At 70.7% G+C, this 57,671-nt stretch carries 47 protein-coding genes (1 of these 47 running past the window's edge); 21 read left to right on the forward strand and 26 right to left on the reverse strand.

The features are described 5' to 3' along the window. The first annotated feature begins 36 nt into the window (after positions 1 to 36). The gene (locus ACFWXC_RS16260) at positions 37 to 1,761 is read left to right on the forward strand and encodes a chitinase (protein WP_384479106.1); all 1,725 of its coding nucleotides are present in this window, start codon (positions 37 to 39) and stop codon (positions 1,759 to 1,761) included. A 93-nt stretch (positions 1,762 to 1,854) separates the two neighbouring features. Here ACFWXC_RS16260 and ACFWXC_RS16265 read toward each other — a convergent pair whose 3' ends face one another. Beyond that, a complete protein-coding gene (locus ACFWXC_RS16265) occupies positions 1,855 to 2,778 on the reverse strand; it encodes an MEDS domain-containing protein (protein WP_384479108.1) in 924 nt (307 codons plus the stop codon). Positions 2,779 to 3,061: 283 nt separating this feature from the next. Here ACFWXC_RS16265 and ACFWXC_RS16270 point away from each other — a divergent pair, with 283 nt between their 5' ends. After that, positions 3,062 to 4,417: a M14 family metallopeptidase gene (locus ACFWXC_RS16270; RefSeq protein ID WP_384479110.1), complete on the forward strand. Its 1,356-nt coding sequence runs from the start codon at positions 3,062 to 3,064 to the stop codon at positions 4,415 to 4,417. 36 nt (positions 4,418 to 4,453) lie between these two features. Here the strand turns inward: ACFWXC_RS16270 and ACFWXC_RS16275 are convergent, their stop codons facing one another. The 5 genes from ACFWXC_RS16275 to ACFWXC_RS16295 all read right to left on the reverse strand — a co-directional run bounded on the left by ACFWXC_RS16275 (position 4,454) and on the right by ACFWXC_RS16295 (position 9,116). Beyond that, the gene (locus tag ACFWXC_RS16275; protein WP_384479112.1) at positions 4,454 to 5,107 is read right to left on the reverse strand and encodes a hypothetical protein; all 654 of its coding nucleotides are present in this window, start codon (positions 5,105 to 5,107) and stop codon (positions 4,454 to 4,456) included. A 64-nt stretch (positions 5,108 to 5,171) separates the two neighbouring features. Further along, complete coding sequence (locus ACFWXC_RS16280) at positions 5,172 to 6,653, reverse strand: GntP family permease (protein ID WP_384479114.1); 1,482 nt, start codon at positions 6,651 to 6,653, stop codon at positions 5,172 to 5,174. Between the two features lie 107 nt (positions 6,654 to 6,760). Next, positions 6,761 to 7,171 carry a RidA family protein gene (locus ACFWXC_RS16285; RefSeq protein WP_351708518.1) on the reverse strand — a complete coding sequence of 137 codons (411 nt, stop codon included), beginning with the start codon at positions 7,169 to 7,171 and terminating at the stop codon, positions 6,761 to 6,763. Next, positions 7,168 to 7,935, reverse strand: a complete 768-nt coding sequence (locus ACFWXC_RS16290; RefSeq protein ID WP_384479116.1) for an IclR family transcriptional regulator — start codon at positions 7,933 to 7,935, stop codon at positions 7,168 to 7,170. Before ACFWXC_RS16290 ends, ACFWXC_RS16285 begins: the two co-directional genes overlap by 4 nt. Then, positions 7,932 to 9,116, reverse strand: coding sequence for a sugar kinase (locus ACFWXC_RS16295; protein WP_384479322.1), 1,185 nt, complete (start codon positions 9,114 to 9,116; stop codon positions 7,932 to 7,934). Before ACFWXC_RS16295 ends, ACFWXC_RS16290 begins: the two co-directional genes overlap by 4 nt. A gap of 185 nt (positions 9,117 to 9,301) precedes the next feature. Between ACFWXC_RS16295 and ACFWXC_RS16300 the strand changes: the two genes are divergently transcribed. Together ACFWXC_RS16300 and ACFWXC_RS16305 are read left to right on the forward strand one after the other, a co-directional pair. After that, positions 9,302 to 10,582 carry an amino acid deaminase gene (locus ACFWXC_RS16300; RefSeq protein ID WP_384479118.1) on the forward strand — a complete coding sequence of 427 codons (1,281 nt, stop codon included), beginning with the start codon at positions 9,302 to 9,304 and terminating at the stop codon, positions 10,580 to 10,582. An 8-nt stretch (positions 10,583 to 10,590) separates the two neighbouring features. Beyond that, positions 10,591 to 12,198, forward strand: coding sequence for an amidohydrolase family protein (locus ACFWXC_RS16305; protein WP_384479120.1), 1,608 nt, complete (start codon positions 10,591 to 10,593; stop codon positions 12,196 to 12,198). A gap of 83 nt (positions 12,199 to 12,281) precedes the next feature. Here the strand turns inward: ACFWXC_RS16305 and ACFWXC_RS16310 are convergent, their stop codons facing one another. Then, complete coding sequence (locus tag ACFWXC_RS16310) at positions 12,282 to 13,133, reverse strand: trypsin-like serine peptidase (RefSeq protein WP_384479122.1); 852 nt, start codon at positions 13,131 to 13,133, stop codon at positions 12,282 to 12,284. A 729-nt stretch (positions 13,134 to 13,862) separates the two neighbouring features. Next, entirely contained in the window at positions 13,863 to 14,477 is a 615-nt protein-coding gene (locus ACFWXC_RS16315; protein ID WP_384479123.1) for a hypothetical protein, read from the reverse strand. A 135-nt stretch (positions 14,478 to 14,612) separates the two neighbouring features. On the opposite strand from ACFWXC_RS16315, the gene ACFWXC_RS16320 reads away from it, so the two are divergent. The 6 genes from ACFWXC_RS16320 (at position 14,613) to ACFWXC_RS16345 (ending at position 21,166) form a co-directional block, all read left to right on the forward strand. Further along, positions 14,613 to 15,824, forward strand: coding sequence for a pyridoxal phosphate-dependent aminotransferase (locus ACFWXC_RS16320; protein ID WP_384479125.1), 1,212 nt, complete (start codon positions 14,613 to 14,615; stop codon positions 15,822 to 15,824). A gap of 91 nt (positions 15,825 to 15,915) precedes the next feature. Then, positions 15,916 to 16,338, forward strand: a complete 423-nt coding sequence (locus ACFWXC_RS16325; RefSeq protein ID WP_384479127.1) for a hypothetical protein — start codon at positions 15,916 to 15,918, stop codon at positions 16,336 to 16,338. A gap of 397 nt (positions 16,339 to 16,735) precedes the next feature. Beyond that, positions 16,736 to 17,812: a hypothetical protein gene (locus ACFWXC_RS16330; protein WP_384479129.1), complete on the forward strand. Its 1,077-nt coding sequence runs from the start codon at positions 16,736 to 16,738 to the stop codon at positions 17,810 to 17,812. Between the two features lie 30 nt (positions 17,813 to 17,842). Next, complete coding sequence (locus ACFWXC_RS16335) at positions 17,843 to 19,042, forward strand: toxic anion resistance protein (protein WP_384479324.1); 1,200 nt, start codon at positions 17,843 to 17,845, stop codon at positions 19,040 to 19,042. Then, a complete protein-coding gene (locus tag ACFWXC_RS16340) occupies positions 19,039 to 20,577 on the forward strand; it encodes a substrate-binding domain-containing protein (RefSeq protein ID WP_384479131.1) in 1,539 nt (512 codons plus the stop codon). The genes ACFWXC_RS16335 and ACFWXC_RS16340 overlap by 4 nt, the downstream gene beginning before the upstream one ends. After that, entirely contained in the window at positions 20,564 to 21,166 is a 603-nt protein-coding gene (locus ACFWXC_RS16345; RefSeq protein WP_384479132.1) for a hypothetical protein, read from the forward strand. The genes ACFWXC_RS16340 and ACFWXC_RS16345 overlap by 14 nt, the downstream gene beginning before the upstream one ends. Before the next feature lie 73 nt (positions 21,167 to 21,239). On the opposite strand, the gene ACFWXC_RS16350 is transcribed toward ACFWXC_RS16345, so the two are convergent. After that, the gene (locus tag ACFWXC_RS16350; protein WP_384479134.1) at positions 21,240 to 23,207 is read right to left on the reverse strand and encodes a calcium-binding protein; all 1,968 of its coding nucleotides are present in this window, start codon (positions 23,205 to 23,207) and stop codon (positions 21,240 to 21,242) included. A gap of 357 nt (positions 23,208 to 23,564) precedes the next feature. After that, a complete protein-coding gene (locus tag ACFWXC_RS16355; RefSeq protein WP_384479136.1) occupies positions 23,565 to 25,388 on the reverse strand; it encodes a phosphoenolpyruvate carboxykinase (GTP) in 1,824 nt (607 codons plus the stop codon). 369 nt (positions 25,389 to 25,757) lie between these two features. Here ACFWXC_RS16355 and ACFWXC_RS16360 point away from each other — a divergent pair, with 369 nt between their 5' ends. The 4 genes from ACFWXC_RS16360 (at position 25,758) to ACFWXC_RS16375 (ending at position 29,556) form a co-directional block, all read left to right on the forward strand. Continuing rightward, positions 25,758 to 26,474, forward strand: coding sequence for a hemolysin III family protein (locus ACFWXC_RS16360; RefSeq protein WP_384479138.1), 717 nt, complete (start codon positions 25,758 to 25,760; stop codon positions 26,472 to 26,474). A gap of 113 nt (positions 26,475 to 26,587) precedes the next feature. Continuing rightward, positions 26,588 to 28,162 (forward strand): DHA2 family efflux MFS transporter permease subunit, encoded by a 1,575-nt coding sequence (locus tag ACFWXC_RS16365; protein ID WP_384479140.1) that lies wholly within the window; start codon positions 26,588 to 26,590, stop codon positions 28,160 to 28,162. Further along, positions 28,159 to 28,800, forward strand: a complete 642-nt coding sequence (locus ACFWXC_RS16370; RefSeq protein ID WP_384479142.1) for a TetR/AcrR family transcriptional regulator — start codon at positions 28,159 to 28,161, stop codon at positions 28,798 to 28,800. Before ACFWXC_RS16365 ends, ACFWXC_RS16370 begins: the two co-directional genes overlap by 4 nt. Before the next feature lie 33 nt (positions 28,801 to 28,833). Continuing rightward, on the forward strand, positions 28,834 to 29,556 hold the full coding sequence (locus ACFWXC_RS16375) for a Mut7-C RNAse domain-containing protein (RefSeq protein ID WP_384479144.1): 723 nt from the start codon (positions 28,834 to 28,836) through the stop codon (positions 29,554 to 29,556). An 18-nt stretch (positions 29,557 to 29,574) separates the two neighbouring features. On the opposite strand, the gene ACFWXC_RS16380 is transcribed toward ACFWXC_RS16375, so the two are convergent. The 10 genes from ACFWXC_RS16380 to ACFWXC_RS16425 all read right to left on the reverse strand — a co-directional run bounded on the left by ACFWXC_RS16380 (position 29,575) and on the right by ACFWXC_RS16425 (position 45,331). Then, positions 29,575 to 30,918 (reverse strand): UDP-glucose dehydrogenase family protein, encoded by a 1,344-nt coding sequence (locus tag ACFWXC_RS16380; protein ID WP_384479146.1) that lies wholly within the window; start codon positions 30,916 to 30,918, stop codon positions 29,575 to 29,577. Positions 30,919 to 31,033: 115 nt separating this feature from the next. Continuing rightward, positions 31,034 to 32,317 (reverse strand): nitrous oxide reductase family maturation protein NosD, encoded by a 1,284-nt coding sequence (locus ACFWXC_RS16385; protein ID WP_384479148.1) that lies wholly within the window; start codon positions 32,315 to 32,317, stop codon positions 31,034 to 31,036. Further along, entirely contained in the window at positions 32,314 to 34,251 is a 1,938-nt protein-coding gene (locus ACFWXC_RS16390; RefSeq protein WP_384479150.1) for a right-handed parallel beta-helix repeat-containing protein, read from the reverse strand. Before ACFWXC_RS16390 ends, ACFWXC_RS16385 begins: the two co-directional genes overlap by 4 nt. A 4-nt stretch (positions 34,252 to 34,255) precedes the next feature. Beyond that, positions 34,256 to 35,542, reverse strand: a complete 1,287-nt coding sequence (locus ACFWXC_RS16395; RefSeq protein ID WP_384479152.1) for a glycosyltransferase family 2 protein — start codon at positions 35,540 to 35,542, stop codon at positions 34,256 to 34,258. A 468-nt stretch (positions 35,543 to 36,010) separates the two neighbouring features. Continuing rightward, positions 36,011 to 38,398: a galactose oxidase-like domain-containing protein gene (locus tag ACFWXC_RS16400; protein ID WP_384479326.1), complete on the reverse strand. Its 2,388-nt coding sequence runs from the start codon at positions 38,396 to 38,398 to the stop codon at positions 36,011 to 36,013. A gap of 2 nt (positions 38,399 to 38,400) precedes the next feature. After that, on the reverse strand, positions 38,401 to 39,573 hold the full coding sequence (locus ACFWXC_RS16405) for a glycosyltransferase (protein WP_384479154.1): 1,173 nt from the start codon (positions 39,571 to 39,573) through the stop codon (positions 38,401 to 38,403). Then, positions 39,570 to 41,210 (reverse strand): ArnT family glycosyltransferase, encoded by a 1,641-nt coding sequence (locus ACFWXC_RS16410; RefSeq protein WP_384479156.1) that lies wholly within the window; start codon positions 41,208 to 41,210, stop codon positions 39,570 to 39,572. The genes ACFWXC_RS16405 and ACFWXC_RS16410 overlap by 4 nt, the downstream gene beginning before the upstream one ends. Next, positions 41,207 to 42,475 carry a glycosyltransferase gene (locus ACFWXC_RS16415; RefSeq protein WP_384479158.1) on the reverse strand — a complete coding sequence of 423 codons (1,269 nt, stop codon included), beginning with the start codon at positions 42,473 to 42,475 and terminating at the stop codon, positions 41,207 to 41,209. The genes ACFWXC_RS16410 and ACFWXC_RS16415 overlap by 4 nt, the downstream gene beginning before the upstream one ends. Positions 42,476 to 42,690: 215 nt before the next feature. Further along, positions 42,691 to 44,724, reverse strand: coding sequence for a thioredoxin domain-containing protein (locus ACFWXC_RS16420; RefSeq protein ID WP_384479160.1), 2,034 nt, complete (start codon positions 44,722 to 44,724; stop codon positions 42,691 to 42,693). Continuing rightward, positions 44,705 to 45,331, reverse strand: coding sequence for an ArsR/SmtB family transcription factor (locus ACFWXC_RS16425; protein ID WP_384479162.1), 627 nt, complete (start codon positions 45,329 to 45,331; stop codon positions 44,705 to 44,707). The genes ACFWXC_RS16420 and ACFWXC_RS16425 overlap by 20 nt, the downstream gene beginning before the upstream one ends. A 187-nt stretch (positions 45,332 to 45,518) precedes the next feature. Here ACFWXC_RS16425 and ACFWXC_RS16430 point away from each other — a divergent pair, with 187 nt between their 5' ends. Together ACFWXC_RS16430 and ACFWXC_RS16435 are read left to right on the forward strand one after the other, a co-directional pair. After that, positions 45,519 to 45,917, forward strand: a complete 399-nt coding sequence (locus ACFWXC_RS16430; RefSeq protein WP_384479164.1) for a hypothetical protein — start codon at positions 45,519 to 45,521, stop codon at positions 45,915 to 45,917. Between the two features lie 93 nt (positions 45,918 to 46,010). Continuing rightward, positions 46,011 to 49,214 carry a tetratricopeptide repeat protein gene (locus ACFWXC_RS16435; protein WP_384479166.1) on the forward strand — a complete coding sequence of 1,068 codons (3,204 nt, stop codon included), beginning with the start codon at positions 46,011 to 46,013 and terminating at the stop codon, positions 49,212 to 49,214. 6 nt (positions 49,215 to 49,220) lie between these two features. Here the strand turns inward: ACFWXC_RS16435 and ACFWXC_RS16440 are convergent, their stop codons facing one another. Both ACFWXC_RS16440 and mca read right to left on the reverse strand, forming a co-directional pair. Continuing rightward, on the reverse strand, positions 49,221 to 49,460 hold the full coding sequence (locus tag ACFWXC_RS16440) for a hypothetical protein (protein WP_384479168.1): 240 nt from the start codon (positions 49,458 to 49,460) through the stop codon (positions 49,221 to 49,223). Further along, positions 49,453 to 50,334 (reverse strand): mycothiol conjugate amidase Mca, encoded by an 882-nt coding sequence (mca, locus tag ACFWXC_RS16445; protein ID WP_384479170.1) that lies wholly within the window; start codon positions 50,332 to 50,334, stop codon positions 49,453 to 49,455. The genes ACFWXC_RS16440 and mca overlap by 8 nt, the downstream gene beginning before the upstream one ends. A 138-nt stretch (positions 50,335 to 50,472) precedes the next feature. Between mca and ACFWXC_RS16450 the strand changes: the two genes are divergently transcribed. Further along, positions 50,473 to 50,871, forward strand: a complete 399-nt coding sequence (locus tag ACFWXC_RS16450) for a DUF4307 domain-containing protein (protein ID WP_384479172.1) — start codon at positions 50,473 to 50,475, stop codon at positions 50,869 to 50,871. A 169-nt stretch (positions 50,872 to 51,040) separates the two neighbouring features. Then, a complete protein-coding gene (gene greA, locus ACFWXC_RS16455) occupies positions 51,041 to 51,541 on the forward strand; it encodes a transcription elongation factor GreA (RefSeq protein ID WP_351708421.1) in 501 nt (166 codons plus the stop codon). A 101-nt stretch (positions 51,542 to 51,642) separates the two neighbouring features. On the opposite strand, the gene ACFWXC_RS16460 is transcribed toward greA, so the two are convergent. From ACFWXC_RS16460 to ilvA, 3 genes are all read right to left on the reverse strand, one after another. Then, complete coding sequence (locus ACFWXC_RS16460) at positions 51,643 to 52,494, reverse strand: ABC transporter permease (RefSeq protein WP_384479174.1); 852 nt, start codon at positions 52,492 to 52,494, stop codon at positions 51,643 to 51,645. Beyond that, the gene (locus ACFWXC_RS16465; RefSeq protein WP_384479176.1) at positions 52,491 to 53,504 is read right to left on the reverse strand and encodes an ATP-binding cassette domain-containing protein; all 1,014 of its coding nucleotides are present in this window, start codon (positions 53,502 to 53,504) and stop codon (positions 52,491 to 52,493) included. The genes ACFWXC_RS16460 and ACFWXC_RS16465 overlap by 4 nt, the downstream gene beginning before the upstream one ends. Positions 53,505 to 53,718: 214 nt before the next feature. Beyond that, positions 53,719 to 54,948 carry a threonine ammonia-lyase gene (ilvA, locus tag ACFWXC_RS16470; RefSeq protein ID WP_384479177.1) on the reverse strand — a complete coding sequence of 410 codons (1,230 nt, stop codon included), beginning with the start codon at positions 54,946 to 54,948 and terminating at the stop codon, positions 53,719 to 53,721. Between the two features lie 167 nt (positions 54,949 to 55,115). Here ilvA and ACFWXC_RS16475 point away from each other — a divergent pair, with 167 nt between their 5' ends. The 3 genes from ACFWXC_RS16475 (at position 55,116) to ACFWXC_RS16485 (ending at position 56,699) form a co-directional block, all read left to right on the forward strand. Beyond that, positions 55,116 to 55,610, forward strand: coding sequence for a MarR family winged helix-turn-helix transcriptional regulator (locus tag ACFWXC_RS16475; RefSeq protein WP_384479327.1), 495 nt, complete (start codon positions 55,116 to 55,118; stop codon positions 55,608 to 55,610). A gap of 337 nt (positions 55,611 to 55,947) precedes the next feature. Next, positions 55,948 to 56,454 (forward strand): sigma factor-like helix-turn-helix DNA-binding protein, encoded by a 507-nt coding sequence (locus tag ACFWXC_RS16480; protein WP_384479179.1) that lies wholly within the window; start codon positions 55,948 to 55,950, stop codon positions 56,452 to 56,454. Next, complete coding sequence (locus tag ACFWXC_RS16485) at positions 56,451 to 56,699, forward strand: hypothetical protein (protein ID WP_384479181.1); 249 nt, start codon at positions 56,451 to 56,453, stop codon at positions 56,697 to 56,699. The genes ACFWXC_RS16480 and ACFWXC_RS16485 overlap by 4 nt, the downstream gene beginning before the upstream one ends. Positions 56,700 to 56,706: 7 nt before the next feature. Here the strand turns inward: ACFWXC_RS16485 and ACFWXC_RS16490 are convergent, their stop codons facing one another. Next, positions 56,707 to 57,671: the 3' portion of a cystathionine gamma-synthase gene (locus ACFWXC_RS16490; RefSeq protein WP_384479183.1), read on the reverse strand. It continues 190 nt past the right edge of the window; the window shows 965 of its 1,155 coding nt (coding positions 191-1,155); the start codon falls outside the window, past its right edge; its stop codon occupies positions 56,707 to 56,709.

The following is a 57,671-nucleotide window of genomic DNA, read 5'->3' on the forward strand; positions in this document are numbered from 1 at the left end:
TTGACACCTGAATTGGTCTGGACCACCTTGATTGTCATGCCCAGACTCATCCCCCGACTCGTGTCCCGGCATGCCGGACAGCGAGGTATCCGAACCTGGTCTGCCGTGGCCGCGCTCGCCACGGCACTCGCGATGGCGGGCCTGGCCTCCTCGCCGGCCTCCGCCGCCGACGTCAACAACGTGAAGAACGCCGGCTTCGAGTCGGCCCTCACCAACTGGACCTGCTCCGCGAGCAGCGGTACGACCGTCTCCTCCCCCGTCCACTCCGGCGCCGCCGCCCTCAAGGCGACCCCGGCCGGGCAGGACTACGCCCAGTGCAGCCAGACGGTGGCGGTGAAGGCCAACTCCACCTACACGCTGAGCGCGTGGGTGCAGGGCTCCTACACCTACCTCGGTGTGACCGGCACCGGCACCACGGACGTGTCGACCTGGACCCCGAACACGTCCTGGACGCAGCTGTCGACGACCTTCACCACCGGCTCCTCGACCACCTCGGTCACGGTCTGGACCCACGGCTGGTACGGCCAGCCCGCCTACTACGCCGACGACGTCTCGGTCTTCGGCCCCGACGGCGGAGGCGGCTCCGACCCGGCGCCGACCGTCCCCGCGACCCCCTCCGGTCTCGCGGTCTCCGGTACGACCTCGTCCTCCGCGTCCCTGTCCTGGAGCGCGGTGTCGGGTGCGACCGGCTACAACGTCTACCAGAACGGCACCAAGGTCACGGCGGTCTCCGGTGCCTCGGCCACCGTCACCGGCCTCGCCGCCTCGACGTCGTACTCCTTCCAGGTCACCGCGACCAACTCGGCGGGTGAGTCCGCGAAGTCGACGGCGGTGACGGCGACGACGACCGCGTCCGGCGGCAACGGCGGCGGCTCGCTGCCCAAGCACGCGGTGACGGGCTACTGGCAGAACTTCAACAACGGCGCGACCGTCCAGAAGATCTCGGGCGTGCCGTCCTCGTACGACATCATCGCCGTCGCCTTCGCGGACGCGACCAGCACACCGGGCGCGGTGAGCTTCACCCTCGACTCCGCCGGGCTCGGCGGGTACACGGTCGACCAGTTCAAGGCCGACATCCAGGCCAAGAAGGCGGCCGGCAAGAAGGTCATCATCTCGATCGGCGGCCAGAACGGCACGATCTCGGTGAGCGACTCGGCGTCCGCGACGAACTTCGCCAACTCCGTCTATTCACTGATGCAGACGTACGGCTTCGACGGCGTCGACATCGACCTGGAGAACGGCATCAACGCCACCTACATGAGCCAGGCGCTGCGCTCGCTGTCGTCGAAGGCGGGCTCCTCGCTCATCATCACCATGGCCCCGCAGACGATCGACATGCAGTCGACGTCCAACGGGTACTTCCAGACGGCCCTGAACGTCAAGGACATCCTCACGGTCGTCAACATGCAGTACTACAACAGCGGTTCCATGCTGGGCTGCGACGGCAAGGTGTACAGCCAGGGCTCGGTGGACTTCCTCACCGCGCTGGCCTGCATCCAGCTCCAGGGCGGCCTCAGCCCCTCCCAGGTGGGCCTCGGCCTGCCGGCGTCGACCAGCGCGGCGGGCAGCGGCTACGTCTCCCCGACGGTGGTCAACAACGCCCTGGACTGCCTGACCAAGCTCACCAACTGCGGCTCCTTCAAGCCGTCGACGGCCTACCCCGACCTGCGCGGCGCGATGACCTGGTCGACCAACTGGGACGCGTCGTCGGGCAACGCGTGGTCCAACTCGGTGGGAGCCAAGGTCCACGGCCTGCCGTAGCGATCACCCGTGAGCGGGCCGCGACGCCCCCACCGTCGCGGCCCGCCCTGCGGAGCCACGCGCACCCGCACGTACCGAGCCCGAACCACACCCTCACGCATACTGGACGCGGATCCTCGCCCGGTCCCCCGGCGCCCCGTCCCGCACATCGACGTACGCGCACACCTGGCGGGTGAACCACAGCCCCTGCCCGGGTTCCGGCTCCCCGTCCCGCGGCGGCACGAATCCGGCCAGCGGATCCCCCACGGCCCGGCACAGCCACAGCTCGCAGACGCAGGCCGGAGCCTCGCCCCAGGCGAGGAACTCGACGACCGGACCGTGGGCGCCGGCCGCGGCCACCACCGCCCGCGCGAACAGCTCCGCGTCCGCGGCCGCCAGCCCCTGCCCGGCCGCCCAGGCGCGTACCGACTCCGCGGCCGGCAGCCGGGTGACCGTCCGCGGGGGCGGCGGCAGCGGTACGGCGTCCAGTTCGCGGACCAGCACCGGCGGTTGCTCGTACACCCCGGTACCCGGGTGGGCGCGGCGGGCCGCGTCGACGACGGCCGGGCCCGCCGTCCGGGTGTCGTACGCGCACAGGGCCGTGGTGGCGAACGGGGCGAAGAGGAGGTTGGCGAGGGACTCGTAGCGGATCCACTCGGTGCTCTCCCGCACCGAACGCCCGGCCCGGCCCGCCCAGTCGGGCTCCATGAGGAGATGAACACGACCGCCGGGTCCGGCGTTCGCGGCGAGGTAGCCGGCGCCCTGGGCCACGGCGTTGGCGGCCGTGCCCGTGTACCAGTCGGTGTGGTCGACGAAGCCGATGTCCCGGGCGTCGGTGCCGAGCGCGTCGCGCAGGACCGCCAGCAGGCCGGGGGCGGCGATGGCGACGGGCGGCGGCTCGTCGGGGGCGGCGAGCCCCTCGGCGAGGAAGGGCAGGGCGGCGGCGACGAACGCTTCGTCCGAGCCGAACACGGCCATCCGGTGGTCGAAGTGGCCCCCGGCCGCGGCGGGGCGCGCGCTCGTCCTGGTGCTCATCATCACCCAGCCCTCCTCCTGGCCCTCCGTCCACGGTCTCCCGGCGGACCGGGGAGACGCACACGGACGTCACGCGGGCGGGTGTATTTCGGTGGGGGCCGCCTGCGGTTGCGGGTAAAGGCGTAATCTGCGCGGCCTTTTCGCGCGGCCGGTTCCCGCGGCCGATTTTACTGTCTTGACCTGTCCATGCCATTCCTTGGACGATGAGCGCCACCCGCACAGCCTCAGCACAACAACTGCACAGGTTTGTCGCACTGAACCACCCCCACCTCCCCCAGGAGATTTCATGCGACTTCGCATTCGCGGCTCCGGCGCCCTCCGCCGCGGCCGGACCGCCGCGCTGGGCACCCTGCTGGCCCTCGCCCTCGCGGCCCCCGTGTCGGCGACGGCCACCCACGCGAGCGCCGACAGCGCGCGTCCGGCGTCACCCTCGGCCGACGACGTCCGGCAGTACGAGATCCACCAGAGCACCACCCCCGTGACCCGCGCGGCCATCCAGCAGACCGGCGTCACCGTGGACGAGGTCGACGAGGAGACGGTGGTCGTCTCCGGACGGGCCTCGCAGATCGCCGCGCTGAAACGCCTCGGCTACGAGGTCACGCTCCTCGGCGCGGCCCCCGACCGGTCCACCGCCGCCGACGAGCTGCGCCTGTTCGACTTCCCGACGGCCGACTCGAAGTACCACAACTACGCCGAGGCGAACACCGAGATCGGGCAGCGGCTCGCCGCCTACCCCGCCATCATGAGCAAGCAGGTGATCGGCAAGTCGTACCAGGGCCGGGACATCGTCGCCATCAAGGTCAGCGACAACGTCGCGACGGACGAGAACGAACCCGAGGTCCTCCTCACCTTCCACCAGCACGCGCGCGAGCACCTCACCGTGGAGATGGCGCTGTATCTGCTGCGGGAGCTGGGCGCGGGATACGGCTCCGACTCCCGGGTCACGAACATCATCAACAGCCGGGAGATCTGGATCGTGCCGGACCTCAATCCGGACGGCGGCGAGTACGACATCGCCACCGGCTCGTACCGGTCGTGGCGCAAGAACCGGCAGCCCAACTCCGGCTCCTCGTACGTCGGTACGGACCTGAACCGGAACTGGAACTACAGGTGGGGCTGCTGCGGCGGGTCCTCGGGCAGCACGTCCTCGGAGACCTACCGGGGTGCGTCCGCCGAGTCGGCGCCCGAGGTGAAGGTCGTCGCCGACTTCGTGCGCAGCCGGGTCGTCGGCGGGAAGCAGCAGATCAAGGCCGGGATCGACTTCCACACGTACAGCGAGCTGGTGCTCTGGCCGTTCGGGTACACGACGGCCGACACGGCCACCGGGATGACCGCGGACGACGCGGCCGCGTTCAAGGCCGTGGGGCAGAAGATGGCGGCCAGCAACGGCTATACGCCGGAGCAGTCGAGTGATCTGTACATCACGGACGGGTCGATCGACGACTACCTGTGGGGTACGCAGAAGATCTTCGACTACACGTTCGAGATGTATCCGACGTCCAGTTCCGGGGGTGGGTTCTACCCGCCCGACGAGGTGATCGAGCGGGAGACCTCCCGGAACCGGGACGCGGTGTTCCAGCTGCTGGAGAACGCGGACTGCATGTACCGATCGATCGGGAAGGAAGCACAGTACTGCGGCTAGGCGGCCACGGGACCGGGGCCGCCCGCCTGCGCCGGGCTACTTCTCGTCGCGGACCTTGTCCTCGGCGTCGGCGTCGGCGTCGGCCTCGGTCCCGGTCTCAGCCTCGGCCTCGGTCTCAGCCTCGGTCTTGTCGTCCGTCTCCAGGGCGTCTTCCTCTTCCTCGCCGTCCTCGAAGTACGCGTCCAGGACCGCGTCCAGGTCGTCCTCCCACTCCTTGAAGCGGGAGCGGGACGTCGCCTCGATCTCGATGGGGTACCAGCGGCGGTCCGGGGTGTGGACGGTGATCGTGAAGCGCTTCCCGAAGCGCGGTGCCTCGGTCTCGATCGCGCCGATCTCGTCCCAGCGGAACTCGCACTTCTCCTCGTCGAGACTGAGGCGCACGCCCTGGTGGTCGGCCGCTATCCGGGCGCGCCGGTCGGAGGCCTCGAAGACGGGCCCCTCCGGGGCGGCCTCGGTCTCCTCGGTGTCTTCGGCGTCCTCGTCCACCGCGGTGTCGGCGGCGGCCGCGTCCTTGGTCAGGGCCACCGGTTCCACCGTCGCCTCGGCACCCTCGGCCTCCTCGGGCCGGGTGTCCTCCGGCCCCGCGTCCTCCGGCTCGGCGGACGCGGGTGAGGTGAGCCCGGGGATGAAGGCCGGGTCGAATCCGGCGCCTTCCAGGGGCTGGCTGTTGGCTCCTATGCGCTGCTCCACAGCGGGCAGTATGGTCCAAGAACCTGTGCCGGAGACAGCCAGTCCCGACTTCGTTATCAGACGCCTACACGAAGACACTCAGCACGGCCGCCACCGCGAACCCGGCCACCGACAACACCGTCTCCAGCACGGTCCACGTCTTCAGGGTGTCGCGTTCGCTGATGCCGAAGTACTTGGCGACCATCCAGAAGCCGCCGTCGTTGACGTGCGAGGCGAAGATGGAGCCCGCCGAGATGGCCATGATGACGAGGGCCACGAAGGCCTGGGAGTGGTGGCCCTCGCTGAGCAGGGGGGCGACGATGCCGGCCGTCGTCACGATCGCCACCGTCGCCGAGCCCTGCGCGACCCGCAGGACGACGGAGATCAGGTAGGAGAGGACGATCACCGGGAGGCCCACGCCGTTGAAGGTGTCGGACAGGGCCTGGGCGACCCCGCTGGCCTTCAGCACGGCACCGAAGATCCCGCCCGCGCCGACCACCAGCAGGATGTTGCCGACCGGCTTGAGGGACGCGGTCGACACCGTCTCCAGGGACTTGCGGGACCAGCCGCGCCGGATGCCCAGCAGGTAGTAGGCGAGCACCAGGGCGAGGGTGAGGGCGACCATCGGCGTGCCGAAGAACTCGATCACCGAGCGGCCGGTGGAGGGGTCCAGGGCGATGGACGAGAAGGTCGCGGCGAGGATCAGGACCAGCGGCGTACCGATGATGGCGAGGACCGTGCCGAGCGCGACGGGCTTCTCCTGCGGCTCGACGCCGGCCGCCCGCTGCTCGGCCAGCACGGCCTGCTTGGCCTCGTCGGCCGCCTCGACCATGTCCTGCGGTACGCCGACGAAGATCCGCTTGCCGATCCACGCCGAGTACACCCATGCGGCCAGCACCGCCGGGATGCCGCAGACGACGCCCATGAGGATGACCCAGCCGAGGTCGACGTGGAGCAGGGCGGCGGCGGCCACCGGGCCGGGGTGCGGCGGCAGGAAGGCGTGGGTCATGGAGAGGCCGGCGAGGAGGGGAAGGCAGTAGAGGAGGATCGACTTGCCGCCGCGTTTGGCCGCCGCGTAGACGAGCGGGGCCAGCACGAAGATGCCGACGTCGAAGAAGACCGGGATGCCGAAGATGAGTCCGGTGAGGCCCATGGCGAGCGGGGCCCGCTTCTCCCCGAAGAGGTTGAGCAGCCGGGAGGCCAATACCTCCGCCCCGCCGCTGACTTCGAGGATCGCGCCGAGCATGGTGCCGAGGCCGATGATGATCGCGACATGGCCGAGGATGCCGCCCATGCCGGACTCGACGGTGGAGACGGCGTCCGAACGCTGGACGGTGCCGAAGAGCTCGGTGACGGAGAGACCGGCCAGCAGGCCGACGGTTATGGAGACGGCGAGCAGGGCGACGAAGGGCTGGAGCCGCGCCTTGATGATGAGGAAGAGCAGCAGGGCGATGCCGATGGCGGCGACGGTGAGGAGTCCGGCGGTGCCGTCGAGGAGGAGGAGCAGTCCTCCGGTGTGGGGTGGGGCGGCCGGGGTGGTGGAGGCGGCGAGCGGTAGGGACGACATGTGGGGGTCCTCTTCGTAAGTACACGGTGCTTTCGGGCAGGGGGGATCGCGGCACGGCACCCGGTGGGGTGCCGTGCCGTGCAGGACGTGCGGGAGCTGGCGGGCCGTCAGCCGAGGACGGCGAGGGCGTCGATCTCGATGAGGAGGCCGGCGGGCAGACCGACGTAGACGGTCGTGCGGGCGGCGGGCGGGGCGGTGAGGCCCTGCTCCTCGAAGTAGGTGTTGTAGATGCCGTTCATCTCGGCGAAGTGGTCCACGTCCGTCAGATAGACGCGGATCATCATCACGTCGTCCCAGGAGGCGCCGCCCTCCTCCAGGATCGCCTTGACGTTGGCGAGGGTCTGGAGGGTCTGCTCGCGCAGCGTGGGGCCGGCCGGCGTCGGGGGCTTGCCCTCCTCGGCGGGCAGGAAGCCGACCTGGCCGGCGACCTGGAGGATGTTGCCCTTGCGCACACCGTGGGAGAACTTGGCGGGCGGGGTGGTGTGGGTCGTGGGGGTGAGGGCGGTCTTCTCGGTCATCGGTTGCCGGCTTCCTTGATCGGGGTTCTGCCTGAGTACTCGCCGCTGATCGCGTCCGCCGTACGGCGCACCTGCGGGAGCAGGGTGAGGAGTTCGTCGGCGGTGACGACGACGTTGGGCGCGGAGACCGACATCGCGGCGACGACCCGGCCGTCGGCGCCGCGGATGGGGGCCGCGACGCAGTTGATGGACTCCTCGTGGCCGCCGAGGTCGGTGGCCCAGCCCTGTTCGCGCACCTTGGCCAGTTCCTTGCGGAAGGCCTCCGCGTTCGGTGTCGAACGGGCCGTGTACATGGGGTAGTCGAGCTTGTCGGCGAGGGCGCGCCGCTCGGGCTCGGGCAGATCGGCGAGGAGCAGCTTGGCTACGGCGGCGACGGTGATGGCCACCGGCTTGCCGATCCGCGAGTACATGCGCACCGGGTAGCGGCTCTCGACCTTGTCGATGTAGAGGACCTCGCCCTCCTCGAACACGGCGAGGTGCACGGTGTGCCCGCAGGCCTCGTTGAGCCGGGCCAGGTGGGGGTGGGCGATCTCGCGGATGTCGAGGTTCTCCATCGCCTCCTGGGCGAGCGCGAAGAGCCGGGCGCCGAGGCGGTAGCGCTGGTCGGACTGGCGGTAGACGAGCCCGTGTTCGTGGAGGGTGCGCAGCAGCCGCAGCGCGGTCGACTTGTGCACGCCGAGGCGCTCGGCGACCTGGCCGAGGTCGGCGGGGCCCTCGGCGAGCAGCGGCAGGATGCTGAGCGCTCGGTCGACGGTCTGGCTCATGGGGTGCGTACCTCCTCTTCGGCCGGGTCGGCTCGGGTCCAGCCGGGGCCGAGTCGAAGTCTCTCCCACGCGGCTGCGTCGAGGGCGGTCAGCCGGTCGGCGGTGTCGCGGGCGGGGGGTGCGGCGAGGTCGGCGGGGGTGGTGAGAGCGGCGGCGGCGTAGAGGTGGCCGAGCCGCAGCGTTCGAGGCAGCGGCAGTCCCCGCAGGGCCCCGGAGAGAAACCCGGCGGCGAAGGCGTCACCGGCACCGACGGGGGCGACGACGTCGACGGCGGGGGCGGGTTCGAAGACGGAGGTGAGGGCGGGGGCGGGGTCGCTTACCGGCGTTGGCAGGGTGCCGCCCGCGGCTGAAGAGAAACGGCCGCCGAAGCGCCCCGTCAGGGGCGCGGGGAACTGCGCGACCAGCCCCCACGCACCCGCAGCCACACCCACACCCAGACCCGCACCCGCACCCGCACCCGCACCCGCACCCGCACCCGACACAAACGCCGCGGCCCCCGCTCCCCCCTGCTTCACCACCAACACACCCGGCTCCGGCAGCAGCTCACGAACCGCCTCCGGTCCGCCCGTCACCCCCCACGCCTCCTGCGCCTCGTCCTCCCCCACAAACACGATGTCGGCCCGGCGCGCCAGCTCCAGCAGGACATCAGGGCCGTCGCCCGAACCCCACAACCCGCGCCGGTGGTTGACGTCGAAGGACACCACCGGCCGCCCCTCGGCGGGAGCCGTCAGCTCCCGCAGCAGGTCCAGGCACCCGGACGACAGCGCGGCCGTGATGCCCGACAGGTGCAGGATCCGGGCCGCGCGCACCGCGGCCAGGTCCACCGTCTCCACCGACATGGCGGAAGCCGCCGACCCCGCCCGGTAGTACGCGACCTCATGCGCGTCCGTCGCCCGGTCCCCCGCCGTACGGAAGTACACCCCGGTCGGCCGCACGGGGTCACGGTCCACGCGTCCCACGTCGACGCCGTAGGAAGCCACCGTCTCCACCAGATGGTCGCCGAACCCGTCGGCGCCGACCCGGCTGACCCACCGCACCGAATGTCCCGCCGCCGCCAGTGCACACGCCAGGTTGGACTCCGCGCCGCCGATCGCACGGTCGAAGGACGGCACGTCCGCGAGGCGCCCCGGCCGCGTGGGCAGGAACGTCACCATGGACTCGCCGAGCGCGACGACGTCCACGACATCCACACCGTCAACGGCGTCAACGGCGTCCGTGGCCTTCACGATGGTCGTGGCTCCTCGTCGTTGGGGAAGGGTCGCTGGGGGCTCCATTGACCCGGCGTTGGCGTGGATGTTAGACAGCGGTAAGCGATATACGCAATGGACGTTGCACAGAATGCAACCCACCAGATCAGGGAGGCTCCGTGTCCTTCGACACCGGCACCGACGCGCTCGTCCGACTCACGGAGGAACGCGTCGACCACCGTTTCAAGGGCCTCCCGCCCGACGCCGAAGGCCTCACCGTCGGCGAGCTGACCGCCCAGCGCCGCAACCTGTTCTCCGACGGCTTCGCCACGCCCGTGCTGGCCCTCTCCGCCGAGCGCCTGGAGCACAACCTCGCGCTCATGGAGACGTACGCCGAACGGCACGGCCTCGCCTTCGCCCCGCACGGCAAGACCTCCATGGCCCCGCAGCTCTTCCGGCGCCAGGTCGAGCACGGCGCGTGGGGCATCACCCTCGCCGTCCCGCACCAGGTGCGGGTGGCCCGCGCCTTCGGCACCCGGCGGATCTTCCTGGCCAACGAGCTCGTGGACGCCCCGGCGCTGCGCTGGATCGCCGCCGAGCTGGAGCGGGACGCGGAGTTCCGCTTCGTCTGTTACGTCGACTCCGTGCGCGGGGTGGAGCTGATGGACGCGGCGCTGAAGGGGAGCTCCCGTCCGGTCGACGTCGTCGTGGAGCTGGCCGCCGGGGAGGGTGCCCGTACCGGCGTCCGTACCGAGGCGGAGTGCTCGGCGGTCGCGGACGCGGTGGCCGGGGCGGCGGGAACCCTGCGGCTGGTCGGGGTCGCCGGGTACGAGGGCGAGGTCCCGCGGGCGGACCCCGACCGGGTGCACGCCTATCTGCGCCGGCTCGTCGCGCTCGCCGTCGGCTTCGACAAGGCGGGACGGTTCGCCGGCACCGACGAGATTTTCGTCAGCGCGGGCGGCAGCGCCTGGTTCGACGCGGTCGCCGACGTCTTCGCCGGGATCCCCGAACTCTCCCTTCCCGTACTGAAGTTGCTGCGGTCCGGCGCCTATGTCTCGCACGACGACGGCCACTACCGGGAGATCACCCCCTTCAACCGCGTCCCCGAGGAGGGCGCCCTGGAGCCGGCCTTCCGGCTCTGGGCGCAGATCGTCTCCCGCCCCTCCGCCGAGCAGGCCTTCGCCAACGCGGGCAAGCGGGACGCGGCCTACGACCTGGACCTCCCGTTCGCCCAGGTGATCCGCCGGGACGGCACCGAGCGCCCGGCGACCGGGGTGTCGGTCACCGGCCTGTCCGACCAGCACGCCTGGCTCGCCACCTCCCCGGAGGCGGATGTCCAGGTCGGGGACTGGGTGGGCCTCGGCCTCTCGCACCCGTGCACGTCCTTCGACAAGTGGCAGCTGATCCCGGTCGCCGAGGCGGACGGCACGGTCGTCGACTACGTCCGCACGTTCTTCTAGGAGGGGCCGTGGATCAGCTCGTCATCCGGGACGCGGACGTCGTCGACGGCAGCGGGGCGCCCGCCTACCGCGCGGACGTGGTCATCGACGAGGGCCGGATCGTCACCATCGTCAAGGAGGCCGCGGCGGCTGGCTGCCAGCGCCCGCGCGCGACGCGCGAGCTGGACGCCGAGGGTCTGGTCCTCGCCCCCGGGTTCATCGACATGCACGCCCACAGCGACCTGGCCCTGCTCCGCGACCCGGACCACAGCGCCAAGGCCGCGCAGGGGGTCACCCTCGAAGTCCTGGGCCAGGACGGGCTGTCGTACGCCCCCGTCGACGACCGCACCCTCGCCGAGGTCCGCCGGGCCATCGCCGGCTGGAACGGCCACGGCGACGACATCGACTTCGACTGGCGCTCGGTGGGCGAGTACCTGGACCGCCTGGACCGGGGCATCGCCGTCAACGCGGCCTACCTGATCCCGCAGGGCACGGTCCGCGCGCTGGCCGTCGGCTGGGAGGACCGCGAGGCGACCCCGGCCGAGCTGGACCGGATGCGCCGGCTGGTGGCGGAGGGCATGGAACAGGGCGCGGTCGGCATGTCCTCCGGCCTCACCTACACCCCCGGTATGTACGCCGCGGACGCCGAACTGACCGAGCTGTGCCGGGTGGTGGCGTCGTACGGCGGCTACTACTGCCCGCACCACCGCTCGTACGGGGCGGGCGCGCTGGAGGCGTACGAGGAGATGGTGGCCCTGTCCAGGGAGGCGGACTGCGCCCTCCACCTGGCCCACGCCACCATGAACTTCGGCGTGAACAAGGGCCGGGCGCCCGAGCTGCTGTCCTTGCTGGACGGGGCCCTCGCGGCCGGCGCCGACATCACGCTCGACACCTACCCGTACACCCCCGGCAGCACGACCCTCGCGGCGATGCTGCCGAGCTGGGCGAACGAGGGCGGCCCGGACGCGGTCCTGGCCCGGCTGGCGGACGACGAGACGTCCGAACGCATCCGCCACCACCTGGAGTCCCTCGGCTCCGACGGCTGCCACGGCGTCCCCATCGAGTGGGACACGATCGAGATCTCCGGCGTGGCCGACCCGGCGCTGGCGGACTTCGTCGGCCGTACGGTCGAGGAGTCGGCGCGGCTGCGCGGCGAGCCCCCGTGGACGACGGCCCGCCGCCTGCTGCTGGCGGACCGGTTGGCCCCTTCCATCCTTCAGCACGTCGGCCACGAGGAAAACGTCCGCACGATCATGCGCCACCGCGTCCACACCGGCGGCTCGGACGGCATCCTCCAGGGCGCGAAGCCGCACCCCCGGGCGTACGGCACGTTCCCGCACTACCTCGGCCACTACGTACGGGAGTTGGGAGTCCTCTCCCTGGAGGAGTGCGTCGCCCACCTCACCGCCCGCCCCGCGGCCCGGCTGCGCCTGCCGGACCGCGGACTCGTCCGCGAGGGGTACCGGGCCGATGTCGTCCTCTTCGACCCGGAAACGGTGGCGGCGGGTTCAACGTTCGAGCAGCCACGCAGACTCCCGACGGGCATCCCCCACGTCCTGATCAACGGCCGCTTCGTGATCGAGGAGGGCCGAAGGACGGATGTGATGGCCGGGCGCGCCATCCGCCGCACGCTTTGAACACCCCGCACGAAAGCGCCCCGTCAGGGGCGCGGGGAACTGCGCGACCAGCCCCCACGCACCCGCACCCTGACAACAACCCACTACGGCTTAGGCAGGGTGCAACCACTCGCACTCAGGTTCAGCACATTCCCCGTCGTGAAGCACGCCGGAATGATGTACGTCTCCTCCGCGTAGTTGATCCCCTGCCGCACCGTGACGTTCCCGCTCGCGTCCACCTCGCACGGGTTGTTGACGGTGCACCGCTCCCCGTCCTCGTTGCCGGTGTTGTTGACGGCGACGACCTGCCCCGTGGTGGTGTCGATCACCGGCGAACCCGAAGTCCCGCCGATCGTGTTGCACGCGGAGGTGTAACGGACCGAGTCCTTCCAGGTCCAGTCGCCCTCCTCCAGCCGGTACACGAACCCGTCGATGTTGCAGCTGTAGATCGTCTTCCAGTAGCCGGAGACGACCTTGATGGCGGTGCCGGCGACGGGGTGCGTGCTGCTGACGGTGAGCGGGCTGATGCCGTAGGAGCTCTTGATCGCCGCGTACGTCGTGGTGGTGCGGTAGATCGTGACGTCCGTGTCGGTCATCGTCGAGTAGACGACCTGGTTGGCGCGGAGCGTGGCGACCCTGGTGCCGGTGGAGTTCAGCAGGCCGAAGGTACGGCTGGAGGACTGTCCGGTGATGACCTCGCCGGGCTCCGGGAAGCCGGTCTCCAGGCAGTGGCCGTTGGTGAGGACCAGCGCCGGGTCGGTGTCCGCGGAGTTCGGGAAGCGGATGACCGAGCCGGAGCAGTTGCTGAGCGAGACGGTGCCGGCGAAGTTGACGGTCACCGCGGCGGCCGCCTTCGGCTGCACGTCGGCCTTGGCCGCGGGCGCGGCGACCGCCGGTACCACGCCCATCCCGGTGATGGCCAGGGAGGCGAGCGCGGCGACGAGAGGCTTGTTCATGTGGGGGGTCCCCTCTGTACGACGAGGTGACCGGAGATCTTCCGGCCACCCGCTTTTTGTCATGCACATTTTCAGCACAACCGGGGGTGAGGGCAAGACGCAGTTTCCGGTCGGCCCCACCGGCGCAATCCGGCGCCGGTGGAGTGTGCCGCGCACGAAGGGGGTTCACGGGGGCGACGAGCAGGACCGTACGACTGGAGCAGTTGGGACTTCCCTACACGGATGACGACGAACTGCTGCGGCTGGTTGGCCGGTTGCGCCGATCGCTCGCCGACCTGGACATGGCCGGAACAGGGTCGGCCCACTCCTCCGAGAACCCGCCCACGGGTTCCAAGGGCGGGGAACCGGTGGCCACCGGGACGCTCGTCGTCACGGCCGCCTCCTTCGCCCTGCGCCAGGCCCTGCTGCTCGCGGACACGGCTCAGGAACCGGCCCCTGCGCGGCATCCGTGTCGAACTCGACGGCCTCAGCATCGAGTTGGGTCACGCCTCGGCCACCGAACGCGAACGCCTCATCGACGCGTTCCTCGCGAGTGCCGGACAGCCGGACGGGGAGCCGGGCCGACCCGCGCCCGAGCCGCCGCCGCAGGACTCGAACTCCGCGTGACCGCACCGGCGTTCGCCGAGGGCGTGTTGTACATGACCGACTCGCACGGCGGCCCGCACGCCCTGCCGAGACGCTGAGGCGTGCCACCGCGTCCAACCGGTACACGCCGCGTCACACCGCTTCTCAGTGGGACCGGCCGCCGCCTCTGCCATGTCCTCGCCCCGGCCGCCAGGACGAGGTGCTCTCGGCCGGCGAAGTGGGGGTGGGCGTCGCCGAGGGCGTCACGTCGGCCCTGCGGGAGGCGGCAGGGCCGGTCGAGGCGCTCGTGGGTGTGGGCGCACCTACGGACGGCGAGGCGGCGAGGGTGGACGACGCGGCCTCGACCGGCGCGGCCGAGGCACTGCTCGGGCTCACCTCGTCCGGTTCCCCGGCCGGTGACTCGCCGGCCGTGCGCTGCGTACCGCTCCGGCCGTCCTGCGTGCCGTCCGACGGGGAGAGGGCGAAGCCGGCGATCAGCGCGGCCACGGACGCGGCGCCCAGCGCGCCCACGGCGACGGCCACGGGCTTCGCACGCCGGCCGGTCGTATCGCGGGCGGCCCGCCGCCGGTCCGCCCGGCCCAGCCCCGGTGGTACGGGGGCGACGGGGGCGATCCGGGGCAGCTCGCGCGTCTCGTCGTAGGCGTTGAGCCAGCCGTGCGCGGACGCCGGATCCCTGAACTCCTCGTACGCGGGGGCCGGTGCGCCCTGCGGGCGGTGGACGCGGGAGGGTCCGTCTTCTTCCTCGGCAGGTCTCGGCATGGACGCGGATTCTAGGAGGGAAGGGGTCGATGAGACAGTTACCGTCGATAACAGGCCAAACCGCCGGGACCTTCCGTGTCTCACGTGGTGGGAAACACGACGCGACGAGCGTTACCGCGCCGTAAGCTCACCGGCATGCAGGTGATCCAGTCGACCAAGCTCGCCAACGTCTGTTACGAGATCCGGGGCCCGGTTCTCGAGGAGGCGATGCGGCTAGAGGCGGCGGGACACCGCATCCTCAAGCTCAACACCGGGAACCCGGCCGCCTTCGGCTTCGACTGCCCGCCGGAGATCCTGGAGGACATCCTCCGCAACGTCTCCTCGGCGCACGGCTACGGCGATGCGAAGGGTCTGCTGGCCGCCCGGCGCGCGGTCGTCATGCACAACCAGACCATCGGCATCGAGACCGACGTCGAGCACGTCTTCATCGGCAACGGCGTCTCCGAGCTGATCGTGATGGCGATGCAGGGCCTGCTGGACGACGGCGACGAGGTCCTCGTGCCGGCGCCGGACTACCCGCTGTGGACCGCGGCGGTCTCGCTCTCCGGCGGTACGGCGGTGCACTACCGCTGCGACGAGCAGTCGGACTGGATGCCCGACCTCGCCGACGTCGAGCGCAAGGTCACCGACCGCACCAAGGCGATCGTCATCATCAACCCGAACAACCCGACGGGCGCGGTCTACGACGAGGCGATGCTGCGCGGGCTGACCGACATCGCCCGCCGCCACAACCTCCTGGTCTGCTCGGACGAGATCTACGACAAGATCCTCTACGACGGCGCCACGCACACCCCGACCGCGGCGATCGCCCCGGACCTGCTCACGCTCACCTTCAACGGCATGTCCAAGGCCTACCGGGTGGCCGGTTACCGGGTCGGCTGGATGGCCATCTCCGGCCCCCGCGCGCACGCCGACTCCTACATCGAGGGGCTGACGATCCTCGCGAACATGCGGCTGTGCGCGAACATGCCCGGTCAGCACGGGGTCGTGGCCGCGCTCAGCGGCCGCCAGTCGATCAACGAGCTGGTACTGCCGGGCGGGCGCCTGAAGGAGCAGGTGGACACGGCGTACGAGCTGCTCACCCAGATCCCGGGCGTGACCTGCGTCCGGCCCAAGGGCGCCCTCTATCTCTTCCCGCGCCTCGACCCCCAGGTCTTCAAGGTCAAGGACGACCGGCAGATGGTCCTGGACCTGCTGCGGCAGGAGAAGATCATGGTCGTCCAGGGCACCGGCTTCAACTGGCCGGAGCCGGATCACTTCCGGGTGGTGACCCTGCCGTCGGTGGGTGACCTGCGGGACGCGATCACGCGGATCGGCCGGTTCCTGGACGGCTACGGACAGCCGTAGGTAGCGGCCGGGCCACCGTCCGTGAGCCGGGTCAACTTTAGACGAGATCTAAGGTAGGATGGCTTCCTGACAGCACAGGAGGCCATCTCCCATGTACGAACCGATCCGCACCCCTTCCTCCCACAAGGGGTCCGTCCACAGCACGATGGCCGGCGCGACGTCCGACTTCCCCCACCACACGCGTGAGGAGGAGCTGGACATCCAGCTCGCGGGACATCTCGCGGCGCTGCTCGCCGTCACCGACGAGCTGCGCGGCCTCACGCCGTCCACCGACCTCGACGCCGCCGCGACCCGGCTGGCCGAGCAGGTGACCCGGCTGCGGGGCGGACGTACGCCGGTCCGCACGTCGCTGACGGCGGTACGGCAGCCGGCGACCCTGCACGAGCGCGCCCACGCGCTGGCCGGCCGCGCGCTGGTCGTCGCGGCGTCCCGGGCGGACACCGCGTCGGCGATCCTCGCGGCGGAACGCATGGACGCCCACGCGGCGGCAACGGAACTCACCGCAACGGCCTGACCCCGCCGCTCCCCCGAACGGCCCCGGTCCGCGCGCCCCCGAACCCCGCGCGGACCGGGTTGCCACAACCTCCACCCGCACAAGGCTCCCGCCACTCAGCAGCCCCCTCTTCCCACCGCAACGGCGCGACCCGGCGGCGCCCCTCCAGCGGCCGCTCGGCACCGCCGAATCCCGCCGCACGGACAGAGCGCCGTCGCAGCGGATTCCCCTGTCGACGCCGGCCTCCCTCCTCTCCGCCGCAACGGCGATCAGCCTCCACGGCGCAGCCCGGCGGTGCCCGGCTTCGCCGTACCTGTGATCGGCTGTCGTCCCCCCGTTGTAATCCGGGACGTCCACTTCACGCCCCGTTCACCCTGAGCGCCCTGGAATGTGGGGTTCCGAGAGCACGCTCCCCGGCGTGAGACGTATCGCGGGAATCATCCTGGCGGTGCTGCTGATCGGTGGCGTGGTGGCTGCCGTCGTCGCAGGCCGACACGGGGATGACAAGGGCACGGCAACGAAGACCGTGCGTGGTGTGATCGGTTCGGAGAAGTCGGACTTCTTCGCCGATCCCGATGTGGTGAAGGCCCTCGCCGCCAAGGGCTACACCGTGAAGACGGAGGCGTCGGGGTCCTGGGCCATGGACGGCCTGGACCTGAAGGGCTATGACTTCGCGTTCCCGTCCAGCTCGGCACCCGCCGACCAGCTGGCCGCGAAGTACCACGCCCGCCAGCCCCTCCCGAGGCCCTTCTACTCGCCCCTCGTGGTGGTGGCCCACCGCAGCGCCGCCGAGGTGCTGGCGGCGAACGGCCTCGCCGTGCTCGACGGCAAGGGCAAGGGCACCCTGAAGATGGCCGCCTACCTGGACGCCGCCCGGCACGACCGGACCTGGCAGCAGCTCAAGGGGGCCAAGGCGCACGGCGAGTTGACCGGGACGCTGTACATCACCAGCACCGACCCGGAGACCTCCAACTCCGGCGCCCTCTACCTCGCCGCCGCCTCCTACGTCGCCAACGGCGGCCAGGTCGTGGCGAGCGACGCCGCCGTCGCGAAGACCGCACCCCTGCTGCGCAAGCTGGTCAGCGTCCAGGGCGCCCAGCAGCCCAGCAGCGACTCGGTCTTCCGGGACTTCATCAGCGGTGCCGGCAACCCGCTGGTGTGCCTCTACGAATCGCAGGTCGTCTCGCTGCTCGCCGAACAGCACGGCGCCGACGACCTGGTGGTCCTCTACCCGGACACCACGGTCAACAGCGACCACACGATCGTGCCGATGGACGACGCCGGCCGGGAGCTCGGCGATCTCCTCAGCACCGATCCGACCCTGCGCAAGCTCGCCGTGAAGCACGGCTTCCGGCCCCAGGGCGACTCCGCCGAGTTCGTCACGGCCACCGCCGACCGGGCCGCGTACCTCAACCAGACACTGACCGGCGTCCGGCAGGCGCCCGTGCCCACCTCCGCGGTGCTGCACGAGATGGCCCGCCGGGCGCGCGGCTGACGGGGGGATCCTGTGAGCAACTTCGACAAGATGAGGCCGAGCGGCGGCGAGCACCCGCCCACGCTCAACGGTGAGGACGTCTTCACGCTGACCCCGCCCGAGGCGGTCGCGCCGGTGCCGCGGGAGAAGGCCGGCGGCCTCGTGCCCGTCGACGACAGTGTCCGCACCGACATGGCGCACAAGGCCGCCGTGTACGTCCGGGACCTCGCCGCCCTGGACGCGCGGTCACCGGAGTTCGCGGGCAAGGTCGGCGAGATCACCGGGCTCGGCGCCGGCGAGATGCGCAGCGCCGCCTCGCAGTCCAACCGCATGCTGGAGCGTGCCGTGCGCAGCCTGCCCGACAAGGGCGGCGACGCCCAGGGCAAGGTCGCCGGCTCGCTCGTCGAACTGCGCCGGGTCGTCGAGGACCTGGACCCGCGTGACCTGCCCACGGGCAAGGGCCGCAAGTTCCTCTCCCGGCTGCCCGGCGGCAACAGGCTCCGCGACCATGTCGCCAAGTACGCCTCGGCGCAGGGGACTCTGAACAAGATCGTGGGGTCGCTGCGCGGCGGCCAGGACGAACTCCGCCGGGACAACGCCGCATTGCAGACCGAGCGGGTCCGGCTCTGGGAGACGATGGGCAAGCTCCAGGAGTACGTCGTCCTCACCCAGGCCCTGGACACCGCCGTCGAACAGCACATCGGCCGGTACCCGGACCCCCAGGAGGCCGACGCGCTCCGCGCCGACGTGCTCTTCCCGGTCCGGCAGAAGCACCAGGACCTGCTCACCCAGCTCGCGGTGTCCGCGCAGGGCTACCTGGCGATGGACGTCGTACGACGCAACAACGACGAGCTGATCAAAGGCGTCGAACGCGCCGCCACCACCACCGTCTCGGCGCTGCGCATCTCGGTGATGCTGGCCTCCGCACTGGACAACCAGAAGAAGGTCATCGAGCAGGTCAACGCGTTGCGCGGGACGACCGAGGACCTCATCCGGGGCAATGCCGAGATGCTGGCGACCCAGAGCGGGGAGATCCAGCGGATCGCCGCCGACCCGGCCGTCGGCGCCGAGACGCTGCGCGCCGCCTTCCAGCAGATCTACCGCACCCTCGACGCCATCGACACCTACAAGGTGCAGGCGACCGAGGTGATGGCGAACACCGTGCAGTCCCTCACGGACGAACTCCAGTCGGCCGGCGCCTACCTGGAGCGCAGCCGCTCGAAGGGCGCGCTGGAGGGCGGCCCGGCATGAACAGACGCCCGCTGCTGACCCTGCTCGCCACCGCCGCCCTGCTGACCGGGTGCACCTCCGAGAGCCACCAGGACGACGACGCCACGGCCCCGAAGCCCGGCACCCTGCGGGTCCTCGCCTCCTCCGAACTCAGCGACATGACGGCCGTCTTCGACCGCGTCCGCAAGGACACCGGCGTGACGATCCGCCCCACCTACATGGGCACCCTGGACGCCGTCGACCTGGTCGCCCAGGGCAAGGCGGACGGGAGGTACGACGCCCTGTGGCTGTCCTCCGACGACTATCTGCGGCTGCGCCCGGAGGCGGCGAAGAAGGTGGTGTCGGAGACCTCGATCATGTCCAGCCCGGTCGCGATCGGCGTCCGGACGGCCACCGTCAAGTCCCTCGGCTGGAAGCCGGCCGACGTCACCTGGTCCCAGGTCGAGCAGGCCGTGGAGGCCGGCCGGCTGAGCTACGGCATGACCGACCCGGCCCGCTCCAACTCCGGTTTCTCCACGCTGGTCTCGGTGGCCTCCGCGCTCTCCGGCGCCCAGTCGGCGCTCACGGACGCCGACGTGACCAAGGCGACCCCGCGGCTGAAGAAGTTCTTCAAGGGCCAGACCCTGACCTCGGGCTCCTCCGGCTGGCTGGCCTCCGCCTACCGGCGGCGCGGCGACGTCGACGCCCTGCTCAACTACGAGTCGGTCCTCAAGGGCATCCAGGGCCTCACCGTGATCCGCCCCAGCGACGGCGTGGTCACCGCGGACTACCCGCTCTCCTCGCTCTCCGCCTCCTCCGCCGACACCCGCGAGGACGTCCGCAGGGTGGCCGAGGACCTGCGGACGACGGCCGTACAGAAGCTCATCACGGACACCACCCACCGCCGCCCGGTGGTCGCCTCGGTGCCGCCGGCCGCCGGTCTGGACACCTCCCGCCGCCGCGAACTCCCCTTCCCGGGCAGCAAGTCGGTGGCCGACGGGCTGATCTCCGCGTACGAGAACGAACTGCGCCGGCCGTCCCGCACGGTCTACGTCCTGGACACCTCGGGCTCGATGGAGGGCGACCGTCTCGCCCGCCTGAAGAAGGCCCTCACCGACCTCACGGGCGACTTCCGCGACCGCGAGGAGGTCACCCTGATGCCGTTCGGCTCGGACGTGAAGGACGTCAGCACGCACGTCGTCGACCCGGCCGACCCGGACACCGGCCTGAACGCGATCCGCGAGGACACCGACGCCCTCCGGGCCGACGGCAACACCGCCATCTACACCTCGCTGGAGAAGGCGTACGACCAGCTGCGCACCGACCGGGACACCTTCACCTCGATCGTGCTGATGACGGATGGCGAGAACACCACCGGCGCCAAGGCCGGCGAGTTCGACGACTTCTACCGGGGTCTGTCCACCACCCAGCGGAACATCCCCGTCTTCCCGATCCTGTTCGGGGACTCCTCCCGCACCGAACTGCAGCACATCGCCGACCTGACCGGCGGCCGTCTCTTCGACGCCCAGCAGGGCTCCCTGGACGGCGCCTTCGAGGAGATCCGTGGCTACCAATAGGCTGCTCGGCTACCTGGAGTCCCGCAAGAACCTCACGGGCTCGGCGGGCGGCCTGCTCGGCCTGGTCCTCACCTTCACCGGGGTGGCGGGCCCGTACTGGCCGGTGGTGGTGGCGGGCCTGTACGGCGCGGGCGCGCTGATCGCACCGCCGGAGCGGCCGCCGCTGCCGGACTTCCCGACGCCGTCGGCCCAGCTGGAGGGGGTGCGGGCCGACTTCGGGAAACTGGAGACCTATCTGGCGGAGGTCGGCCTGCCCGCTTCGGCCGAGGCGCGGCTCGGCGAACTGACCGGCCTGCTGACGGCGTTGCTGGACCCGGGCTGGGCGGCCGAGCTGCTGGCCCAGGACCCGGAGGGCGTCCATGTGCTGTCGCGGACGGTACGGCAGGACATCCCGGAGGCGGTCGACAGCTTCGTCCGCACCCGGTGGTGGACGCGTCTGACGCCCGGGCAGGAGCCGCCGGAACAGCACCTGGAGCGCCAGCTGGTCCTCCTCAAGGAGGAGGCCGAGCAGCTGGCGGCCGGCCTCCGGGACGCGGAGGCCAGGCGCCAGGAGACCCACACCCGGTACCTGGAGGACCGGAACAACTAGGCCACGGGAAGGGCCGGCCTCCCCGGTGCGGAAGGCCGGCCCGGTCCGGTGGAGCGGACGCTCTCCCGGAGACTCAGGGGCAGCTGATGCGCCGGTCCCCCGGGTCGGTGGTGCAGGTGTCGAAGCCGAGGCCGCCGTTGGCCGTGTCGTTGCCCGAGACGCCGTCGGTGGTGACCACCCGGTCGTTGCCGGAGGCCCCGTTCACCGTGTCGTTGCCCGGCCCGCCGTACAGGGTGTCGTTGCCGTCCCCGCCGTCGGTGTTGTCGTCGCCGTAGTCGCCGTAGACGGTGTCGGCGCCGCCGTTGCCGCGGAGGGTGTCGTTGCCGCCCAGGCCGCAGATCACGTTGTTGCCGGACGTGCCGTTGAGGGTGTCGGCCCCGCTGGTGCCGATGATCGTGCAGCCCCGGGAGTTGTTGACGGCACCGGTCGCCGTGGCGGTGTTGTTGCCCGTCGCCGGGTCGGACTGGTTGGCCGTGACGGCGGCCGAGTTCCGGAGCGTGCCGGTGGTGCGGGGTTCGGCGACGACGGTGACGGTGGCGCTCGCGCCCGGGGCCAGCGTGTTCAGGGAACAGGTGGCGCCGGTGGCGGAGGCGGTGCAGCTGCCCTGGGTGGACGTGGCCGAGACCAGGGTCGCGCCGGCGCCGGAGAGCGTGTCGCTCAGTGTGACGCCGGTGGCGGAGGCCGTCGAGGCGGCCGCGTTGGTCACGCGGACGGTGTACGTGGCGCGGTCGCCGAGGGTGACGGAGGAGGGGCCGGTCTTGGTGACCGAGAGATCGGCGCTGGGCGGCGGGGGTGTGCTGCCGCCTCCGCCCAGGTAGCGGGCGAGCGCGAAGTCCCGGTCGGGGCCGCCCAGGCCGGCGGCGACGATCCTGCCGTCGGACTGGACGGCCACCGCGCGGGCCGCGTCGCTGCCGCCGAAGTCCGTGCTCACCGCGCCGCCGGTGCCGAAGCCGCTGTCCAGGCCGCCGTCGGTGTTGTAGCGCCGGATCTCGAAGGCACCGCTGGGCCCGCCGCCGGCGGCGACGATCCGCCCGTCGCTCTGCAGCTTCATGTCCTGGGCGCCCCCGCCGGGGGTGACGACCAGCCCGTTGCCGTCGAATCCCGTGTCCAGGGTGCCGTTGGTGTTGTAGCGGGCAAGCGCGAACCGGCCGCCGCTGCTGCCGGCCGCGACGATCCTGCCGTCGGACTGGACCGCGAGCGCCTCCGCGATGTCGTAGTCACCGAAGTCGGTGCGCTGGACGCCGCCGCTGCCGAACCCGGAGTCGAGGCTGCCGTCGGCGTTGAAGCGGATGAGCGAGAAGTCGAAGCGGGTCGTGCCGACCTCGCCCGCGACCACGATCTTGCCGTCGGGCTGCAGGGCCAGGGCGCGCGCGTCGCCGCCCTGTTCGGGGGACGGTTCGGGATCGGCGCTCACCATGCCGTCGTCGCTGAAGCTCGTGTCCGGGCTGCCGTCGGGGTTGTAGCGGGCCACCGCGGCGCGGCCGCCCACATAGCCCGCGGCGACGATCTTGCCGTCGGGCTGCACGGCCACGTCCTGGGCCTCTTCGGGGCTGCCGAAGTCGGTGAACACCCGGCCGTCACCGCCGCCGAAGCCCGTGTCCAGCGTGCCGTCCGGGTTGTAGCGGGCCACCGTGAACCAGCAGCAGTTCTCGTACCCCCGCCAGCTGCCGCCCGCCACGACGATCTTGCCGTCGGGCTGGAGCGCCACGGCGTGGGCCTCGCTCCACTGGAAGCCGTCGTTCGAAGGGAGGTTGTTGATGGGGGTCGTGACCCGGCCGTCGCCGCCGAAGCCGGTGTCCGGGGTGCCGTCGGGGTTCTGCCGGGTCAGCGCGAAGTCGCTCTCCAGCGCCGATTCGTCGACGAAGGCACCGACGGAGACGATCTTGCCGTCCGGCTGCACGGCCACGTCGTTGGCGTGGTCTTCCCCGCCGAAGTCGGTGAGGACCGCGCCGGTGCCGCCCAGGGAGGTGTCCAGGTCGCCGGGGGCGGCGAACGCGGTGCCGGGCAGGGCCAGTACCAGCGCCAGGAGGGTGGCTGTCACGGTGGCGGCCCGGACGGTGAGCGATCGAACACGGGGTGTGAACGACCGAACATGAGGTGTGAACATGGGCGACAGCGTCCCGGCACCGGTCTCCCGGTCCGCTCGCCACGAGCCGCCTTGCCCTCACCGGCCGCAGGAAATCACCCCGTCGGGTGAGCAGCCACCACCGGGGCCCCGGCCCGTCGACGGGCGAAGGCCTGCCGTCACCCGTTCCGTCGGGGCGGACGGGTCGGTGACGACAGGCCCAGGGGCCGCACACGCCGTTGTGCGCGGCCTCGCCGGTTCGATCCGCGGCCGGTCGTGACGATCGCTGGTCAGGGCACACCCCGTACCGGCCGCGGAGTCTTCGCTCGGGGCTCAGCCCAGTCGCTGCACCAGCGCCCGGTACTCGTCCCACAGCTCCTTCGGCGTGTGGTCGCCGAAGGTGTTGAGGTGGTCGGGGACCAGCGCGGCCTCCTCGCGCCAGATCTCCTTGTCCACGGTGAGCAGGAAGTCGAGGTCGCCGTCGGCCAGGTCGAGTCCCTTGGTGTCGAGGGCCTCGCGCGTCGGCAGCACACCGATCGGCGTCTCCACGCCCGCCGCCTTGCCGTCCAGCCGCTCCACGATCCACTTCAGGACCCGGGAGTTCTCGCCGAAGCCGGGCCACACGAACTTGCCCGCGTCGTTCTTGCGGAACCAGTTGACGTAGTAGATCTTCGGCAGCTTGGCCTGGTCCTTGTCCTTGGCCACGTCGATCCAGTGCGCCATGTAGTCGCCCATGTTGTAGCCGCAGAACGGCAGCATCGCGAACGGGTCGCGGCGCAGCTCGCCGACCCTGCCCTCGGCCGCGGCGGTCTTCTCGGAGGCCACGTTGGCGCCCAGGAACACGCCGTGGTTCCAGTCGAAGGACTCGGTCACCAGCGGGACCGCGGTGGCGCGGCGCCCGCCGAAGAGGATCGCCGAGATCGGCACGCCCCGCGGGTCCTCCCACTCCGGCGCGATGATCGGGCACTGCGCGGCGGGGACGGTGAAGCGGGCGTTGGGGTGCGCGGCGGGCGTCTCGGACTCCGGGGTCCAGGAGTTGCCCTTCCAGTCCGTCAGGTGGGCCGGAGTCTCCTCCGTCATGCCCTCCCACCAGATGTCGTTGTCGTCGGTGAGCGCGACGTTCGTGAAGACCGAGTTGCCCCAGAGGGTCTTCATCGCGTTCGCGTTGGTGTGCTCACCGGTGCCGGGCGCGACGCCGAAGAAGCCGGCCTCGGGGTTGATCGCGTACAGGCGGCCGTCCTCGCCGAACCGCATCCACGCGATGTCGTCACCGATGGTCTCGACGGTCCAGCCGGAGACGGTGGGCTCCAGCATGGCGAGGTTGGTCTTGCCGCAGGCGCTCGGGAAGGCGGCGGCGACGTACTTGGACTCGCCCTGCGGCGGGGTCAGCTTGAGGATCAGCATGTGCTCGGCGAGCCAGCCTTCGTCCCGCGCCATCACGGAGGCTATGCGCAGGGCGTAGCACTTCTTGCCGAGCAGGGCGTTGCCGCCGTAGCCGGAGCCGTAGGACCAGATCTCGCGGGACTCGGGGAAGTGCGAGATGTACTTGGTCCGGTTGCAGGGCCAGGGGACGTCCGCCTGGCCGGGCTCCAGCGGGGCGCCGAGGGTGTGCACGGCCTTCACGAAGAAGCCCTCGTCACCGAGTTCGTCGAGGACGGCCTGACCCATGCGCGTCATCGTGCGCATGGAGGCGGCGACGTACGCGGAGTCCGTGATCTCGACGCCGAGCGCGGAGAGCGGGGAGCCGAGGGGGCCCATGCAGAAGGGGACGACGTACATCGTCCGGCCCTTCATCGCGCCGCGGAACAGCCCCTGGTCGCCCGCGAAAATAGCCCGCATCTCGGCGGGGTCCTTCCAGTGGTTGGTGGGGCCCGCGTCCTTCTCCTGCTCGGAGCAGATGAAGGTGCGGTCCTCGACCCGGGCGACATCGGTCGGGTCGGAGGCCGCGTAGTAGGAGTGGGGGCGCTTGATCGGGTCGAGCTTCTTGAAGGTGCCCTTCGCCACGAGCTCTTCGCACAGTCGCTCGTACTCGGCCTCGGATCCGTCACACCAGACCACACTGTCCGGCTGCGTCAGTTCGGCGATCTCGTTGACCCACGAGATCAGTTCCTGATGTTTGGTGGGAATGACGGTGGGAGCCGCGATGTCGCGCGCCACGATTGCTCCTAAATGAGGGATTTTTTTGATCTTTTTGGTCCGCTGAGGACCTTGTCGCCCCGTGGGGGCTGCGACCCGGATGCTGCACAGTGCACGACTGTCTGGCGCTCATCCGGTGCCGACCGCACTCATTTGATCCTCCGACTCGATCAACCATCTGTCCAGAGGGAGTCACAGATGAGCGACGTGAGGAAGGCCACGGTTGCCAGGCTCACCTGCGTTTCTTTGCGTCCACATTGAGTTCGCCTCAAGGTCTTTTTGCCCGGCGATGTGAGCCCGACGGGTGGCCCGTGAGACGATGGCCACTCCTCGACGGTCATCGGGCGAGACTGATCCGTAACTTACGGTTCCGTAGGTACGATGCGGTGCATGACTGCGCCCGTCCCCGACGCGCCCTCGGATTCACCGGCCGCCGGCCGCGGCTCCAGCGCGCTCTCCTCCCTGTCGCACCAGGTCAAGCCCAAGTTGCGTGGCTGGCTGCATCTGGGCATGTTTCCGGCCGTACTCATCTCGGGGCTCGTCCTCACCGCCCTCGCCGACTCACCGCGCGGACGCGTCGCCTGCGGGATCTACGTCCTGACGGCGTGTCTGCTGTTCGGCGTGAGCGCGCTGTACCACCGGGGCAACTGGAGCCCGCGCATGGACGGCATCCTGCGCAGACTCGATCACGCCAACATCTTCCTGATCATCGCGGGCACCTACACCCCGCTGACCCTGCTGCTCCTGCCCGCCGCGAAGGGGCAGTGGCTGCTGTGGGGCGTCTGGGCCGCGGCGGCCGCCGGCATCACCTTCCGGGTCTTCTGGGTCGGCGCCCCTCGCTGGCTGTACACGCCCTGCTACATAGCGATGGGCTGGGCGGCGGTCTTCTACCTGCCCGACTTCATGCGTACCGGCGGTATCGCCGTGCTGGTCCTGGTGATCGTCGGCGGCCTCCTCTACAGCGCGGGCGGTGTGATCTACGGCATCAAGCGCCCGAACCCGTCACCGCGCTACTTCGGTTTCCACGAGGTCTTCCACTCCCTCACGCTGGCCGCGTTCGTCGTCCACTACGTGGGGATCTCCCTGGTGGCCTACCAGCACGCGTAGTCCCACCGCCCCTCTTTGAGTGGCCACGGCTCCCGAGCCGTGGCCACTTTTTTCATGCCCTGACATCAGCTCCCCATTGACAGGCACTAGATTTTGAGAGCTACTCTCATTTCATGGCTACTGTCACTCAGCTTGAAGAGACTCATCAGAACCCCCGCCGCTGGTGGGCCCTGGGCGCCCTGGTCGCGAGCATGCTGGTGCTCGGCTTCGACACGACGATCCTCAACGTGGCGCTCCCGACCATGGCCGGGGAGCTCGGCGCCACCACCAGCCAGCAGCAGTGGATGGCGGACGCGTACGTCGTCGTCTTCGCCTCGCTGATGCTCCCCGCCGGACTCCTCGGCGACCGCTTCGGCCGCCGCCGGATGCTCGTCACCGGCCTGGTGATCTTCCTGGCCGGGTCCCTGGTCGGCTCCCTCGCCGACGACGTGAACTGGGTGATCGCCGCCCGCACGGTGATGGGCGTCGGCGCGGCCCTGGTGATGCCGCTCGCCATGTCCGTGCTGCCCTCGCTGTTCGGGCCGAAGGAGCGCACCCGGGCCGTCGGCATCGTCTCGGCCGCCTCGGCGCTCGGCCTGCCGCTCGGCCCGATCATCGGCGGCTTCCTGCTCAACCACTTCTGGTGGGGCTCGGTCTTCCTGATCAACGTCCCGATGGCCGCCATCGGGATCGCCGCCTGCGTCTTCCTGCTCCCCGAGACCAGCGACCCCGCCTCCCCCAGGGTCGACGTCCTGTCCACCACGCTCACCGTGACCGGCCTCGGCGCCCTGATCTACGCGATCATCGAAGCCCCCGACCGCGGCTGGGGCGACCCGCTGGTCCTGGCCCTGCTGGCGGGCTCCGTCGTCCTCATCACGGGCCTGGTGCTGCGCGAACGCCGGGTCGAGCGCCCCATGCTCGACATGACCCTCCTCACCCACCGCGGCTTCCTGCTCAACACCCTCGCCGCGACGCTCGTGATGTTCGTGCTGTCCGGCCTGCTGTTCGTGCTGCCGCCCTACCTCCAGGCGGTCCTCGGCAACGACGCCTTCGGCACCGGGCTGAGGCTGCTGCCCATGATGGGCGGCCTGCTGGTGGCCGCGCGGGGCGCCGAGGCGATGGTCGCCCGCTTCGGATCACGCGCCGTGATCGCCACCGGCCTGGTCGTCCTCGCCTTCGCCGCGATCCTCGGCAGCCGTACGACCGTGGACTCCGGCTACGGCTACACCGCGCTGTGGCTGTCCATCGCGGGCCTCGGCTTCGGCTTCTCGGTGGTCCCCGCCATGGACGGCGCCCTCGCCGCCCTGCCGACCGACCGGGCCGGCAGCGGCTCCGGGCTGCTGATGACCACCCGCCAGGTCGGCGGTGCGATCGGTATCGCCCTGCTCGGCAGCCTGCTCGCGAGCACCTTCCGTGACCGCCTGGACGTGACCGGCCTGCCCGCCCCGCTCGGCCACACCGCCGGCGAGTCGGTGGTCGCCGCCCACCTGGTCGCCCAGAAGGCGGGCTCGGCCCCGCTGGCCGCCTCCGCGAACGCCGCGTACGTGCACGGCATGGGCCTGGTCCTGCTGGTGTGCGGCATCGCCGCGCTGGCCACCGCGCTGCTGGCCGCCGCGTTCCTGCCCAACACACCGACCGCCCACCCCGCCGAAGAGGAAGAGAACGAGGCATCGGCCGTGGCCCCCGCCACCGCCGATGCCGGACAATGACCAGCATGACGGCACCGCACACCTCCTTCTCCCCGGCCGACAACCCCCGGCTCGGCCTGCGTGAACGGAAGAAGATCAAGACCCGCGAGGCGATCCGCGAGGCGATGTACGCGCTGGTCGAGGAGCAGGGGTACGAGGCCACGACGATCGAGCAGATCGCCGAGCGGGCCGAGGTGTCGCCGTCCACCGTCTTCCGGTACTTCCCGACCAAGGAGGACATCGTCCTCACGGACGAGTACGACCCGCTGATCCTGGAGGAGCTCCGCGCCCGGCCCGCCGGCGAGCCGTGGCCGGAGTCCCTCCGCTACGTGATGCACCGGGCGGTCGCCCTGGGCATGAAGGACGCCCGCTCGGTCTCCCGGCTGCGCACCCGGCTGATGGTCGAGGTGCCGGCGGTGCGCTCCCGGATGATGGAGAGCATGTCGGAGACCGGCCGGCTGCTGTGCCAGGCCATCGGCGAGCGCACCGGGCGCGACCCGCACAGCCTGGAGGTGCGGGTCTACGCGATGTCCATCGTCGGCGGGCTGATGGAGACCTCGATGTACTGGGCGGAGCAGGACCACGAGCCCGAGTTCACGGACCTCGTCGACCGCGCCCTGAATGTCATCGAACACGGTCTGCCGCCGGAAAAACCCTGAGGTCCCGGCCGCCTCCCGTGCCATCCTGACCAGGTGAACACTGCCGAGATCCGTGTCGAAGTCGCCGCCGAGCTGGCCCTGTTCGTCCCGCACGCCCGCCGCACCGGAACGCACCCGCTGGCCGTCGACGCGGTCTCGACGCTCGGCCATGTGATCGAGTCCCTGGGCGTCCCGCTCACCGAGGTCGGCGCACTGGTCGTGGACGGCCGTGAGGTGCCGGCCGCCCACATCCCGGCCGACGGCGAGTCGGTGGCGGTGCGCGCGGTCCGGCGCCCGCAGGAGGTGCCCGGCGCCCCGCTCCGCTTCCTCCTCGACGTCCACCTCGGCACCCTCGCGCGCCGGCTGCGCCTGCTCGGCGTGGACACCGCGTACGAGTCGACGGACATCGGCGACCCGGCCCTCTCCGCCCGCTCGGCGGCCGAGAAGCGCGTGCTCCTCAGCCGCGACCGGGGCCTGCTGCGCCGCCGCGAACTGTGGGCCGGCGCCTACGTCTACAGCACCAGCCCCGACGAGCAGCTCCACGACATCCTCGACCGCTTCGCCCCCGAGCTGCGCCCCTGGTCCCGCTGCACGGCCTGCAACGGCCTGCTGAAGAAGGCGACCAAGGAGGAGGTGGCGGACCAGCTCAAGGGCGGGACGCAGAAGTCGTACGACGTCTTCGCCCAGTGCACGGAGTGCGGTCGCGCCTACTGGAAGGGCGCGCACCACCAGCAGCTGGAGGCCATCGTGGAGCGCGCCCTCGCCGAGTTCGCCTGAGGCGGACCCGGCCCGGGGTCAGCTGCGGCCCAGCGCCCGGTACTCCCAGCCGGCCGCCCGCCACTGCGCGGGGTCCAGGGCGTGCCGGCCGTCCACGACCCGGCGCCGGTTCACCACGGAACCCATGACCTCCGGGTCGATCTCCCGGAACTGCGCCCACTCGGTCAGCAGCACCACCACGTCGGCGTCCGCGGCGGCCTGCAGCACGTCGGTGCCGTACTCCAACTCCGGGTGGACGCGACGGGCGTTGTCCATCGCCACCGGGTCGTAGACGGTCACCCGGGCGCCGGCCCGGTGCAGCGAGGCGGCGACGTCCAGCGCCGGGGCGTCCCGGATGTCGTCGGAGTTCGGCTTGAAGGCCGCCCCCAGCGCGACCACCTTCGTCCCGGCGAGTTCCCCGCCGACCAGCTCACGGACCAGGTCCACGGTGCGGGCCCGGCGGCGCTGGTTGATCCCGTCCACCTCGCGCAGGAACGCCACCGCCTGGGCGACGTCCAGCTCCTCGGCGCGGTGGATGAACGCCCTGATGTCCTTGGGCAGGCAGCCACCGCCGAAGCCCAGCCCCGGCTTGAGGAACCGGCCGCCGATCCGGTCGTCGTAGGCCAGCGCCTCGGCCAGCCGGTGCACATCGGCGCCGGTGGCCTCGCAGACCTCCGCCATGGCGTTGATGTACGAGATCTTCGTGGCCAGGAAGGAGTTGGCGGCGACCTTGACCAGTTCGGCGGTCGGCAGGTCGGCGACCACCACCGGGGTGCCCTGGGCGATGACCGGGGCGAACGCGGCGCGCAGCTGCTCCTCCGCCCACGCGGACTCGGTGCCGAACACCAGCCGGTCGGGGTGCAGGGTGTCCTCCACGGCGAAGCCCTCCCGCAGGAACTCCGGGTTCCAGGCGAGTTCGACCTCGTCCCCGGCCGGCGCGGTCTCGCGGACCAGTTCCGCCAGCCGGGCCGCGGTGCCCACCGGCACCGTGGACTTGCCGACCACCAGGGCCCGCCGGTTCAGATGCCGGGCCAGCTCGGTGACCGCGCCCTCCACGTAGCGCAGGTCCGCCGCGTAGGAGCCGGGCTGCTGCGGGGTGCCCACGCAGACGAAGTGGATGTCGCCGAACTCCGCGGCCTCCGCGAGGCTGGTGGTGAAGTGCAGCCGGCCGGATTCCTGGGCCTTGACCAGGAGTTCGGGCAGCCCTGGCTCGAAGAACGGCACCTCCCCGGCTCTCAGCAGCTCGATCTTGGCGGGGTCCACGTCGACGCCGAGCACTTCGTAGCCGAGTGCCGCCATGCACACGGCGTGCGTGGCGCCCAGGTAGCCGGTGCCGATGACCGTGAGACGGGGAGCGTCGGTGCCGTCGAGAAGAGTGTCCATGATGCCTCCGAGGGGATTCCCGAGCAGAAAGAGCGCATGCCGAAGATGCGCGTGGGTGAAGGTGAGGGAACTGGGGCTGCGCGCGGGGCCCGGGTGCGAACCGGGCCCCTCGCCGTCAGGAGGAGCAGGCGGTGTTGGCGAGGCCCTTCGCCGCGTCGCTGACCTTGTTGTCGCAGGCGACCTTGTTGTTCTCGACCGGCGCGAGATGGAAGCCGTAGCCGGGACCGTCCACCTGCGCGGTGTTGCCCTGGAACACGTTTCCGGTGCCCCAGCCGTCGAGGATCTGATGGGTCTGGAAGCCGTCCTCACGGGAGTGACGGCCGACGTTGCCCCTGATCAGCCAGTTGTTTCCCTTGACGTCGACCCAGGAGTCGTTGTGTCCCCCGCTGAGCCCCGCGCCGTCGAAGGTGTTGTCGATGAGGGAGCCGCCGGTGGTGCCCTCCTTGATGTCGACGGACTCGGCGGTGGTGGCGCTGACGTGGTTGCCGCGGATGACGTTGTCGTCGCTCTTGTCGGGCTTGCAGTCGGTGACCGTGCACCAGTTGGACTCGGCCGAGCCGACGTAGATGCCCTCGCCGAACTGCTCCTTGCGCTTGCCGGTGTCGCGGACGGTGTTGTTCGCGACCACGTTGCCGGAGCTGAAGTCGCGCAGGTGGATGCCCTCGTCGCCGATGTTCTCGACGGTCAGGCCCTGGATGATGGTGCTCCGGACATGATCGGCCATGACCCCTTTCTGGCCGTTGCGGACCGTGAAGCCGATCAGCCGCCAGTGGCTGGCGCCGTCCAGGTGGAAGGCGTAACCGCCGTCGACGTCACCGGCGTCGATCACCGCACCGGGGCCGCCGCACAGGAAGATCGGCCGGCTCCCGGTGCCGGGGGTGGCGGCGGTGAACTTGTCGTCGTACACCCCGTCCCGCATCTTGATGACATCGCCGGGCTGTGCCTGGTCCAGGGCGTCGTCGAGGGACTTGGCGTCTCCGACGGTGACCGTGGCGGCCGGGCACTTCGTCCCGCCGGACGCGGCGGCCGCGGCGGAGCCGGACGGGGTGGGCGCGGCCGTCCCCTCGTCGGAGGCCGTACCGCTCGGTTCCGGATCGGCGGACGTGGCACCGGAGCCGTCGGTCGCGTCGGTGTCGTCCGTGGGGGTGGCCACCGCAATGGTGGGACCCGCGTCGGGGCCCGCCCCGTACACCACGGGCGGGCCGTCTCCGGTGGAGGCCGCCACGATCAGCGCCACCACCGAGATCAGCAGGGCGGCCGAGGCCACCCACAGCGGCAGGCCGCCGGAGAGCCAGATCCGGCGCAGCCGCTCCGCCGGTGTGGGCCCCGTTCCCGGGGTGCCGGCCGCTGAGCCGGCACCTGTCCCGTCCGGTGTTCCGTCCGGTGTGTCGTCGCTCATTCGCTCATCACCGGCGTCCTGCGGGGGCCTGCCATCTCGATCTCGTCCGGGGGCGGGGCAGGCAGCGGAGCCTTGTCGGAGTAGGGATGGATGATCCGGGCGATCCGCCCGTGAACGCGCCGCCTGCGCCGGCCCATGAGGGCCGAGAACAGGATCAGCAGCAGGATGCCGGTCCACAGCAGGGTCATCGGGCTCGCGTAATGCTTGACCTTGACCCAGAAGGAACTGGTGTCGTACCAGGCGAAGGTCTGGTTCTCCTTGATGGAGGCTCCGCCGTGCGAGCGGCTGGAGTCCAGCGCGCTGGGGCCGACCCCGCCGATCACGTTGAAGGAGACCGTCGTGCCGTCCACGCCACCGACCAGGCTGACACCGTGGTTGGTCGCGTCCTGGACGGTGTTGCCGCGTATCTCGGCGGCCGAGTCGCGGACGTACACGCCGGTCTCCGGGCCGTCGATGATGTTGCCGGTGACCGTGGCGTCGGTGACGCCGTCCCGTACCGAGATGCCCTGCCGGTTCTGGCCGGTCAGGCGGTTGCCGGTGATGGACACCTTGTCCGCCTCCAGGCGGGCCACGATCCCCATGTCACCGCCCTCGATGCGGTTGTTCTGCACCCCGACGTCGAACCCGCCGAGCACCTCGACGCCGTAGCGGCCGTTGTCCTTGGCCACGCTGTTGGCGACCGAGTTGGAGCCGTAGCTGTCGACGGCCTGGCCGGAGGCGGAGGCGCCCTCGGCGAGCGGCCTGCCGCTGAGCGTGAAGCCGTTGCCGCCGTTGCCCTCGGCCGTGGAGCCGCTGACCCGCACCTGCTGGGTGGCCCGGGAGAGGATGAAGCCGTCGCCGCCGTTGTCCTTCGCGACCGTGCGCTGCACGAGCGAGCTGGAGACGAAGCGGTGCATCACCACCCCGTCCTCCAGGCTGTTCTCCACGGTCGTGTCGCTGATCTCGATCCCGGTCGCGCTGGAGATGAAGATCCCGAAGGCGTTGCCGGTGATGGTCGAGTGGGTGATCGACCCGGAGACGTAGGAGAGGCCGCCGGTGGAGAAGCGGGCGTCGGGAGTGGTCAGTTCGCCGGAGGGCATGGCGGTGACATCGCCGCTGCTGGAGCCGTCGTCGTCCTGCGCGTCCCCCTGCTCGTCGGCCCGCTCGCGCGCGGTCTTGCCGTGGACCTGGCCGGTGTCCTCCAGCGATCCGGTGTTCGGCCGGTCGGTTCCGGTCAGGCTGAGCCCGCCGGTACGGCCGCTCCAGAACCCCAGGTTCGAGAGTTTGGTATGCGTCATCTCGAACTGGCCGCCGATGGTGCGGATGTAGGCGCGGCCGTCCCGGACGTCGGTGTCGGACTTGTTGGCCTGCGGGTCCCAGCTGGTGACCGTCAGCGGCGCCTGGGCGGTGCCCTGGAGCGCCAGTTCGCCGCCGAAGGAGACGATGGAGACGAAACCGGTGCGGTTGCTGGCCATCCGCAGGGTGAGGCCGCCCGGGTTGGACAGCTTCAGCTTGGCGCCGACGTTGAGGTAGATGTTCTCGGTCAGCAGGTAGGATCCGTCCTTGCGCCGCAGAAAGGTCTGCGGGGCGAGTTTCAGCAGGTCGGCGATGGTGTAGGCGTTGCTGCGCGGGGTGAGTACCAGGGTGTATCCGTTGTCGGTGTCCAGCCGGTACGGCACGGTCCACTTGGTGCTCTGCAGGGGCGCCACCGAGGTGAAGGCCCGTACCTGGTTGAGCCGGTGGTCCTCGTCGGCGACCAGCGCGGCCTGGGTCTCCGCGTCCTCGGCGGCGAGTTTCTTCTTGTCGCCGTCCCCGTCGGCGTGCGCCGCGGTGGACGTGCCCAGCAGCAGCGTCGCCGCCACCGCGAAGGCGCCCAGCAGCGCCGCCGTTCTGGCACCGGCCCGGCGCAGCCCGGTGCCGGGGCCCGGTCTGACAGTGATGAGTTGTGCTGACATGACGTCAGATCACCTCCGGCTGGAGAGCGGAGTGGTTCTGACCGCCGCCGGAGAGGGTGGATGCGCTCTGCCCCTCGCCTCCGATGCTGGTGGAGTTGCGGGTGAGCCAGCCCTGCTTGTTCATGGTGACGAAGGCGTACAGCTTGATCGGCAGCGAGATCATGATGACCACGAGAGCCGTCAGCGGCAGCAGCAGGATCTCCTGCGGATGCCTGCGCAGATGCGAGTAGCCGCGGACCGCACGGCCCAGCATCAGCCAGATCAGGGTGAGGACGATGCCGCGCCCGCTGAAGTCGAGCCGGCTCAGCAGCAGGTAGCCGAGGGCCATGCCCATGGTCACCGGGGTGAGCAGGATCTGCAGCACGGTGATCTTGGTGACCAGCGGGGCCCGCCACAGCCAGCCCTTGTACAGCGCGGTCAGGTAGCACCGGTAGGAGTTGCGGCTCCACCGGACGCGCTGCTTGACGAAGGCCCGGAAGGAGGACGGGAACATGGAGATGGCCCGTGCGGAGGACTGGTGCACCGTCTTGTAGCCGGAGGCGAGCACCAGCCAGGTCAGCCTGCCGTCGTCACCGGCCACGCAGCGGCGGCCGAGGAAGAACTCGTTCTCCAGGTTCTCCAGGACCGGCAGCACCGCCGCCCGCCGGTAGGCGGCCGTACGGCCCGACAGGCAGGCCACGGCACCGGCCCGGCCCATGGCCGGGACGTAGTCGTAGTAACGGAGGTTGACCAGCCAGTCGGCTATTCGGCGCCAGACACTGGTGGTGCGCTGGTAGACGTTCTGCTGGGTGCCCACCCCGCCGACCGTGGGGTCCACGAAGGGCATCTGTACGGCGTCCAGCAGCCCCGGTTCCCAGCGGGTGTCGGAGTCCACCAGGACGAGGAGCTCCCCGGTGGCCGCGCGGATGCCGACGCCCAAGGCGGAACGTTTCCCCCTGTGCTCGAACGCGAGCACCCGGACCCGGGGGTCCTCCACCAGCGACAACCGGTGCAGTACCTCGTGGTCCTCCACGTCGGGGACGATGATGATCTCAGCCGGATCCTGGGCGAGCCAGGTCTCCAGGCATTCCAGCAGGATGTCGGGGTCCTCCCGGTACGCCGGGACCACCACGGAGACACTGGTGCGGAAGTTGTTGACGACTGGCCTGGCGAACCGGGAGAGCACCGCTCGGTACAGCCAGAGCGCCCAGACGAAGAGTCCGGCAAGCCCCAGCGGCATCAGCTCTCGCCACGAAGTTTCCCCCACAGCCTCGACGATCCACGACCAGACCTGGTCGAAGAACTCGGACAATGTTGCGTTCTCCCCCCACATAACACGGCTGCCGCAGTCCGAAAGGTGACAGAACCGGGCACTTGCTCAGGCGATGCTAGGAGTTCGTGGGTGAACAGGGGTCACACGCAACGCAAATTTCACTTACAAAATCTTCACACACCACTCGCCACAGACGCGACGAACCGCCGGACGGCCGGTGCGCGAAACCCCCAGTTCCCCATTCCCTCCCCGGCCGTGATGGTGGGTCACACGCGTCACGGCACGATCGGGATTGTATGGGGGTGATGTGAAGAGCATGAACTCATCCGATAAATGACATGTTTCGACGCAACGAGCAGAAAGCGCGATCCGTTCGAACGCACGCACGAGAAGGGGCGCGCCCCACGACCTCCGTGGAACGCGCCCCGCCTCTTCAACACCGCCCGCTGGAGCGCCCCGTCAGGGGCGCGGGGAACTGCGCGACCAGCCCCACACACCCGCGGACGACTACCGGCCTGCATCCCCCCGCCCACAGGCAACCCCGTCCCGATCCCGATCAAGCCCCAGCGGATCGTCCTTGCCGTTCACCTTCAACCGACCGTACTGATTGCGCTCAAGCCAAGCGCAGCGAGCCGCCGCAGTCTTCTTGACCTCCCGCGGGAAGGCGGTCGGCACACACACGTTGACCGACCCATAGTGCCGGTCGCACCCGGAGACCGTCGTACTGACCGGCTGCGAGGCCCGCTTCTTCCCCGGCCCCGAGGTCTTCCCCGAGAGGGAGTCGGCGAAGGCGTGGACATGCGGCGAGGCGTCCGCCAGCGCGGCCGGCCCCTGCAGATGCACCCACTTGGCCACCGAGGGCACCCCGTTCGCGTCGACCGCGAACAGCATGTACCAGCCGGGCGGAGCCAGATTGGGATTGCTGGTGACGTTGAGGTCGACGTTGTTGCCGTCGACGGACAGCGGCAGATCCACGAACCGCTGGTTCGGGTCGGAGGAGTGCGTGACCGCGGCCGGCCGGATCAGCTCCGCCTTGGCGATGGGCCGGTCGACGGTGATCCGCTGGGTGTCGCCGTACTTCCACTCCTGGTTGATCACCGAGGTGATGGCCGGCCGGGTGCCCTTGTACAGGTAGGGCGGGGTGTAGATCGACACGTTGTGGTTCCAGGTGCCGTTGCCCGGGTTGTCACCGGTGGCCATGACCCGCCCGTCGGGCAGCAGGAACGCCGACGAATGGTAGCCACGGGCCTCGGGATCCGCGGCCACGGAGTCGAACGCGTTGGTGTCCGGGTCGTAGATCGACGACTCGTACACCGGGTTGGCACGGTTGTGCAGCGCGCCGCCCGTCTCGAGGACCTTGCCGTCGGGGAGCAGCACCGCGGAGACGTACATCTTGCCCTGGTTGCCGGTCTCGGCCACCGGCCCGTTGCCGAGATCGACCGTGCCCTGCGGCAGGGGCGGCCCGGCGACGTACGACGGGTTCGGGTCCTTCAGGTCGATCAGGTCCGTCAGCCGGTTCGCGTCCGGGTTGGACTCGATGTTGCCGCCGCCCAGCGTGAGGACCTTCTGGTCCTGCGCCGGAGGCAGCAGCACGCTCGCCGACTGGTCCCGCTCGTCCTTGTTCTGGAGCCCCGGGATCTGGGTGACGGTGTTGGCGCCGTAGTCGTAGACCGCGGAGCCGGTGCCCGGGATGTTGTTGCCGAAGACATGGCTGCCGGAGTAGAAGAGCCGCCCGTCCTGCATCAGGATCATCGACGGGTACAGCCCCCAGTACGACCAGGTCTGGTGGACGTCCCCGAGACCCAGCCACTTCTGCTGGGCGTCCGACCAGTACTCCGCCGTGACCGACCCCGACGAGTCCTCCCGCAGCCCGCCGAAGGAGATGACGTCACCGTTGCCCAGCTCGGTCGCCGAGGGGTACCAGTGGCCGTCGTTGAGGTCGTTCGTCTTGCTGTAGGTCTCGGTGACCGGGTCGAAGATGTACGAGTCCTTGTACCCCTCGTAGCCGTGCCCGCCCGCGACCGGATAGGCCTTGTTGCCGCTCATCACGAGCACCCGGCCGTCCTGCAACTGCACATGCCCCGAACAGAACATGTCCTTCGGCGTCGGGACGACCTTGTAGGTGCCGTTGGCCGGGTCGTACACCGCGCTGGTGAAGGTCCCGGCGTCGAAGTTCTCCTCACTGTTGCCGGAGCCGGCGATCAGCAGCACCTTGCCGTTGTTGAGGACGACGGAGTGCATGGAGCGGACCGGGTTCTGGGTCGGCAGGACCGACCAGCTGCCGTCCGCGCACTGGGCGTTCGTGCCCGTGCACTGGGCGGGCGGCACGGTGTCGGCCACCTGGTCCATCGTGTAGTCGTCGGTCGTCACCGAGCCGGTGCCGTAGACCGAGACTCCCCAGGTGATCCGGTCGGTGCCGGCGGGGACCTCGGGGGTGCGGACGGTCGCCTGGGTGTACGCGGACGCCATGTCGAGGGTCTTCAGGTCGGTCCAGTACTGCCAGCCGGCCGTGGTGTCGTGCCGGAACAGGGTGACGGACGTGTCCGGGGTCGTCGACCTGTACCAGAGCGAGAGGTCGTACTGCTTGCCCGCCGTGACGACGGGCGCGCAGTCGGTGGACTCGGTGATCAGCGCCTTGCGGTCGCCGTCGACCCGCCGGGTCAGTGTCACTTTCATGGCCGAGGAGCCGGTGTGGGCGTCCGTCGTCGTCGCGAAGGCGAAGTCGTTGTCCCCCCAGCCGGACTTCTCCCAGCAGTACGGCATGCCGTCGGTGCCGGCGGTCTCGAAGCCCGGGTTCTTGACGAGGTTGGCCGCCTCGGCGGGCTGGGGTGCGGTGAGCAGCAGTCCGGCGGTCAGGGCGCCCACCCCGACCAGCGCCGTCCTTCTGTGCTTCATGGTCACGCGGCTCTCCTTGCATCTTTCTGGCGGCGCGGGAGATACACCAGCGCCTCGGTCCCGGCGAAGCGCAGGACGAACGTCGTCACCAGGGCGAGCGCGGTGGCGGGCAGCGCGCCCATCCCGAACCGGCCGACGAACAGGGCGATCAGCGGGATGCGCAGCACCAGGTCGGCGTTGGCGAGCAGCGCGAACCGGCCGGCCCGGTCCCACCAGCGGCGATGGGCCCGCCGGTCGCGGAACAGCAGGTGTTCGATGAGGACGAAGTTCCAGGCGACGCCGAGCTGGTTGGCGAGGATCTCGGCGGGGACGTAGTGCAGGCCGAGCGCGGTCAGCGCCCACAGCCCGACGAGGTTCGGCACGAAGCCGCTCAGCCCGATCAGCCCGAAGCCGACCATCCGGGCGACCGGCGAGGCGGTGCGCAGGCCGGCCAGGTGGCGCAGGAAGCGCAGGCCCTCCTGCGCGGTCGACTTGGACTCGCCGGCGAACCGGTCCTGGAAGACGAACGGGACCTCGGCGACCTCGCGCGGGCGGCTCCGCACGGCCATCTCCAGGAGGATCTTGTAGCCGAGGGGCTTGAGCACGTCGGCGGTGACCGCGCTCCGCCGGATCGCGAAGAAGCCGCTCATCGGGTCGCTGATGCCGTGCAGGCGGCGCGGGAACAGGGACTTGGTGAGCCAGGTCGCCCCGCGCGAGACGGCGATCCGGTAGCTGCCGGCGAGCCCGGCCCGGCTGCCGCCCTTGATGTACCGGGAAGCGACGACGAGCCCGGCGCCTGCCCGCTCCCCGGTGGCCACCAGCTCCGGTACCAGGGACGGCGGGTGCTGGCAGTCGCCGTCCATGACGACGATCCACTCGGAGGTGGCCGCCTTCAGCCCCTCCACGACGGCCCCGCCGAGGCCGCCCACCGGTTCGTCGCGGTGCAGCACCGCCACCGGGAACGGGCAGTCCTGCGCGGCCTGCCGGATGACCTCGGGGGTGTCGTCGGTGGAGTCGTCGACGAAGACGACCTCACAGGGCAGCCGCGCGGGCACCGACTCGGTGATCTGGTGCAGCAACTGCCTTACGTTCCCCGACTCGTTGAAGGTCGGTACGACGATGGTGACGGCGCCCGGCTCGGGGACCTCCGCCGCTTCCAGTCCCGCCGTGGGGACGGTGTACTCGTGGCTGCTCAACGGGTACCCCCTGCGATCTGCCGGATCTCGATGCGGTCGTCGCCGGTGCCGAAGGTGGCGACGGGGGCGGAGTGCTGGAGCGCGGCCCGGACGTTGGGCAGGTCGCGGGCGTCCCGCCTGACCGTCGGCGAGGCGACCACGTAGTCGAGGTCCCGCCAGCCGTGCGGCATGGTCTTGGTGACCGCCGGGTCGAGGTCGGCCTTGTAGAACCAGATGGCGCCGAGGCCTGGCCGGTAGCCCTGGTGGACGAGGTCGAGCCAGAGCGCGTCGTCGACGAGGACGCGGGCGTGGGCGGGGTCGGCGACCTGGGTGCCGAGCCAGTGCGAGGCCTTCCGGTAGGAGGCGTTGGCGTCGGCGGTGACGGCGGTGCGGTCGCCGTCGTACCACTGCGGCACGGTGTACGCGCCGGCGGCGAGGGCGAGTACGGCGGCCAGCGCGTACCGGCCGTAGGTCACGGCCCGCTTCTCGCCCTCCGTGCGCCACCTGCGGAGCGCGGCATGGGTGACGGAGGCGGCGGCCCCGGCGAGGACCAGGGCGAGGAACGGGAGCGCGCCGATGATGTACATGGCGGGCAGATAGCCGTTGGGGCGCAGGGCGACGGCGGCCAGGATCGCCACGGTCAGGGCCGGTCCGGCGAGCGCGCGGGCGGTGACCGACCAGCGGTGGGCGACCAGGAGCAGCAGGGCCGCGGCGAGGCCGCCGACGGGCAGCACCCGGTCGTAGTACAGCCAGGAGTGCAGCACGCCGTAGGAGCCGGAGGAGGTGTCCAGGATGAATCCCGAACCCGGCCTGGACATCTGGTACTTGACGCCGTCCCAGAGCGAGACATGGCCGGCACCGGGCAGCAGCTCGCCCTTGAGGAGGGCGAACAGCGGGTACGACAGTCCGGCCAGGGTGCAGGCGGTGACGGCGCCGGTGAGGGCGAACTTGCGGGTGTCGGGGTGGCCGTGGCGCCACATGGTGACGAGGAGGGCCGGGAGGACGACGAGCATCGTCTCCTTGGTGAGGACGCCCGCGGCGGCGGCGAGGCCCGCGCCGAAGTGGTGCCAGAGGTGACGGCTGGGCGAGGCGGCGAGGCAGAAGGCCAGCAGCAGCCACATCACGGCGATGTTGTCGAGGAAGATCTCGCGCTGGAGGACGACGGAGAGCGGCGAGAGTCCGAACAGGGCCATGCCGAGGCCGGCCGCCCAGCGGGGCAGGGAGAGGCGGCGGGCGAGGACGTAGACGAGGACCGCACTGGCGGCGCTGACCAGCAGCATCGCCACGCGCATCGAGCCGACGGTCATCAGGCCGGGGTCGAGGGCGGAGGGTATCCAGGTGAGCAGGGCTATCTGGATCCAGCCCAGCGGCGGATGGTCGTACCAGTAGGTGTAGTGGGCCAGGCCCCGGCCCTCCTGGACGGCCCAGGCCTGGGCGAGGTAGGTGCCCTCGTCGTCGCTGAGGGTCGGGTAGTCGGCGATGTTCCAGCCCTGGACCGCGAGGATCGCGAGCAGCAGCACACCGCACAGGAGCAGGTCACGACGGGACGAGCGGAGCCGGAGCGGCCGCGCTGTCCGACCGGTCGAACCTGTTTTTGGCACAGCTCTGCGCTGCGCGGGGACCTTCGGAGTGGTCACCGCGGGAAGAGTGGAGGTCACGCAGGAACGTCCTCTCGGATCGTCTCGGCCGCGGTGAGATGCGCGCCGACGTGAGTGGTCAATTCCCAGTCGTTCCGGCCGCGTTGCTCGCGCCACACTGCGCGGATCGCTGCTCCGGCGAGGAGGACCTGGTAGAAGGGGCCGCCGACGACGAGCTTCACGTAGTGGATGAAGCGGACGCGCAGCCCGTACTGCTTGCCGAAGTCGTGCAGCCCGACCACCTCGAAGACGAAGGTGACGGCGGCGGTGACGAGCGGCAGGAAGGTGAGGAAGGCGACGCCGACGGGGACGTCGAGGAAGAGGGCGACCGCCGCGTTCAGCGGGATGATCACGCCGGAGAACGCCTGAAGGAACGGCGTCATCAGGGTGTAGCGGGCGAGCAACCGCTGCCCGAAGCCCGGGAGTTGCTTCCAGTCCTGCTTCCGGTAGACCTGCAGGAAGCCCTGGTTCCAGCGGGTGCGCTGCTTGAGCAGCGACATGAGCGAGCCCGGGGTCTCCTCGCGGGTCACCATGTCGGAGTCGTAGGCGACGACGACCTTCTTGCCGACGGACGACAGACGCACGCCCAGGTCGCAGTCCTCGGCGAGGCAGTCGGGGTCCCAGCCGTCGGCTTCCCGGAGCACGGCCGTCCGCACGAAGACGGTGTTGCCGCCGAGCGGGATGAACCCCTTCTGCGCGTGCAGATGGAGCCGGGACCGGAACCAGAAGAAGTACTCCAGGCAGTTGCGCAGGCTGTACCAGCTGGAGTGGAAGTTGATGAGCTGGACGCCCCCTTGGACGACGTCCGCCTCCGTGGTGCGGAAGGCGTGGTCGACGTGGGCGAGCAGCTCCGGATGGACCTGGTCCTCGGCGTCGAAGACCCCGACGACATCGCCGCGGCAGTGCGGCAGCGCCGTGTTCATGGCCTTCGGCTTGTTCTTCTTCTCGTGGGTGTCGACGACGACCCGGACGCGCTGGTCCTTCTCGGCCGCCGCGCGGGCGACCGCGGTGGTCTCCGGATCGTCGTGTCCGACGATCACGATGATCTCGAAGTCGGTGTGTGTGGACTCCAGCAGCCGCTGGATGGTGTGGTCGAGCACCGCCTGTTCGTGCCGCGCGGGCAGCAACAGCGAGAACGACACGTGTTCGCCCCCGTCAGGTCTGCCGAACCGAGTGGAAGCGAGCACCTCGGGCGTACGCCACGCGTGCATCTGCCACCACAGGGTGAAGGCAGCCATCCAGAACAAGGCGAGCGAGACGACCGCGATGAAGACAGACGTCAGCAAGAGAAGATCCCCCCAGATCCCAAAGCCCCCTGTACGCAACGGTGAGTCACAACCGTCGCGTGTCTGTGCAGAGCCTAGGGGGGATCTGTGAAGCCTGGCAGCCTTTCCGATAAATAGCATGTTTCGGAACGCCGATGCCGTAAGCGGTATCTATCCGAACAGACGCACAAATCCGGCCACTTGTTCTCCCCGATGGGCAGGCCTTTCCCCGAACTTCAGCCTCCAAGCACCGTTTTCAGCCGCTCCGGGTCGGTGGTCGGGGCATCGCAGGTGAAGTTACGGCACACGTACGCGGCCGCCTCCCCGCCGACGAGCGGCCGCCCCGCGAGCAACGGGAACTCGTCACTCTCCGGAGTCCCCATGGCCACGACCGCGCCGGGTGCGGTGCCGAGAAGTGCGGTGCGGTGCAGCGCGGTTGTCCGGCTGTCCCGCTGGTCAGGTCCCACGACCGCGATCTCGCGCGGACCGTCGAGCAGCGCCTCGGCGGCGGCGAGCCCCCACCCGATGAAGCGCGGCACCCGCGGCCCGAGCGTCCTGACGACGCCCAACGCCCGTTCCGCCGCGGTGCGATGGGGCTCCGACCCGGTGTGGGCTGCATAACCGAGCAGCGCACCGGCGGCCGCGGTCCAGCCGGAGGGCGTGGCGTTGTCGGTCGGGTCCTGCGGCCGGCGGATCAGCTGCTCGGCGTCGGAGGCGGTGTCGTAGAGGGCGCCGGTCTCCGGGTCGGCGAAGCGGACCAGGACATGGTCGAGCAGCAGCCCGGCGAACTCCAGCCAGACGCCCTCACCGGTCACGGACGCCAGCGCCAGGAAGCCCTCGGCGACGTCGCCGTAGTCCTCCAGCACACCCGCGTTGGCGCCGGCCCTGCCGTCCCGGCTGGTGCGGGCGAGGCGTGCGCGGTCGTCGAGATGCAGCCGTACGAGGAGATCGGCGGCGCCGACGGCGGCCTCGACCAGGTCGGGCCGGTCGAAGTAGGCGCCGGTCTCGGCGAGCGCGGCGACGGCGAGCCCGTTCCAGGCGGCAACGACCTTGTCGTCCCGGCCGGGCGCGGGGCGTTCCGCACGCTTCGCGAGCAGCCGCCGTTTGACGGACTCGACCTTCTCGGCGTCGAACACGCCCTCCTGCTGCGGGAGTTGCAGGACGGACTGGCCGTGCTCGAAGGTGCCGGCCTCGGTCACCCCGAAGTACTGGGCGGCGAGATCCGCGTCCGCGCCGAGGACCTCGCCGAGCTGCGCGGGCGTCCACACGTAGTACGCGCCCTCGACGTGCTTGCCAGTGCCGGTCCCGTCGTCACTGTCGGCGTCGAGGGCGGAGGCGAACCCGCCCTCGTCGGTGCGCAGTTCACGGACCATGAAGTCGGCGGTCTCCAGGGCGACCCGGCGGGCCAGTTCCGACCCCGTGGCCCGCCACAGGTGGGCGTACACCCGGCAGAGCAGGGCGTTGTCGTACAGCATCTTCTCGAAGTGCGGCACGATCCAGTCGCGGTCGACGGAGTACCGGGCGAAGCCGCCGCCGAGCTGGTCGTAGAGGCCGCCGCGGGCCATCCGCTCGCAGGTGTCGGCGGCCATCTGCAGGGCGCCTTCGGAACCGGTCCGGGCGTGGTGGCGCAGCAGGAACTCGATGACCATGGACGGCGGGAACTTGGGGGCACCGCCGAACCCGCCGCGCTGCGCGTCGTATTCGCGGGTGAGTCCGAGCAGGGCCTGGGCGAGTTCCTGCTCACCGGGCGGCCGGGCGCCCTGGTGACTGATCTCCCGCTCGGCGAGATCACGGACGATCTTCCCGGCGACCTCGGCGACCTCGTCCCGCCGGTCGGTCCAGGCGGCCCGGACACCCTCCAGCACCTGCCGGAAGGAGGGCATGCCGTGGCGGGGTGCGGGCGGGAAGTACGTACCGAAGTAGAAGGGCTCGGCGTCGGGCGTCAGAAACACGGTCATGGGCCAGCCGCCCTGCCCGGTGGCGGCCTGCACGGCCTCCATGTAGACGGCGTCGACGTCGGGCCGCTCCTCGCGGTCGACCTTGACGGAGACGAAGTGCTCGTTGAGGTAGTCGGCGGTGGCCCGGTCCTCGAAGGACTCGTGGGCCATCACATGACACCAGTGGCACGAGCTGTACCCGACGCTCAGCAGGACGGGTCTGCCGGTCTCGCGGGCCCGGTCGAAGGCCTCGGCCGACCAGGGCCACCAGTCGACGGGGTTGTCGGCGTGCTGGAGAAGGTACGGGGACGTCTCATGGGCCAGTCGGTTCACCCTCCCACTCTCCCACGGCGTCCGGAGCAGCGTAGAAGCGCAGGTTGACCCGGCGTGCCCCCTCGGGAACCGCGTCGTCCGGGTGGCCGTAGCGGTCGAGGAGTTCCTTGTAGGCATGGACGAAGGCGTGCAGGTCGTCCTTGGTCATCCAGGTGCCGGTGCGCTGCACCTGGGCCCAGCCCTGCGGACCCCGGTACTCCTCGTGGGCGCGGCGGAACAGCCTGGTGTCGACCTCGATCTTGAGGAGGGCGAGGTGCTCGGCCGCCGCGTACTCCTCCTGCGTCATCGTGGCCGGGTCGGGCGTGGTGTGGCTGAAGGGCAGGCTCCGCCACCAGCGTTCCCGGCCGCCGGACTTCTCCGGGATCTCCGCGATGAGCTTCTGCTCGGCGAGTTTGCGCAGGTGGTAGCTGGTGGTGCCGGAGCTCTCGCCGAGTTCGCGGGCGAGCACGGTGGAGTTGGCCTCGCCGTGCCGGCCGAGGTAGTCGAGGATCCGGCGGCGCAGCGGGTTGCCCAGGGACTTGTAGAGGGCGGTGCGTTCGAGGCTGGTCAGCTCGGCGCCTGCGGCGGGGGCGGGCGCCGCGGCCGTCCTGGGCGTGCCGTCGGTCATGCGATCACCGTAACCCGGAGAACCCTGAGACGTCCCTGATGTCTGCCGAATTTCCTTTGCAGAATTTTCTCTGCAGTCTAGCGTGGGGGCATGACGGGGACCCATGGCATCCACAGGTTCCGCGGAGCTGGAACAAGACGAGGGGGCCGAGATGTTGGAGCGGTCAACGGCGACGAAGGCGCGGAGGATGAAGCGGACGAGGCAGTTGAAGCGGTGGGCACTGATCCTTCTCGGGTCGTCCTCCGTGCTGCTCGTGCCGTGGATGGTGGTGCTGGCGCTGACGCTGCCCACCAAGACCGAGGTGCACAACTGGTCGCTGGCCTGGATCGGGCTGGACGTCCTGATGGCGGCGGGCTGCGCGGCGACGGCGGTCCTGGGGTTGCGGGGCGACGCCCGGGCCCGCCTGACGGCTTCGGCCACGGCATCGGTGGCGATCCTGGACGCGTGGTTCGACATAACGACGTCGGCGGTCGGCATGGAACTGGTGGAGGCGCTCGGCAGCGCCGTGGCGGAGGCGGGACTGGCCGCGGCATGCGTCTTCCTGGCGCTGTCCAAGGGACGGCAGAGCGAGCCCGTGCCGCGCTAGCCCCCGTTCTTCGATGATCCGGCCCTCTCGCAACTTCGCCCTCTCCCAAGGACACTCGTAAGCAAAGGAGTTACCGCTGGAGGGGGACGGGACATGCGGGACGCCCATCGGGCGGAAGCCGACCGGCTGCTGGTCCAGGCCGTGGAGGAAGAGGTCCGCCGCTCCGGCGGCCGCGTCGACGGACAGCTGCTGCTGTCCCGGGCCCGCGGCGGCCTGGAGGCGATGGCACAGAGCGCCGCCGAGGAGTACGACACCTACACCCACGCCCTCGACGAGACGGAGGCCGGCCGGCAGAGCTTCGGCCAGCGGTACGCCAGAGAGGGCGCCGGAACCCCCCTGCTGGTAGCGGCCGTCGCCGCGGTCGCCGCCACCGTCGCCGACCTCTCCCTGGGCACCGGCGCCGGTACGGCGCTCGGCGCGGGCGTGGCCGCCGGAGTGATCGGCGCGGCCGCCACGGTCGTCAAGGTCGCCGGTACCCATCTCCCCGCCGCTCATCACCGGGCCGGCGCGGCCGGGCAGCCCGGCGGCCCCGAGCAGCTGCGCCTGCAGTGGCTGACCGCACTGGAGGTACGCGGCATCCGGCCGTTCCTCGATCAGCAGCGGGTGCTCAGCGCCTCCACGGGACCGAAGAAGAAGCAGGGCCCGGGGCTGCGCGGCGCGGACAAGAGCGCGGCGGCCCGCAGGCGTACGGTGCTTCAGCAGTCGTTCGGCCAGCTCCCGGACCCGGACGGCCCGTTCGCCGGCCGTCATCAGGAGCTGGCGCGGATCCGGCAGTGGGCGCAGGCGGCACGGGCGACCACGGAGACCCGCCCGGCGGTCGTCGTCCTGCACGGCGAGCCGGGCTCCGGGCGTACGACGCTCGCGATCCGGGCCACCCATGAGCTGAAGGACTTCTTCCGGGGTGCGGTCGTGGTGGACCTGCGGGGCGACAGCCCGGGCGAGCCGCCGTTGCCCACCCGGGACGCGCTGCTGCATCTGCTCAACCGGCTGGGCGCGCCCCGCGAACAGCTGCTGTTCCGGGAGCGTTCCTCGGCAGACCAGCAGGTCAAGCGGCTCAGCGAGCTGTACCACCAGCACCTGACGGGTCTTCCGGTGACGATCGTGCTGGACGACGCCTCGGATGCCGAGCAGGTGCGCACGCTGATCCCGGAGCGGTCCGACAGCCTGGTCCTGGTCACCGCCCGGGAGCGGCTCGACCTGCCCGCGGACCTGCCGGCCTGGGTGCACCAGCTTCCGGTGACGGCGCTGGACGCGGCGGGCGCGGAGGAGTTGCTGGACGCGGCGGCGCAGGACACGTCGGGGCCGTACGACGCGCAGTCCGCGGAGCGGATCCGGGAGTTGTGCGGCGGGCTGCCGCTGGCGCTGCGGGTGGCGGGCTCGTCGCTGGGTTCGCGTTCGCCGCTCCAGCTGGCCACGGACCTCGGCGCGTACGGGCCGGTCAAGCCGGTGGAGCGGGTGCTGTGGCTGCGCTACACCGACCAGTCGGAGACCGGGCGCCGTCTGTTGAGAAGGCTGGCGCTGGCGGGCCGGGCCTCGCTCGGCGCGGCGGCCGCGGCCGCCCTGCTGGCCACGGACGAGGCGGAGGCGACGCGTCATCTGGTCGCGCTCGCGCAGGCCGGACTGCTCGACCATGTCCGGGGCAGCCGCTACCGGCTGCACGACCTGGTCCGTGCCTTCGCCCAGGCCCGTCTCGCCGACGAGGAGGAGCCGGCCGACCGCACGGCGGCGCAGGAGCGGCTGATCGTCAACTACGGGGAGCTGGCCGACTCGGTGCTCCGGCTGGTGGACGGCAACATGTCGACCCGCTCGGACCGGTTCAGCCCGCACGGTTTCACCTCCCTGGACGAGGCGCTGCGCTGGCTGGACGACGAGTCGAGCTTCATCACGGCGGCACTGCGGCATGCGGAGGGCGTCGACCAGGCGGCCGTGCAGAACCTGCTGGGCGCCCTGTGCGACTACTGCCTGCTGCGCGGCGACCTCTACCGGCTCGGTGAGATCAGCGAGTTGGCACAGGCGGTGGACCAGGGCCTGCTGGTGCGCTCGGTGCAGTGGCGTACCGGTATCGCGGCCCGCCAGCTGGGCGAACTGGACAAGGCGCGCACCACCCTCACCTCCGTCGTGGACCTCTACATGGAGGCGCATCACGACGCCGGTGCGGCCCGTGCCCTGTGTTCCCTCGGGATCACCCTGCACCACCAGGGCCATCTCACCGAGGCGGCGGCCAAGCTCCAGGAGGCGCTGGATCTCCAGGCGGTCCCCCAGCTGGCGACCGACCGGGCCTGGACGATGCACGCGCTGGCGGCGGTGCAGCGCGACCGCGCCCGGCTGCCGGAGGCGCTGGACCTGCTCACCCGCTCGCTCGTGCTGCACCGGGAGGGCGGTTCGGTGCACGGCGAGGCCTGGGCGCACTTCCAGCTCGGCCAGCTGGCGCTGCGGATGGGTGACGTACCGCGTGCGGAGCGGGAGCTGGGGGCGGCGCTGGAGCGTTACGGCCGTACCCGCGACGCCCGGGGCGAGGCCTGGGCGCTGACCCAACTGGCGCGGGCCCGGCTGGTGGCCGGTGACGCGTCCCCGGCGGTCGACGCACTGCGGCAGGCGGCCGCCCGGCACCGGGAGAACGAGGACGCGCGCGGCGAGGCCTGGACGGTCTACTACCTGGGCCAGGCCCTGGAGGAGACCGGCACCCTGGATCTGGCGGTCCGTGAGCTGGAGCGGTCGCGGACGATGTTCTCCCGGATGCGGGACGTCTACGGCCTGGCCTGTGCCCGCCACCACTCGGCCCGGGTGACCCGCGACCAGCGGGCGGCCCAGACCGGTTCACTGCGCAACTCGGGTTTCGCCCGTCAGCTCCTGGTCGACGCCCGCGCCGACTTCCAGCGCATCGGAGTCGTCCACGGCGAGGCCTGGACCTGTCTGGAGCTGGCCGTCGTGGACGCCGGCAACAACCGTACCCAGCAGGCCCTGGCCCTGTGCGACGAGGCGGTCACCCTGTTCTCGTCGTACGGCGACCGCCGCGGCGAGGACTGGGCGCGCTTCCTGCGCTGCACCCTGCTCCCCTATGCCGCGCCGGGCGGTGTGGAGGTGGGTACGGCGGTCGCCCAGGAGGACCTGGCCCAGCTCTCCGGGGCGGCCCACCCGCTGCGCGACGAGAAACTGACCGAGTACCTCACGGCGTACGGCCTGCTGCTGGACCGCGGGGTGACCCTGGAGTCCGGCTGGCAGGCATGGCGGCTGGGCATGGTGCCCAGCCGGCACGCCCGTGAGGTGATGGGGGTGCCGGTACCGGCTGGGGCGTGACGCCGGTCAGCCCTTGGTGTCGGCTGTGGGAGTCCCCGGGTCCGCCTTGGCGTTCGGGGACTCCTTGAAGTCGACCTTCTGCATGTGCTTGTTCATGGACTTCATCAGGCCCCAGACCGCCACGGCCATCACCGCGAAGACGATGAAACCGAGGACGCCGGGGGTCACCTTGTTCTCGTCGACCTCCTTGGCGAGGGGGACGAGGTGCGTCAGTGCCAGACTTGCGCTTGCGCTCATGTCAGGCATTGTCGCGGATGCCCGCAAAGAGGTCGTCCTCGGGGAGGGAGGTATCGACGAGCGACTTCGCGAGCTCGTACTCCTCGGTCGGCCAGACCTCCTTCTGGAGGTCCATCGGAACCTTGAACCAGCCGCCGTCCGGGTCGATCTGCGTGGCGTGCGCGATCAGCGCCTTGTCGCGGATCTCGAAGAATTCCCCGCACGGGATGTGCGTGGTCAGGGTGCGCTCGATGCGCTCGAACTCGCTCCACCGCTTCAGCCAGTCCCCGTACGGCGACTCCATGCCGCGCTCCAGCAGCGCCTTGTGCAGCGCCTCGGTGCGGGGACGGTTGAAGCCCTGGTTGTAGTAGAGCTTCTGTGCCTGGTGGACGAGGCCGAACTCGCCCTCGGGGTACTTCTCGGGGTCGGCCGCGCCCTCGAAGGCCACCATCGAGATCTTGTGGGTCATGATGTGGTCGGGGTGCGGGTAGCCGCCGTTCTCGTCGTAGGTGGTGATCACCTGCGGGCGGAACGCGCGGATCTTGCGGACGAGCTCGCCGGCCGCCTTGTCGACGTCCTCCAGGGCGAAGCAGCCCTCGGGGAGCGGCGGCAGCGGGTCGCCCTCGGGCAGACCGGAGTCGACGAAGCCGAGCCACTCCTGCTTGACGCCGAGGATCTCGCGGGCCTCGTCCATCTCCTTCTTGCGTACCTCGTGGATGTGCTCCTCGATGTACTTGTCGCCCTGCAGCTTGGGGTTGAGGATGGAGCCGCGCTCCCCGCCCGTGCAGGTCACGACCAGCACGTCCACCCCCTCGGACACGTACTTCGCCATGGTGGCCGCGCCCTTGCTCGACTCGTCGTCGGGGTGGGCATGGACGGCCATCAGTCGCAACTGGTCAGTCAAGACTCAATCCTCAGTAAGTCGGCGCCCCGGTGTCTTCGGGTGCGATCGGCGCTTCTATAGTGACCGAAACAGGGGGCGAATAATTCCGGGGTCCGGGTCCGGCCGGGTCCGGGAGTGGTTCCTGCCGGGAGGACGATCATGAGTACCGCGAGCACGCGGCTGCCCGAGGGCCGCTACGGCCGCTCCTCGGACGAGGTCGCCGACCGCAGACTCAAGATCACCGGCGCCGTCCTCGGTGCCCTGCTGCTCGCCCTGGTCGGCTATTTCGCCTACCACTACGTCGTCAAGAGCGAGATCAGCGCCCAGGTCGTCGCCTTCGACGCCTCGGACAGCGCGGTCCAGGTGCATCTGGAGGTCCACAAGGACTCCGGCGCCTCCGGCTACTGCACTCTGCGTTCCCAGGCGGCGGACGGCTCCGAGGTGGGCCGGGCGGACTTCCGCTTCACCGGTTCCGCCACCGAGATCGACCGGGTGCTCACGCTCCGTACGACGGCCCGTGGGACCACGGCGGAGCTGCTCGGCTGCCACGCCGACTGACGCCGGCCATGAATACATAGGCCCTCACCTGCGTTGACGTGATTCTGACGGCTTATGTCCTCCCCCTTCTGCCGTTGAATTGTTAGGCTCGTGGTTTCGCCCTTCCATGGAGGAACATGCTTCTGGGTAGGGCGATGCTTTGTATTCCCAGTACCGACGAGGAGCACCTGTGACCCAGACCAGCGAGAACGTCACCTGGCTGACCCAGGAGGCGTACAACCAGCTCAAGGCCGAGCTGGAGTACCTGTCTGGTCCTGCGCGCACGGAGATCGCCGCCAAGATCGCGGCCGCGCGCGAGGAGGGCGACCTGCGCGAGAACGGCGGGTACCACGCGGCCAAGGAGGAGCAGGGCAAGCAGGAGCTCCGTGTGCGCCAGCTGACCCAGCTTCTGGAGAACGCCAAGGTCGGCGAGGCTCCGACCTCCGCGGACGGCGCCGTCGCGCCCGGCATGGTGGTGACCATCGCCTTCGACGGCGACGAGGACGACACCATGACGTTCCTCCTGGCCTCACGCGAATACGCCAGCTCCGACGTAGAGACCTACTCGCCGCAGTCCCCGCTGGGCACCGGTGTCATCGGGCACAAGGTGGGCGAGGACGCGGAGTACGAGCTGCCGAACGGCAAGAAGGCCTCGGTGAAGATCCTCAAGGCCGAGCCCTACTCCGGCTGACGCGAACCGACACCTGCCCCCGGCGTCCATGGGACGCCGGGGGCCTTGTCATGGTCCGCATCTCACGCGGTCATGGTCCGGTCACGCGGTGACGGCCCGTGTCACGCCGTGGCCGAGCGGTACTTGCGGACCGCGAGCGTGCGGAAGGCCAGGATGATCACGACCGACCAGATCAGCGAGGCCCAGACCGGGTGCTGCATGGGCCAGGCGTCGGACGCCTGGAAGCCCGGGGGAAGGTTGCCGAACAGCTCGCGTGCGGCCTGCACGGTGGCGCTGAACGGGTTCCACTCGGCTATGTGCCGCAGGAAGGCCGGCATCTGGTTCGCGTCCACGAACGCGTTCGAGATGAACGTCAGCGGAAACAGCCAGATCAGACCGCCCGAGGTCGCCGCCTCAGGAGTGCGCACGGACAGGCCGATCAGCGCGCCGATCCACGAGAACGCATACCCGAGCAGCAGGAGCAGCCCGAAGCCGGCGAGCACCTTGCCGAGGTTCTCGTGCGTGCGCCACCCGACTATCAGGGCGACGACCGCCAGCACGACGAGGGTGAGCGCGGTCTGCACCAGGTCGGCGAGGGTGCGTCCGGTCAGGACCGCGCCGCGGGCCATGGGCAACGACCGGAAGCGGTCGATGAGGCCCTTGTGCATGTCGTCGGCGATGCCCGCGCCCGCACCCGCGGTGGCGAAGGTCACCGTCTGCGCGAAGATGCCGGCCATCAGGAACTCGCGGTAGGCCTGGGTGGAGGTGGACGAGCCGACCTGGATCGAGCCGCCGAACACGTAGGTGAACAGCACCACGAACATGATGGGCTGGATGAGCCCGAAGATCAGCATCTCGGGAATCCGGGACATCCGGATCAGGTTGCGTTTGGCGACCACCATCGAGTCGCGGAAGGACCGGCTGATGGCGTTGCCGGGAGCGGCTACCCGCACGGTGTCGGTGACGGCACTCACTTCACGGTCTCCTTGCGGCTGTCCTTGCCGGTGTCCTTGCGGTCCTTTTCGCCGCTGTCCTCGGTCTTCTCCTCGGCCGTGTGTCCGGTCAGGGAAAGGAAGACGTCGTCGAGGGTGGGGCGGCGCAGTGCGATGTCGTCGATCTCGATGCCCCGGGTGTCCAGCTCACGGATGACCTCGGCGAGCAGCTTGGCGCCGCCGGTCACGGGGACGGTGAGCTTGCGGGTGTGGTCCTCGACGGTGGTCTCGCCCTTGCCGAAGCCGTGCAGCACCTCGGCGGCGGTCCGGATGTGGTCGCGTTCGTGCACCACGACCTCGACGCGCTCGCCGCCGGTGCGGGCCTTGAGCTGGTCGGAGGTGCCCTGGGCGATGACCCGGCCGTGGTCGACGACCGCGATGTCGTGGGCGAGGTGGTCGGCCTCCTCCAGGTACTGGGTGGTGAGGAGCAGCGTCGTACCGCCGGAGACGAGCTGTTTGATGACCTCCCACAGCTGCTGGCGGTTGCGGGGGTCGAGGCCGGTCGTCGGTTCGTCCATGAACATCACGGGCGGCGAGACGACCAGGGCGGCCGCGAGGTCGAGGCGGCGGCGCATGCCTCCGGAGTAGGTCTTGGCGGGGCGGTCGGCGGCGTCGGCGAGGTTGAACTGCTCCAGCAGCTCGACCGCGCGGGCCTTCGCCTGCTTGGCCTTCATCTGGTAGAGCTGGCCGACCATCTGCAGGTTCTCGCGGCCGGTGAGGTACTCGTCGACCGCCGCGAACTGTCCGGACAGGCCGATGGAGCGGCGTACGGCGTCCGGTTGTTTGAGCACGTCCACGCCCGCGACGACCGCCTTGCCGCTGTCGGGGCGGAGCAGGGTCGTCAGGCAGCGGACGGCCGTCGTCTTGCCCGCGCCGTTGGGCCCGAGCAGTCCGAGGACCGTGCCTTCGGGGACATCGAGGTCGACGCCGTCCAAAGCCCTTACGTCACCGAAGGTCTTCACCAGGCCTTCGGCATAGATGGCGCCTGGCATATGAGTCTCCACGTCGTCGGGGATGCTTCGAAAAAGGCTAGGTATGCGCGCTTCGGTCCGCCTATGGTTTTCGCCGGCACGACGGCAGGCGGGCGCGACCACGGCCACGCGACACACCATAACGCGATGTATCGCGTCCGTCGACAGATTTCCCCGAACGAGTGAATGAACGGATCCTGACCTGGCCGTTTCCCGCCGGGAACTTCGGCGGGGATCAGTCGATGACCGTGTAACCGGCCTCGCGCAGGGCGTGGCCGACCTCGCTGCAGTGTGCTGGTCCCTTGGTTTCAAGGTGCAACTCGACCTCCGCCTCCGTGAGCCCGAGCCGAGGGTCGGTCCGGACGTGGCTCACGTCCAGGACGTTAGCGTCGACCACTGACAACACCCCGAGGAGCGTGGCGAGGGCGCCCGGCCGGTCGGTCAGCCGCAACCGTACGGCCAGGTAGCGGCCCTGCGCGGACATGCCGTGCCGCAGCACCCGCTGCATCAGCACCGGATCGACGTTGCCGCCGGACAGCACGGCGACGATCGGCCCCGCGAAGGCGCCGGGCTCGGCGAGCAGGGCGGCGACCGGAGCGGCGCCGGCCGGTTCCACCACCAGCTTGGCCCGCTCCAGGCAGAGCAGCAGGGCGGCGGAGAGCTGGTCCTCGCCGACCGTGCGGACCTCGTCGACCAGCTCCTCGATCAGCGCGAACGGCACGTCGCCGGGCCGTCCGACCTTGATGCCGTCGGCCATCGTCATCGGGTTCTGCACCGAGACCGGGCGCCCGGCCGCCAGCGAGGGCGGATACGCGGCCGCGCCCTCCGCCTGGACGCCGACGATCCGGACGTCCGGCCTGATCGCCTTCACCGCGACCGCGATCCCGGCCGCGAGCCCGCCGCCGCCGATACCGACGACGATCGTGCCGACCTCCGGGCACTGGTCCAGGATCTCCAGGCCCACCGTGCCCTGACCGGCGATGATGTCGGGGTGGTCGAAGGGGTGGATGAACACCGCGCCGGTCTCGGCCGCGTACTCCTGGGCGGCGGCCAGCGTCTCGTCGACCACCTGGCCGTGCAGCCGTACCTCCGCGCCGTACTCGCGGGTCGCGCTGATCTTGGGCAGTGGGGCGCCGTGGGGCATGAACACCGTGGCGTGCACGCCGAGCAGCGCGGAGGCCAGGGCCACGCCCTGCGCGTGGTTCCCGGCGCTGGCCGCCACGACTCCGGCGGCGCGCTCCTCGGGCAGCAGCCCGGCGATCCGCACATAGGCGCCGCGCAGCTTGAACGAACCGGTCCGCTGGAGGTTCTCGCACTTGAAATGCACCGGCGAGCCGGCCAGCTGGGACAGGTGCCTGCTGCCCTCCATCGCGGTCACCCGCGCCACGCCCGTGAGCATCTTCTGAGCGCCGCGTACGTCGTCGAGGGTGACGGGGCGCAAGGAGTCAGCCGTGCTGTAGCTCATGACTCAAGTCTCGCAGTTCACAGGCCAAAGGCTCGGGTGTGACCAAGCTCCGAGACCGGTTTGCGCAGCGCCGGTACGGCTCGCCCCCCGTCCGCGTACTCTGTCCCCCACACCAGCACTCTTCATGAAGTGAGCCCCCGGCCATGCCCACAACACCTGAAATGTCGATGGACATGACGACCGTCGGTGACACCGGTCTCCTCGACACGCTGCAGCACGAGGTGGCGGTGTTCGCCCGCCGTGCCGAACAGACCCGGCTCGGCGGCGTCGGGCAGGTGCGCAACTCCATGGACCGCGCCGCGTATCTGCTGCTCAACCGCCTCGACAAGGAAGGCCCCATGGGGGTCAAGGCGCTCGCCGCGAGCATGGGGATCGACTCCTCCACGGTCACCCGGCAGGTGGCTCCGCTCGTCGACACCGGTCTCGTCAAGCGCACCTCGCACCCCGAGGACGGGCGGGCCGTGGTGCTCCAGCTGTCCCCGCGCGGGCTGTCGCGGCTGGACGAAGTGCGTTCGTCCCGGCGGCAGTTGATGGCAGAGCTGACCCAGGACTGGGAGCCGGAGGAGCGCGAGACGTTCTGCGCGCTGCTCACGCGCTTCAACAGCGCCCTGTCCGCGCGGATGACCGTCCAGCCGGACTCGGACACGCCGCCGGCATCCTGACCCGGGCCGGCACCCACCGGCGGCCCCCACCGGCGGCCGGCTCCTCGACGGCCGGCTCCTCGGCGACCGGCTCCTCGGCGACCGGCTCCTCGGCGACCGGCTCCTCAGTGACCGGCTCCTCGGCGGCCGGCATCCACCGGCGTCTCTGAACCCCCCGCCGGCATGCACCGGCGTCTGTGAACCCCCGGTCGGCACCGGCCCGTGGAGCATCCGGCACGCGTGCGTGCTGCCCGGCTCTTGACCGTGGGGGCACCCCTGGCCTCATATGAGACCGGGCCCCCGTCGTATCCGCGTCCGGGTCCCGGACGCGGTGGGGCCCCGCAGAGGGGGAGGCACGGTGCGCGATCGGCAGGCGTTCCAAGACGCCCGCCGGGCCCGGGAGTTCGAGGCGTTCGTCGCGGGCGCGGCAGGCCGGCTGCTGCATGCCGCGACCCTGCTGACCGCCGAGGCCCCGGACACCAACCCGCGCGCGCGGCGCCTGCTGACCCTCGCGCTCGCGCACACGTACGCGTGCTGGGACCAGCTGCGCGGCGAGGACCCGTACGACCGCGCCCGCCAGCACCTCGCCCTGCGCTTCGCGAACTCCGCCTGGCACCAGTACGGCGGCCCGCTGAGCCGCGCCCGCCCGCACCCGCACAGCGCCCTCGCCGTCCTGACGCCCCAGGAACGCCTGATCCTGGTGCTGCGGCTGTACGAGGGGGTCGCCGAGGAGCAGGCGGCGGCGCTGCTCGGCCTGCCCACGGACCGTGTGCGCATCATCTGCGACCGGGCGATCACCACCCTGCTGCACCCGCCCGCGAAGGCCGCGCCCACGGTGCTGGGGGCGAAGGTGGCGCCGTCGTGAACCGCACCGAAGGCGAGGCCGCCGCCCGGCGGCTCATGGAACAGAGACCGCCACGGGTACCGCCCGACCTCTACGGCGAGGTGCTGCGCCGGGGCGGCCGCCTGCTGCGCCGCAGACGCGCGGCCCGCCGCCTGCTGTGGCTGCTGCTGTGCGCGGCGGCGGTGGCCTTCACCGTCTGGGCGGCACTGGTCCGGCCGTGGGCGCAGCCGCCGTCCACGACGACTCCGCCCGTCGTCGGCTGGTGAGCCGGACCTAGCCGAGCGCCTGCTTGAGGTCCTCCAGCAGGTCGTCGACGTTCTCGATGCCCACGGACAGGCGCACCAGGTCGGCGGGCACCTCCAGCGCGGAACCGGCCGCCGAGGCGTGGGTCATCCGGCCCGGGTGCTCGATCAGCGACTCGACGCCGCCCAGGGACTCGCCGAGGGTGAACACCTTGGCGCGGTTGCAGACCTCGACCGCGGCCTCCTCGCCGCCCGTGACCTGGAAGGAGACCATGCCGCCGAAGGCCTTCATCTGCTTGGCGGCGGTCTCGTGACCGGGGTGCTCGGGCAGGCCGGGGTACAGGACCCGCGTCACGCGCGCGTGCCGGCTCAGCATGTCGGCGACCCTGGTGGCGTTCTCGCTGTGCCGGTCCATGCGCACCGCGAGCGTCTTGGTGCCGCGCAGCACCAGCCACGAGTCGAACGGCCCGGCGACCGCGCCCATCGCGTTCTGGTGGTACGCCAGCTCCTCGCCCAGCGTCTGGTCCGACACGATCAGCGCGCCGCCGACCACGTCCGAGTGACCGCCCATGTACTTCGTCAGCGAGTGCACGACGACGTCCGCGCCGAGCGAGAGCGGCTGCTGGAGGTACGGCGTGGCGAAGGTGTTGTCGACGACGAGCCGGGCGCCCGCGTCATGGGCGACCTGTGCGACGGCCGCGATGTCGGTGATGCCGAGCAGCGGGTTGGACGGGGTCTCCACCCAGACCGCCTTGGTCTTCGGGGTGATCGCGGCACGCACGGCCGACGGGTCGCTGGTGTCGGCGACGGACCACTCCACTCCCCACCGGGAGACGACCTTCGCGAACAGCCGGAACGTGCCGCCGTAGGCGTCGTTCGGGATGACCACGTGGTCGCCGGGGCTGAGCAGGGTGCGCAGCAGGGCGTCCTCGGCCGCGAGCCCGGACGCGAACGCGAGCCCGCGGCGCCCGCCCTCCAGCGCGGCGAGGTTCTCTT

This window comes from Streptomyces sp. NPDC058683, assembly GCF_042716195.1.
Taxonomy (GTDB): Bacteria; Actinomycetota; Actinomycetes; order Streptomycetales; family Streptomycetaceae; genus Streptomyces.

What these genes read in the sequence shown, in the direction of transcription:
- ACFWXC_RS16370 (WP_384479142.1), top strand. Translation starts at nt 28,159, where the DNA reads ATGACCAGCATGACGGCACCGCACACCTCCTTCTCCCCGGCCGACAAC.
- ACFWXC_RS16270 (WP_384479110.1), top strand. Translation starts at nt 3,062, where the DNA reads ATGCGACTTCGCATTCGCGGCTCCGGCGCCCTCCGCCGCGGCCGGACC.
- ACFWXC_RS16400 (WP_384479326.1), bottom strand. Translation starts at nt 38,398, where the DNA reads ATGAAGCACAGAAGGACGGCGCTGGTCGGGGTGGGCGCCCTGACCGCC.
- ACFWXC_RS16450 (WP_384479172.1), top strand. Translation starts at nt 50,473, where the DNA reads ATGAGTACCGCGAGCACGCGGCTGCCCGAGGGCCGCTACGGCCGCTCC.
- ACFWXC_RS16285 (WP_351708518.1), bottom strand. Translation starts at nt 7,171, where the DNA reads ATGACCGAGAAGACCGCCCTCACCCCCACGACCCACACCACCCCGCCC.
- ACFWXC_RS16260 (WP_384479106.1), top strand. Translation starts at nt 37, where the DNA reads ATGCCCAGACTCATCCCCCGACTCGTGTCCCGGCATGCCGGACAGCGA.
- ACFWXC_RS16265 (WP_384479108.1), bottom strand. Translation starts at nt 2,778, where the DNA reads ATGATGAGCACCAGGACGAGCGCGCGCCCCGCCGCGGCCGGGGGCCAC.
- ACFWXC_RS16325 (WP_384479127.1), top strand. Translation starts at nt 15,916, where the DNA reads ATGTACGAACCGATCCGCACCCCTTCCTCCCACAAGGGGTCCGTCCAC.
- ACFWXC_RS16365 (WP_384479140.1), top strand. Translation starts at nt 26,588, where the DNA reads ATGGCTACTGTCACTCAGCTTGAAGAGACTCATCAGAACCCCCGCCGC.
- ACFWXC_RS16465 (WP_384479176.1), bottom strand. Translation starts at nt 53,504, where the DNA reads ATGCCAGGCGCCATCTATGCCGAAGGCCTGGTGAAGACCTTCGGTGAC.
- ACFWXC_RS16280 (WP_384479114.1), bottom strand. Translation starts at nt 6,653, where the DNA reads ATGTCGTCCCTACCGCTCGCCGCCTCCACCACCCCGGCCGCCCCACCC.
- ilvA (WP_384479177.1), bottom strand. Translation starts at nt 54,948, where the DNA reads ATGAGCTACAGCACGGCTGACTCCTTGCGCCCCGTCACCCTCGACGAC.
- ACFWXC_RS16335 (WP_384479324.1), top strand. Translation starts at nt 17,843, where the DNA reads ATGAGGCCGAGCGGCGGCGAGCACCCGCCCACGCTCAACGGTGAGGAC.
- ACFWXC_RS16430 (WP_384479164.1), top strand. Translation starts at nt 45,519, where the DNA reads ATGAAGCGGACGAGGCAGTTGAAGCGGTGGGCACTGATCCTTCTCGGG.
- ACFWXC_RS16440 (WP_384479168.1), bottom strand. Translation starts at nt 49,460, where the DNA reads ATGCCTGACATGAGCGCAAGCGCAAGTCTGGCACTGACGCACCTCGTC.
- ACFWXC_RS16475 (WP_384479327.1), top strand. Translation starts at nt 55,116, where the DNA reads ATGGACATGACGACCGTCGGTGACACCGGTCTCCTCGACACGCTGCAG.
- ACFWXC_RS16290 (WP_384479116.1), bottom strand. Translation starts at nt 7,935, where the DNA reads ATGAGCCAGACCGTCGACCGAGCGCTCAGCATCCTGCCGCTGCTCGCC.
- ACFWXC_RS16310 (WP_384479122.1), bottom strand. Translation starts at nt 13,133, where the DNA reads ATGAACAAGCCTCTCGTCGCCGCGCTCGCCTCCCTGGCCATCACCGGG.
- ACFWXC_RS16435 (WP_384479166.1), top strand. Translation starts at nt 46,011, where the DNA reads ATGCGGGACGCCCATCGGGCGGAAGCCGACCGGCTGCTGGTCCAGGCC.
- ACFWXC_RS16425 (WP_384479162.1), bottom strand. Translation starts at nt 45,331, where the DNA reads ATGACCGACGGCACGCCCAGGACGGCCGCGGCGCCCGCCCCCGCCGCA.
- ACFWXC_RS16315 (WP_384479123.1), bottom strand. Translation starts at nt 14,477, where the DNA reads ATGCCGAGACCTGCCGAGGAAGAAGACGGACCCTCCCGCGTCCACCGC.
- ACFWXC_RS16320 (WP_384479125.1), top strand. Translation starts at nt 14,613, where the DNA reads ATGCAGGTGATCCAGTCGACCAAGCTCGCCAACGTCTGTTACGAGATC.
- ACFWXC_RS16385 (WP_384479148.1), bottom strand. Translation starts at nt 32,317, where the DNA reads ATGAGCGACGACACACCGGACGGAACACCGGACGGGACAGGTGCCGGC.
- ACFWXC_RS16360 (WP_384479138.1), top strand. Translation starts at nt 25,758, where the DNA reads ATGACTGCGCCCGTCCCCGACGCGCCCTCGGATTCACCGGCCGCCGGC.
- ACFWXC_RS16340 (WP_384479131.1), top strand. Translation starts at nt 19,039, where the DNA reads ATGAACAGACGCCCGCTGCTGACCCTGCTCGCCACCGCCGCCCTGCTG.
- ACFWXC_RS16390 (WP_384479150.1), bottom strand. Translation starts at nt 34,251, where the DNA reads ATGTCAGCACAACTCATCACTGTCAGACCGGGCCCCGGCACCGGGCTG.
- ACFWXC_RS16380 (WP_384479146.1), bottom strand. Translation starts at nt 30,918, where the DNA reads ATGGACACTCTTCTCGACGGCACCGACGCTCCCCGTCTCACGGTCATC.